Source organism: Streptomyces sp. NPDC086835 (assembly GCF_044745705.1).
In the GTDB taxonomy this organism is placed as follows: Bacteria; Actinomycetota; Actinomycetes; order Streptomycetales; family Streptomycetaceae; genus Streptomyces.
On the sequence record NZ_JBIVAU010000009.1, the window covers coordinates 1 to 42,868 of the forward strand.

General features: G+C 70.4%; 31 protein-coding genes and 2 pseudogenes. 13 read left to right on the forward strand and 20 right to left on the reverse strand.

From position 1 onward, the window contains the following. Positions 1-317: 317 nt before the first annotated feature. From ACIPJI_RS26040 to ACIPJI_RS26050, 3 genes are all read left to right on the forward strand, one after another. On the forward strand, positions 318-1,484 hold the full coding sequence (locus ACIPJI_RS26040) for a mandelate racemase/muconate lactonizing enzyme family protein (protein ID WP_307704910.1): 1,167 nt from the start codon (positions 318-320) through the stop codon (positions 1,482-1,484). A gap of 5 nt (positions 1,485-1,489) precedes the next feature. Continuing rightward, a complete protein-coding gene (locus ACIPJI_RS26045) occupies positions 1,490-2,527 on the forward strand; it encodes a zinc-binding dehydrogenase (RefSeq protein WP_402249543.1) in 1,038 nt (345 codons plus the stop codon). Positions 2,528-2,624: 97 nt separating this feature from the next. Continuing rightward, on the forward strand, positions 2,625-3,602 hold the full coding sequence (locus tag ACIPJI_RS26050) for a hypothetical protein (RefSeq protein WP_307704911.1): 978 nt from the start codon (positions 2,625-2,627) through the stop codon (positions 3,600-3,602). 62 nt (positions 3,603-3,664) lie between these two features. Here the strand turns inward: ACIPJI_RS26050 and ACIPJI_RS26055 are convergent, their stop codons facing one another. From ACIPJI_RS26055 to ACIPJI_RS26090, 8 genes are all read right to left on the reverse strand, one after another. Further along, positions 3,665-4,654 (reverse strand): arabinan endo-1,5-alpha-L-arabinosidase, encoded by a 990-nt coding sequence (locus ACIPJI_RS26055; protein ID WP_402249171.1) that lies wholly within the window; start codon positions 4,652-4,654, stop codon positions 3,665-3,667. Between the two features lie 56 nt (positions 4,655-4,710). Next, positions 4,711-5,610, reverse strand: coding sequence for a carbohydrate ABC transporter permease (locus tag ACIPJI_RS26060; RefSeq protein WP_402249173.1), 900 nt, complete (start codon positions 5,608-5,610; stop codon positions 4,711-4,713). Then, complete coding sequence (locus ACIPJI_RS26065; RefSeq protein WP_402249175.1) at positions 5,607-6,560, reverse strand: carbohydrate ABC transporter permease; 954 nt, start codon at positions 6,558-6,560, stop codon at positions 5,607-5,609. The genes ACIPJI_RS26060 and ACIPJI_RS26065 overlap by 4 nt, the downstream gene beginning before the upstream one ends. Beyond that, positions 6,557-7,897 (reverse strand): extracellular solute-binding protein, encoded by a 1,341-nt coding sequence (locus tag ACIPJI_RS26070; protein WP_402249177.1) that lies wholly within the window; start codon positions 7,895-7,897, stop codon positions 6,557-6,559. The genes ACIPJI_RS26065 and ACIPJI_RS26070 overlap by 4 nt, the downstream gene beginning before the upstream one ends. 111 nt (positions 7,898-8,008) lie before the next feature. Beyond that, the gene (locus ACIPJI_RS26075) at positions 8,009-9,538 is read right to left on the reverse strand and encodes an alpha-N-arabinofuranosidase (protein ID WP_402249179.1); all 1,530 of its coding nucleotides are present in this window, start codon (positions 9,536-9,538) and stop codon (positions 8,009-8,011) included. A 27-nt stretch (positions 9,539-9,565) separates the two neighbouring features. Continuing rightward, positions 9,566-10,594, reverse strand: a complete 1,029-nt coding sequence (locus ACIPJI_RS26080; protein ID WP_307704916.1) for an arabinan endo-1,5-alpha-L-arabinosidase — start codon at positions 10,592-10,594, stop codon at positions 9,566-9,568. Between the two features lie 237 nt (positions 10,595-10,831). Continuing rightward, the gene (locus ACIPJI_RS26085; protein ID WP_402249181.1) at positions 10,832-11,683 is read right to left on the reverse strand and encodes an SMP-30/gluconolactonase/LRE family protein; all 852 of its coding nucleotides are present in this window, start codon (positions 11,681-11,683) and stop codon (positions 10,832-10,834) included. Beyond that, the gene (locus ACIPJI_RS26090; protein WP_307704918.1) at positions 11,680-12,453 is read right to left on the reverse strand and encodes an IclR family transcriptional regulator; all 774 of its coding nucleotides are present in this window, start codon (positions 12,451-12,453) and stop codon (positions 11,680-11,682) included. The genes ACIPJI_RS26085 and ACIPJI_RS26090 overlap by 4 nt, the downstream gene beginning before the upstream one ends. Before the next feature lie 193 nt (positions 12,454-12,646). On the opposite strand from ACIPJI_RS26090, the gene ACIPJI_RS26095 reads away from it, so the two are divergent. The 4 genes from ACIPJI_RS26095 to mmsB are packed head-to-tail and all read left to right on the forward strand — an operon-like array spanning position 12,647 to position 17,638. Further along, the gene (locus ACIPJI_RS26095) at positions 12,647-13,723 is read left to right on the forward strand and encodes a hypothetical protein (protein ID WP_402249182.1); all 1,077 of its coding nucleotides are present in this window, start codon (positions 12,647-12,649) and stop codon (positions 13,721-13,723) included. A 5-nt stretch (positions 13,724-13,728) separates the two neighbouring features. Then, complete coding sequence (gene chvE, locus ACIPJI_RS26100; RefSeq protein ID WP_402249184.1) at positions 13,729-14,832, forward strand: multiple monosaccharide ABC transporter substrate-binding protein; 1,104 nt, start codon at positions 13,729-13,731, stop codon at positions 14,830-14,832. Next, complete coding sequence (gene mmsA, locus ACIPJI_RS26105; protein WP_402249186.1) at positions 14,832-16,394, forward strand: multiple monosaccharide ABC transporter ATP-binding protein; 1,563 nt, start codon at positions 14,832-14,834, stop codon at positions 16,392-16,394. The genes chvE and mmsA overlap by 1 nt, the downstream gene beginning before the upstream one ends. 5 nt (positions 16,395-16,399) lie before the next feature. Beyond that, positions 16,400-17,638: a multiple monosaccharide ABC transporter permease gene (gene mmsB, locus ACIPJI_RS26110; protein WP_356624545.1), complete on the forward strand. Its 1,239-nt coding sequence runs from the start codon at positions 16,400-16,402 to the stop codon at positions 17,636-17,638. A 76-nt stretch (positions 17,639-17,714) separates the two neighbouring features. Here the strand turns inward: mmsB and ACIPJI_RS26115 are convergent, their stop codons facing one another. Beyond that, on the reverse strand, positions 17,715-18,899 hold the full coding sequence (locus tag ACIPJI_RS26115) for an aldose epimerase family protein (protein ID WP_402249187.1): 1,185 nt from the start codon (positions 18,897-18,899) through the stop codon (positions 17,715-17,717). 178 nt (positions 18,900-19,077) lie between these two features. Continuing rightward, the gene (locus ACIPJI_RS26120; protein WP_402249189.1) at positions 19,078-21,555 is read right to left on the reverse strand and encodes an alpha-L-arabinofuranosidase C-terminal domain-containing protein; all 2,478 of its coding nucleotides are present in this window, start codon (positions 21,553-21,555) and stop codon (positions 19,078-19,080) included. 284 nt (positions 21,556-21,839) lie between these two features. Between ACIPJI_RS26120 and ACIPJI_RS26125 the strand changes: the two genes are divergently transcribed. After that, positions 21,840-22,982: a Gfo/Idh/MocA family protein gene (locus ACIPJI_RS26125; RefSeq protein ID WP_402249191.1), complete on the forward strand. Its 1,143-nt coding sequence runs from the start codon at positions 21,840-21,842 to the stop codon at positions 22,980-22,982. Then, positions 22,979-23,908, forward strand: a complete 930-nt coding sequence (locus ACIPJI_RS26130) for a PmoA family protein (RefSeq protein ID WP_402249192.1) — start codon at positions 22,979-22,981, stop codon at positions 23,906-23,908. Before ACIPJI_RS26125 ends, ACIPJI_RS26130 begins: the two co-directional genes overlap by 4 nt. 12 nt (positions 23,909-23,920) lie before the next feature. Here the strand turns inward: ACIPJI_RS26130 and ACIPJI_RS26135 are convergent, their stop codons facing one another. The 5 genes from ACIPJI_RS26135 to ACIPJI_RS26155 form a co-directional block, all read right to left on the reverse strand. After that, positions 23,921-26,659 carry a Tat pathway signal sequence domain protein gene (locus tag ACIPJI_RS26135; protein WP_402249194.1) on the reverse strand — a complete coding sequence of 913 codons (2,739 nt, stop codon included), beginning with the start codon at positions 26,657-26,659 and terminating at the stop codon, positions 23,921-23,923. Between the two features lie 301 nt (positions 26,660-26,960). Beyond that, complete coding sequence (locus ACIPJI_RS26140; RefSeq protein ID WP_402249195.1) at positions 26,961-27,548, reverse strand: hypothetical protein; 588 nt, start codon at positions 27,546-27,548, stop codon at positions 26,961-26,963. Positions 27,549-27,554: 6 nt separating this feature from the next. Beyond that, complete coding sequence (locus ACIPJI_RS26145; RefSeq protein WP_356624534.1) at positions 27,555-28,415, reverse strand: carbohydrate ABC transporter permease; 861 nt, start codon at positions 28,413-28,415, stop codon at positions 27,555-27,557. Next, positions 28,412-29,377, reverse strand: coding sequence for a carbohydrate ABC transporter permease (locus tag ACIPJI_RS26150; protein ID WP_402249197.1), 966 nt, complete (start codon positions 29,375-29,377; stop codon positions 28,412-28,414). Before ACIPJI_RS26150 ends, ACIPJI_RS26145 begins: the two co-directional genes overlap by 4 nt. A gap of 14 nt (positions 29,378-29,391) precedes the next feature. Then, positions 29,392-30,675: an ABC transporter substrate-binding protein gene (locus tag ACIPJI_RS26155; RefSeq protein ID WP_402249198.1), complete on the reverse strand. Its 1,284-nt coding sequence runs from the start codon at positions 30,673-30,675 to the stop codon at positions 29,392-29,394. A 368-nt stretch (positions 30,676-31,043) separates the two neighbouring features. Between ACIPJI_RS26155 and ACIPJI_RS26160 the strand changes: the two genes are divergently transcribed. Next, positions 31,044-33,923 carry a glycoside hydrolase family 2 TIM barrel-domain containing protein gene (locus tag ACIPJI_RS26160; RefSeq protein WP_402249200.1) on the forward strand — a complete coding sequence of 960 codons (2,880 nt, stop codon included), beginning with the start codon at positions 31,044-31,046 and terminating at the stop codon, positions 33,921-33,923. Between the two features lie 68 nt (positions 33,924-33,991). Here ACIPJI_RS26160 and ACIPJI_RS26165 read toward each other — a convergent pair whose 3' ends face one another. Both ACIPJI_RS26165 and ACIPJI_RS26170 read right to left on the reverse strand, forming a co-directional pair. Continuing rightward, a complete protein-coding gene (locus ACIPJI_RS26165) occupies positions 33,992-35,557 on the reverse strand; it encodes a glycosyl hydrolase 53 family protein (protein WP_402249202.1) in 1,566 nt (521 codons plus the stop codon). 98 nt (positions 35,558-35,655) lie between these two features. Continuing rightward, a pseudogene (locus ACIPJI_RS26170) lies at positions 35,656-37,107 on the reverse strand (beta-galactosidase trimerization domain-containing protein); the annotation flags it as partial. Between ACIPJI_RS26170 and ACIPJI_RS26175 the strand changes: the two are divergent. Both ACIPJI_RS26175 and ACIPJI_RS26180 read left to right on the forward strand, forming a co-directional pair. Further along, positions 37,062-38,039 (forward strand): annotated as a pseudogene (locus ACIPJI_RS26175) (LacI family DNA-binding transcriptional regulator); the annotation flags it as partial. The pseudogenes ACIPJI_RS26170 and ACIPJI_RS26175 sit on opposite strands and share 46 nt — an antisense overlap. 144 nt (positions 38,040-38,183) lie before the next feature. After that, positions 38,184-38,672: a flavin reductase family protein gene (locus tag ACIPJI_RS26180; protein ID WP_307704938.1), complete on the forward strand. Its 489-nt coding sequence runs from the start codon at positions 38,184-38,186 to the stop codon at positions 38,670-38,672. 43 nt (positions 38,673-38,715) lie between these two features. Here the strand turns inward: ACIPJI_RS26180 and ACIPJI_RS26185 are convergent, their stop codons facing one another. Then, the gene (locus ACIPJI_RS26185) at positions 38,716-39,579 is read right to left on the reverse strand and encodes a class II glutamine amidotransferase (RefSeq protein ID WP_356624519.1); all 864 of its coding nucleotides are present in this window, start codon (positions 39,577-39,579) and stop codon (positions 38,716-38,718) included. 294 nt (positions 39,580-39,873) lie between these two features. Between ACIPJI_RS26185 and ACIPJI_RS26190 the strand changes: the two genes are divergently transcribed. Further along, positions 39,874-40,092 (forward strand): heavy-metal-associated domain-containing protein, encoded by a 219-nt coding sequence (locus ACIPJI_RS26190; RefSeq protein ID WP_307704940.1) that lies wholly within the window; start codon positions 39,874-39,876, stop codon positions 40,090-40,092. Positions 40,093-40,459: 367 nt separating this feature from the next. Here the strand turns inward: ACIPJI_RS26190 and ACIPJI_RS26195 are convergent, their stop codons facing one another. Further along, positions 40,460-40,999 (reverse strand): MarR family winged helix-turn-helix transcriptional regulator, encoded by a 540-nt coding sequence (locus ACIPJI_RS26195; protein ID WP_307704941.1) that lies wholly within the window; start codon positions 40,997-40,999, stop codon positions 40,460-40,462. Positions 41,000-41,388: 389 nt separating this feature from the next. Next, positions 41,389-42,576, reverse strand: a complete 1,188-nt coding sequence (locus tag ACIPJI_RS26200) for a hypothetical protein (RefSeq protein WP_402249205.1) — start codon at positions 42,574-42,576, stop codon at positions 41,389-41,391. Between the last annotated feature and the right edge of the window lie 292 nt (positions 42,577-42,868).

Below are 42,868 nucleotides of genomic sequence, written 5' to 3' on the forward strand. Positions count from 1 at the left end.
CACGCGGCCCGCACCACACCGTCCACCTCCCCCGCAGACGCCTCCACCCCCACCCGCTCCCGCCGCTTCCCGCTACGGGGGTCGACACTCCAGACAGGCGTGGTAGTCACGTGCGTGCCTCCAAGACGATGAATGTTCCCGATACCGTTCGAGATTTCGGACAGCGTTCCTTATATCGGACAGTCGCAGGCTATGCTTCCACGGAAAAACGGTCAAGCATGCCGGTGCCCCATTGACACGCGTTCACCTCCGTCCCTACTGTCGCGGCAGAATTTCGAACGCCTGTCGAAATATCGAACACGACTGGAGCAACTGCCTTGCGCATCACGGGAATCAGCACACATGTGATCGGCACGCCCTGGCGCAATCTGACCTACGTCCAGGTGCACACCGACGAGGGGCTCACCGGCATCGGGGAGACCCGCATGCTGGGCCACACCGACGCGCTGGTGGGCTATCTGCGGGAGGCCGAGGCCAACCACATCACCGGATCCGACCCGTTCGCCGTCGAAGACCTCGTGCGCCGCATGAAGTACGGCGACTACGGACGCGCCGGCGAGATCGTGATGTCCGGCATCGCGTGCGTGGAGATGGCGTGCTGGGACATCAAGGGCAAGGCCCTCGGCGTACCCGTCTGGCAGCTGCTGGGCGGCAAGGTCCACGACCGCGTCAAGGCGTACGCCAACGGCTGGTACACCACGGAGCGGACCCCGGAGGCCTACCACAAGGCCGCGCGCGCGGTCATGGAGCGCGGGTACCGCGCGTTGAAGATCGACCCGTTCGGCACCGGACACTACGAGCTGTCCCACGAGGAGACGCTCTACTCCGTGTCGCTGATCGAGGCCGTGCGGGACGCCATCGGGCCGGACGCCGAGCTGATGCTCGAGATGCACGGCCGCTTCTCCCCCTCCACCGCCGTACGGCTGGCGAACGAGCTGGCTCCCTTCCGGCCGGCCTGGCTGGAGGAGCCGGTGCCGCCGGAGAACCTCAAGGCACTGAAGAAGGTGGCGGAGAAGGTCGACATGCCCGTCGCCACCGGCGAGCGCATTCACGACCGCATCGAGTTCCACGAACTGTTCGAGTCGCAGGCCGCCGACATCCTCCAGCCGGACGTCGGGCACATCGGCGGCATCTGGGAGACCCGCAAGCTCGCCGCCACGGCGGAGACGCACTACATGCTGGTCGCACCCCACAACGTGGGCGGCCCCGTCCTGACCGCCGCGTCGCTGCAGGTCGGCTTCTCCACACCGAACTTCAAGGTGCTCGAGCACTTCAACGACTTCGCGGACGCCGAGATCAAGAAGGTCGTCAAGGGCGCCCCGCAGGTCGACCCCGAGACCGGTTGCTTCGAGCTGTCGCACGCGCCGGGGCTCGGAGTGGAGCTGGACACCGACGCGGCCGCCGAATTCCCGCAGCAGCAGGCCCGGTTCGACCTGTGGGCCGAGGGCTGGGAGAAGCGTGCCCCGAAGGGGAAGCAGTCGTGAGCCCCGTGCCGCCGGGCGGCGGCGGCACGGCGGCGCCCTCGCGGGCGGTCGTGCTCGACGGCCCCGGCCGGTTCCGGCTGGCCGGACACACCCCCCGCCGCCCCGGCCCCGGCGAGGCCCAGGTCCGCGTCGCCGCCGTCGGCATCTGCGGCAGCGACCGGGAGGTGTTCCAGGGCAATCGGCCGGAGGGCTACGTCCGTTACCCCGTCACCCCGGGGCACGAGTGGTCGGGGACGGTCGCCGCCGTCGGGGACGGCGTGCCCGGCTCGCTCGTCGGCCGGAAGGTGGTCGGCGAGGGGTTCCGCAACTGTCAGGTGTGCGACCGCTGCCACGCCGGTGACACCACCCTGTGCAGCGCCGGGTACGAGGAGACGGGATTCACGCAGGCCGGAGCGATGGCCGCGACCCTGACCCTCCCGGCCCGGCTGCTCCACCCGCTGCCCGACGACGCCGATCTGACGGCCGCCGCCCTGCTCGAACCCGCCGCGTGCGTCGCCGCGGCGGCCCTCAAGGCGGACGTACGGCCCGGTGAGCGGGTCGCCGTCGTGGGCACGGGCACGCTCGGCATGCTCGCCGCGCAACTGCTCGCGGCCTGCTCCCCCGCCGCGGTGCTGATGGTCGGCACCCGGCCGGACCGTGCCGCGCTCGCCCGCTCCTTCGGCGCGACGGAGTACCGCACGGTGGACGAACTGCCCCTGCCGGGCGAGTTCGACGTCGTCGTCGAGGCGGCCGGTTCGGCAACGGCCGCCCGCACGTCCGCCGGCCTGCTGCGGCGGGGCGGCCGTCTGGTGCTCACCGGCATCCCCGCGGCCGGCGCCGCCGGACTCGATCCGACCGATCTGGTGGTGCGCCAGTTGGAGGTGCAGACCGTGTTCGGCGCGACCCCCGCGGCCTGGGCGCACGCGGTGCGCGCCTTCGCCGCCGGGTTGCTCACACCGCTTCCGCTGGTCACGCACGAGCTGCGGCTCGACGAGTTCGAGCGGGCCCTCGGCCTGGTGGGATCGGGCGACCCCGAGGTCGGCAAGGTACTGCTGCACCCCTGAGACGAGGACGCCGGGCGGCGTGACCGCCGCCCGACCCACGCCCAAAGTCTCGAACGCTGTTCGCGATATCGAACCACTTCTTCAGTCGAGGAGATCCATGTCCCCGTCCGCAATGCCTCGCTCAACGCCTCGCAGGCCCGGTGAACCCGCCCTCGCCGCCCTCGGGCTCGAGGGCCCGGCCCTCGACCCCGCCGACGCCTCCCCGCACTCCTTCCCCGACGGTGGCCGCTGGCGGGTGGAGATCCCCTCCGTGGAGGGCCCCGAGGCGCTGGCCGCGGTGCTCAAGGAGTCGACCCGGCTCGACGTCCCGGTACACCGCGTCAGCCAGGGCAGCGGCGTGTGGATGCTCGGCGACGACGAGATCACCGAAATGGTGGAGGCGACCGCCGAGCGCGACATCGAACTCTGCCTGTTCACGGGACCTCGCGGCACCTGGGACATCGGCGGCTCCACCCGTACCGACTCGCGTGGCGGCGGGCTGCGCGCCCGCGGGCACGACGCGGTGGCCGGCTGTGTGGAGGACGCCGTCCGCGCCACCGAGCTGGGAGTGCGCTGTCTGCTCGTCGCCGACGAGGGGGTGCTGTGGACCCTGCACCGGGCGCGGTCGCGCGGTCTCCTGCCCGCCGGCACCACGCTGAAGGTCTCCGCACTCATCGGCCCCGTCAACCCCGCCGCGTACGCCGTGTACGAGCGGCTCGGTGCCGACTCCCTCAATGTGCCCAGCGACCTGACGCTGGACCACCTCACCGAGATCCGCCGGGTGAGCGGGGCGCCGATGGACATGTACGTGGAGGCGCCGGACGACCTCGGCGGCTACATCCGTATGTACGAGATCGCCGAGCTGATCCGCCGCGGCGCCCCGCTCTACCTCAAGTTCGGCCTCTCCAAGGCGCCGTCGATCTACCCCTCCGGCCTGCACCTGCGGGAGACCGTCCTGAGCACCGCCCGTGAGCGGGTCCGCCGCGGCCGGCTCGTGCTCGACCTGCTGGCCCGGCACGGAGCCGGCGACGCGATGTCGCCGCTCGGTTCGCGGCTGCCGGGCGAGCTGCGGCGCTTCGAGGACGCCGGCGTCTGAGACACCGCGAAGGCCGGGGCGCACCGATCGGTGCGCCCCGGCCTTCGTGCTGCGCGTGCCGGTCAGTAGACGGTGGGCCAGCCGCCGTCCCAGCCCAGCAGGTTGACCCCGAGCTTGGGCGTGCCGCCGTCCTGGCCGTCGTAGTAGTGGTAGACGAGCAGGTGGCCGTCCGCGTCCTTGATGACGGACTGACCGCCCGGGCCGATCACCCGGCCGTGGGACTCGAGGACGAGCGTGCCGCCGTTGTTCATCATCGGTACACCGGCGCGGTCGGTGTAGGGCCCGGTGACCCGGCTCGCCCGCCCGACCTTGATCTTGTAGGTGGACGAGGTGCCGGCGCAGCACGTGTCGTACGAGGCGAAGAGGTAGTAGAGGCCGTTGCGCTTGACCAGTTGCGGCGCCTCGACGGCGCGGCTGCCGGTGGGCCGGGAGGCGAGGGAGTACCGCGTCCTGTCGCCGGCGTGCTGCTTGCCCGTGCTCGGGTCGAGGCGGATCATCTTGATCCCGGTCCACCAGGAGCCGAAGGTGAGCCACCAGGTTCCGTCGTCGTCGACGAACAGGTTCGGATCGATGGCGTTGTGGTCGCTCGACGCGTCCGTGCTGTGCACGATGCCGTGGTCGGTCCAGCTGCCCGGCAGTCCGGTGGAGGACGTGGCGAAGCCGATCGCCGACGTGTTGGAGCCGAAGCGGGAAACGGCGTAGTACATCAGGTACTTGCCGCCGTGGTACGAGATGTCGGGGGCCCATGCCTCCGGTACGGACGAGTAGCGGCCCCACCAGGACGGCACGGTGGGGAACGCGGAGCCTCCGGCGCGGAAGGCGACCCGGTCGGTGGACGAGCGCATGGCCAGTCCGCCGCCGGTGGCGTAGAGCAGGTAGGTGCCGTCGGAACGGCGGACCATGGTGGGGTCGTGCACGACGATGTCGCCGGTCACGTGCCCCGGCGCCGGGTAGGCGAGAGCCGTACCCGGAGCCAGGGCCATCAGTGTGGCCAGGGGGATCGACACCAGTGCGCGTGCGAGCGGGCGGGGCAGGAGTGCTGTGCGGCTCATTGCGATGACTCCTTCTTCGGACAACCGTGTCGACGGGCCCGCTGTTGGGGCCCGTCCTACTGGCCGGCAAGACCCGTGTGCGCGATACCGCGCACGATCTGCCGCTGGAAGAGCATGAAGACGATCAGCAGGGGCAGTCCGGCGATCACGAGCGCCGCCATGATCTGGGCGTAGCGGACGCCGAACGAGGACTGGACGTTGACCAGGCCGACGGGGAGGGTCATGCCGCCCGGGTCGGTGGTCACCAGGAACGGCCAGAGGAAGTTGTTCCAGGTCGAGATGAACGTGAAGATCGCGACGGCGGCGAGCACCGGCCGGGACAGCGGCATCACGATCGTCCAGAACACCCGCCAGCGTCCGGCGCCGTCGACGAACGCGGCCTCCTCCAGCTCGCGGGGCACTCCCTCGAAGAACTTCACCAGGATGAAGACCATGGCAGGGACGGCGACCTGAGGCAGGATCACACCCCAATAGGTGTCGACGAGTCCGAGCTGCACCATCTCGGTGAACAGCGGGGCGATGAGCACCTGCGGCGGGACCATGATGCCGGCGAGCACCAGTCCGTAGAGCAGCTTGCGGCCGCGGAAGTCGGTGCGGGTGAAGCCGTAGGCGGCCATCGCGCAGGTCAGGACCGTCAGTACGGTCGTCATGACGGAGATGTACGCGGAGTTCATCATCCAGCGCATCAGGTCGCCGGACTCCCAGACCTTGCTGTACGCCTCGAACGTGATCCGCGAACCGAACCACTCGAGCGGGGTCTTCGTCGTCTCGCCCTCCGGCTTCAGCGAGGTGGCGACCGCCCAGGCGAGCGGGATCAGCCAGGCCACGGTGAGGACCAGGGCGACGACGAGCAGGGTGATCCTGCCCGCGCTCCAGCGGGGCCTGCGGCCCGTGGAGCCGGCGTCGGAGCCCGTGCGGGGCGCGCGACGGGAGGTGATGGTGGCGGAACCGCTCACTTTGCGGCCTCCTCAGCTCGGCGCCGGGACAGCATCGGCTGCACCAGGGAGACGATCAGGATCAGGGCGAAGAAGATGTAGGACACCGCGGAGGCGTAACCGATGCGGTAGCCGGTGAAGCCCTGCTGGTAGACGTACTGCAGGATCGGCCGGGTCGATTCGTCCGGGCCGCCGCCGGTCATGATGTAGACCTGGTCGAAGATCTTCAGCGACGCCAGCACCTGGAGGACCACCACCAGTCCGGTGGTACGGCGCAGCATCGGCAAGGTGATGTGCCACAGCCGGTTCCAGGCCCCGGCGCCGTCGAGTTCGGCGGCCTCGTAGAGGTGGACCGGGATGGCCTGGAGGGCGGCGAGGTAGAGCAGGAAGTTGAAGCCGACGGTCCACCAGACGGTGGTCGCCACGACGGAGAGCATCGCGTAACGCTCTTCGCTGAGCCATCCGATGCCCGGTTCCAGTCCTACGGCGGCCAGCATCTGGTCGGCGAGACCGAAGCCGGACGGGAAGATCATCTGCGCGAAGAGCAGACAGACGACTCCGGAGGGGAGCAGGAACGGCGCGAACCAGCTGAGCCGCCACAGCCACTGCACCACCCGCAACTGGTGCGACAGCAGGGCCAGTCCGAGCCCCACGAGGACCAGCGGGACGGTGGAGAGCACCGTGAACCAGACCGTGTTCCACAGCGAGGACCAGACGTCGGGATCGGCGAGGGCTTCGGCGTAGTTGGCGAAGCCGACGAACTCCCCTCCCGTTCCGGTGATGTTCTCGCTGGTCATGCTCATCCCGAGGCCGGAGAGCAGCGGCCAGATCAGGAACATGGCGTAGACGAGCAGGAACGGGGCGACGAAAACCAGGCCGTGCTCGGTCCACTTGCGGTGGACGGAGCGGACCGGCCGGCCGGGGGCGCCCTTCGTCACCGGTGACGGCGGTGCCGCTGTGGTGGTGGTCATGACGCGGCTCCGGGAAGTGGGTTACGGGTGTCGAGGAGGTTCCGGAGGCGGACCTTGGCCTCCGTGAGGGCGCCGCGCGGGGTGCGGGACCCGGTGAGCACGCCGGAGAGGACGGCTCCGAGTTCGATCCACATCCGGGAGGCGGAGCCGGCGAACCAGGCGGGCTCGTCGAGCGCCACGTCGTCGATCACGCCGCGGTACTCGGACTGCGGCTTCAGTTCGAGATACGCGGGATCCTTCAATACCGGGAGGTACGCGGGCACATGGCCGCCCTCGGCCCAGGCGACGGAGTTGCGGAGCATCCAGGCGACGAGCCGGTGCGCGGCCTCGTTCGTCGCGCCACCGCGGTCGGCCTGGTGCGGGAGGACGAAGGCGTGGCAGTCGGCCTGGGTGCCGGGCCGGCCGAAGAGCGTGGGCACGGTGGTCATGGAGAACGGGATGCCGGTGGTGCGGAAGGAGGAGATCTCCCATTCGCCGTTGAGATGGAAGGCGGTCTTTCCGCCGTTGAAGATGCCGACGGAGGCGCCGTAGTCGGCTCGGCGCACCATCAGCCCCTCCTCCGCGAGGCCGGCCATGTACTCGAGCACGCGCAGCGCCTTGGTGTCGTCGAGGGCGAGGCGCTTGCCGTCCTCGGAGAGGACCTTGCCGCCGGTCTGCGAGTAGAAGGTGGCGAACAGCCGCCACGGGGTGATGCAGTCGGGTCCGAGTGTCTCGGTCACGAGGCCGGGCTGACCGGTCACCTTCTTCGCGGCGCGCAGCGCGTCGGCGAACTCCTCGGTTCCTTCGATCGGTTTGAGCCTGCCGCCCGACATGAGTCCGGCCTTCTCGCACACCTCGGTCTGGTAGTAGAGGACGAAGGGGTGGGTGTCGAACGGGACGGCGTACTGCTCGCCGGCCACCCGGCCGCGCTGCCAGATGCCTGGCGGGAAGTCCTGCTCGCGCACCCCGAGGTCGGCGAGGAGGTCGAGGTCGAAGGGGTCGAGGAGCCGGCCGGGGGCGAAGCCGGCGAGCCTGGCCAGGTGCAGCACGGCCAGTTCGGGCGCGCGTCCGCCGGCGCCGGCCATGCCCAGCTTCGTGTAGTAGGGGGCACCCCACTGGAGGGTCGCCGCCTCCAGGGAGACGTCCGGGTGCTCGGCACGGAACGCGTCGAGCATGCCCTGCATGTTGACGCCGTCACCGCCGCCGAACAGATGCCAGAACCGCAGACGGGTCTGCCCGGGTCCTGCCGCGGTGGAGGGTGCGGCGCAGCCGGACAGCGGGCCGAGGGCCGTGGTGGCGGCCAGGGCGCCGATGCCGCCGGCGAGGGCGCGGCGCCGGCTGAGGCGATGTGGATGCATGGCGGCTCGTCTCCGAGGAAGAAGGGGTCGGCGTGTGGTGCGGTGTCCCGGGAGGGGGCCGCCCGGCCCCGGTGCCTGACGCGACCGGGGGCGGGCGGCGGCTTGTGCGCGTCAGGCGCCGGCGGTCAGCCGGATCACGTTCCACGACAGGGGCTCGAGCGTGACGTCGAGGACGCCGTCCGCGAGCACGGCCCCTTCGCCCGCGTGGGGCACGACGCGCTCGGGCTCCGCGAGGGTGTTGCGGGCCTCCGGGTCGGCGTCGCTGAGGACGCTGTGCTCCTCGACGTGGGTGACGTCCAGCCCGGTGAGGGCGACCTGGAGCGGCAGCGGGACGCTCTGGCTCCGGTTGACGGCGAAGACGGTGACGGCGCCGGTGTGCGGGTCGCGTACGGCGGTCGCGTGCAGCAGCGGCACCTCGCCGTAGGCGGCCGTCTCATAGGTGGGTGAGTCGGCGCCTACGTCGAGGACCTCGCCCCGCCCGTAGCGGGAGGCCTGGGCGAAGGGGAAGAACGTGGTCTGCCGCCAGGCCGGGCCGCCGGGCTCGGTCATGATCGGGGCGATCACGTTGACGAGCTGGGCGAGGCAGGCGACGGTCACCCGGTCGGCGTGGCGGAGCAGGGCGATGAGCAGCGAGCCGAAGACGACGGCGTCGGTGACGCTGTAGTTGTCCTCGAGCAGTCGCGGGGCCTCGGGCCAGTCCAGGGGGTTGGCCGTGTTCTCCGCCTCGAACCGCTTCTGGTACCAGACGTTCCATTCGTCGAAGGAGAGCTGGATGCGCTTCTTGGACTTGAGCCGGGCGCCGACGTGGTCGCAGGTGGCGACGACGTTCTCGATGAACGACTCCATGTCCACGGCGGAGGCGAGGAACGAGTCGCGGTCGCCGTCGATCTCCTCGTAGTAGGCGTGCAGCGAGATGTGGTCCACGAGGTCGTACGCCTCCTGGAGGACGGTCGCCTCCCAGGTGGCGAAGGTGGGCATGGCCTGGCTGGAGCTGCCGCAGGCGACCAGTTCGAGGTCGGGGTCGATCTGCCGCATGGCACGGGCCGTCTCGGCGGCCAGCCGGCCGTATTCCTCCGCCGTCTTGTGACCGGTCTGCCAGGGGCCGTCCATCTCGTTGCCGAGGCACCAGAGGCGGATGCCGAACGGGTCCTTGTCGCCGTGCGCGATGCGCTGGTCGGAAAGGGCGGTGCCGGCGGGGTGGTTGGCGTACTCCTGGAGCTGGAGTGCCTCGGCCACGCCCCTCGTACCGAGGTTCACGGCCATCATGGGCTCGGCCTGCGGCCCGATCTTCCCCAGGAAGGCGATGAATTCGCTCAGCCCGAAACGGTTGGTCTCCGTGGACCGCCAGGCGAGGTCGAGGCGGCGCGGCCGCTCGTCGACAGGGCCGACCGAGTCCTCCCACCGGTAGCCGGAGACGAAGTTGCCTCCCGGGTAGCGGACGGCGGTGACGCCCAGTTCCCGGACCAGTTCGAGGACGTCGGTGCGCAGCCCGGCCTCGTCGGCGGACGGATGGTCCGGTTCGAAGATGCCGGTGTACACGCAGCGGCCCAGGTGCTCGACGAAGGAGCCGAAGAGACGGGGGTTCACCTCGCCCACGGTGAAGGCGGGGTCGAGCGTGAAGCGGGCGTTGCTGTCGGGCATGGTGTCCTTCCGGGAGGTTTCGGGGGATCAGGGGGTGACGACGGGCCAGCCGTCCTTGCCCCAGCTCAGGGTGTTGAGGCCGAGCTTGGGCACGCCGGCGTCGTCGGCGTCGTAGTAGTGGTAGACGAGGACGTCCCGGCCGCGGTCGCGGAGCACGGACTGACCGCCGGTGCCGAGGTACCGGCCGTGGCCGGCGAGCAGGAGTTCACCGCCGCCGTCGGTCATCGCGGTGCCGTCGCGGTCGTAGTACGGACCGGCGGGGTGCGTGGCGCGCCCGACGCGGATGTTGTAGGTCGAGTCGGTACCGGCGCAGCAGCGGTCGTAGGAGACGAACAGGTAGTACTGGCCCTGGTGTTCGACGATGTACGGCGCCTCGACGGCGTAGGGCTCGTCGGGGCGGGTGGCGAGGTGCAGGACCTCGGGGTCGGCGGTGCGGGGCTTGCCCGTGGCGGGGTCGAGCTCGATCATGCGGATGCCGGTCCAGTACGAGCCGAAGGACATCCAGAGCCGGCCGCGCGCCTGGAGGACGGCGGGGTCGATGGCGTTGTAGTGGTCGCCCGTGGTGGTGGCGAAGACCGTTCCGCGGTCCTCCCAGGTGCCGGGCCTGCCGGTGCGGGAGGTGGCCAGGCCGATCGCGGAGTGGTTGGAGCCGAAGGAGGAGACGGCGTAGTAGAGCCAGTAGACGCCGTCACGGTAGGTGACCTCGGGTGCCCACGGGTCGCCTTCCGCGGAGTAGGCGCGCCACCAGTCGGGGACCTCGGTGAAGGCGGACCCGGCGCGCTGCCATGTCCTGCCGTCGCGTGAGGTGCGGGCCTCGATCTTGCCGTGGGTGGAGTAGACGACGTACGTGCCGTCCTTGAGGCGGACGGCGGAGGGGTCGTGGACCTCGGTGTCGCCGGTGACGGGGCGGGGGTCCGGATAGCCCGCGGAGGTGGCAGGGGCGGCGGGGGCGGCGTGGCCGGGGAGGACGCCGGCACCGACGAGTGCGGCGGTGACGGCGGTGGTGGCGAGGACGGCTCCGAGGCGGCGGCCTTGCCGGGAGTGCGGGGCGTTCATGAAGGGCGGCTCCTTCATCGGACGAGGGGATGCGGGGGCGGAGCCGTCGATACCCTGACGTTCGAAATTTCGACGCCCGCTCGCAACTTCGAACGGGACCGTAGACGCGAGGAATCCGGACGTCAATGGCTTTCGCTGAAATGACGAACAACGTTCGACTTGCCGAACATGGTTGGCCGTTGAGCCCCGGCTATGCCGCGACCGGGCCCCTCCGCCGCACCGGCGGAGGGCCCGGGTTCAGCCGGCGAAGGCGGGCTGAGTGACCCCCTGCCCTGCGCCGGGCAGGACCAGCAGCGAGCCGGACAGAGGATGCGGCGCGGCCTGCCCCTTGCGGGCGGACGTGACATACAGGTCGGTGAGCCCCGAGCCGCCGAACGCACAGGCGGTGGGCCGTCGCACGGGGAGCTCCACGACGCGGTCGAGCACGCCCTCCGGCGTGTAGCGGCGTACCGCGGCCCCGTCCCACAGGGCCACCCAGACACATCCGGCGGCGTCGACGGTGAGTCCGTCGGGGTAGCCCGCGCCGTCCTCGACGACGGCCAGCGGACGCCGGTTCACCGGCAGCGGATCATCGGGACGCAGGTCGAACACGTCGATACGGCGGGTCGGCGAGTCGATGTAGTACATCCGGCGGCGGTCGGGGCTCCAGCCGGTGCCGTTACTGACGGCGACGTCCGCGAGGACGGTGGTCGCCGTGCCGTCCGGCGTGATCCGGGTGAGCGTTCCGCCGCCCGGGGCCTCGTCGTAGCGCATCGTCCCCGTCCACAGCGAGCCGTCGGGGGCGACGGCGGCGTCGTTGGCGCGGCGCCCCGGGACCGGATCCCGGCGCAGCCAGCGGAAGGCACCGTCATTGTCGTAAACCCCCACCCCGTCACGGAGGTTGACGACGATTCCTCCGTCGACCCGGGGCTTGGCCGCGCCGACATGCTGGTCGGTGGCCATGACCGTGCGGCGCCCGGTGGCGGGGGCGTAGGTGTGGACGCGTGAGCGCAGGATGTCGACCCACAGCAGCCGTTCGGCCGCCGGGTCCCAGGTGGGGCCCTCACCGAGCAGCGCGTCGTGGCGCACCGCCACCTCTATGCCCTTCATGCGGCGGCCCGGTGGCCGAGGCGCTCGGACAGGTCGGCGGCACCCTTGGCCGCCAGCGGTTCGAGCTCCGCGCGGCGTTCCTCGCTCCAGCGGATCATCGGCACGGAGATCGACAGCGCGGCGACGACCCGGCCCGAACGGTCGCGCACGGGCGCGGCGACACAGCTGACGTCCGCGTTCGACTCCCGGCGCTCCAGCGCGATGCCGGCTTCCCGCACGGCCTCCAGTTCGGTACGCAGGACGGCAGGGTCGGTGATGCTGTTGGGTGTCATGGCGACCAGTTCGGTGCCCGGCGCGAGGCGGGCGTCGAGCTCGCTGTCGGGAAGGGAGGCGAGCAGCATCTTGCCCACAGCGGTGCAGTGGGCGGGCAGGCTGCGGCCGGCGGCGGAGACCATACGGACGGCGTGGGTGGAGTCGACCTTCGCGATGTAGAGGACGTGGGTACCGTCCAGGATCGCGACATGGACGGTCTCGTCGCAGGTCTCCGCGACGGAGCGGGCCACCTCCTGGCCCTCGTGGGCGAGATCGAGCTGCTCCGCGTAGCGGCTGCCCAGTTGGTAGAGACGGACTCCGAGGCGGTAGCGGCCGGAGCGGCCGTCCACCGGCACGATGTACGAGCGGGCCGCGAGCGTGGTGATGAGTTCGTGCACGGTGGTGCGCGGCAGTTGGAGTTTCCGGACGATATCGGGGGCCGACAGCGTCCCGTCCCCGTCGAGGAAGAGCTCCAGAATGTCGAGAGCACGGGTGACAGCGGGCACGAGGCGTCCCATGGCTTTCCCCTTGTTCGATATATCAACGCTTGATCGGCAGAGCGAACAGTCTATCGCCGGTGACGGTTCCCGGTAAGGCGTCGGGGATCTTCGTGTTCGACCGTCCGACCCATTGACACCCAGGTGGCTCGATCCTTAACGTCGCCCCAGAATCTCGAACGACGTCCGATATTTCGAACAATAGAGGTTGCTCGTGACCCCTCCACCCGCTCGAACCTCCGGAGCCCGCCGCCCCGGTGGAGCGGCCCTCGCCGTACTCGGCCTGGCCGCGCCCGCGGAGAACCCCTCGGACGCCTCCGCACACCGGTTCCCCGACGGCGGCAGCTGGCGCACCGAGATCCCGTCCTGCGAGGGGCCGGAGGTGCTGGCCGTCGTACTCCAGGAGGCCGCCCGGCTGGACCTGCCGGTCCACCGCATCAGCCAGGGCAGCGGCGTGTGGATGCTCACCGACGACGAGATCACCGAGATGGTCGGCGCCTGCGCCGAACGCGACATCGAACTCTGCCTGTTCACCGGGCCGCGCGGGAGCTGGGACATCGGAGCGTCCACCCGTACCGACTCCGGCGGCTCCGGACTGCGGGCCCGTGGTCACGACGCGCTCGCCGGCTGCGTCGAGGACGCGCTCCGCGCGAGTGCCCTCGGCGTGCGCTGCCTCCTCGTCGCCGACGAAGGAGTCCTCTGGTGCCTGCACCGGCTGCGCGCCCAGGGGGTGCTGCCCGCCGACACGACGTTCAAGGTGTCCGCGCTCGTGGGTCCGGTCAATCCGGCGGCGTACGCCGTCCATGAACGTCTCGGCGCCGACTCGGTCAACGTGCCCTCCGACCTGACGCTCGCCCACCTCACCGAGATCCGGCGCGCCAGCGCGGCGCCGATGGACCTCTACGTGGAGGCGCCGGACGACCTCGGCGGCTATGTGCGCATGTACGAGGCGGCCGAGCTCATCAGGCGCGGCGCTCCCCTCTATCTGAAGTTCGGACTGAGCAAGGCACCCGGCTTCTACCCGTACGGCGCCCAGATGCGCGACACGATGCTGGCATCCGCCCGGGAACGGGTACGGCGCGGGCGCCTCACCCTCGACCTGCTGGCCCGTCTCGGCGCCGACGGCGGGATGTCGCCGCTCGGCTCGCGCCTCCCCGGCCCCTTGCACCGCTTCCCCGTGGCGGACCTCCCCCCGGCCGGCCCGTCCGTCACCGGCCCCGCTGCCCACGATCTGCCCGTCACCGACCTTGCCACCGCCTCTCCGGCGGCAGTGCCCTCACCTAAGGATTGATGAAGATGCGCATCCGCCGAGCCGCGATCACCGCGGTCACCGCCGCCCTCGCCTTGTCCCTCGCCGCCTGCGGCCAGAGCAGCACGGGCGGCAGCAAGCAGGAGCCAGCGGGAGGCAAGGGATCCACCGTCGGCATCGCCATGCCGACGAAGTCCTCGGAACGCTGGATCGCCGACGGCAACAACATGGCCGCCGAGTTCAAGAAGCTCGGCTACAAGACGGACCTGCAGTACGGCGAGGACGACGTCGACCAGCAGGTCTCCCAGATCGAGAACATGATCACCAAGGGTGTCGACGTCCTCGTGGTCGCGGCCATCGACGGACGGGCCCTGGGTGACGTGCTGCGCCAGGCGAGCGAGCAGGGCGTCAAGGTCATCTCCTACGACCGCCTCATCCTCGGCAGCGAGGCCGTCAGTTACTACGCCTCCTTCGACAACGAGAAGGTCGGCGAACTCCAGGCCGGCTACATCGTGGACAAGCTGGGGCTGAAGGACGGCAGCGGCGAAGGCCCGTTCACCATCGAGCTGTTCGCCGGCTCTCCCGACGACAACAACACCCGCTTCTTCTTCCAGGGCGCCTGGAAGGTCCTCAAGCCGTACATCGACAAGAAGCAGCTCGTCGTCCGCAGCGGACAGACCAGGCTGGAGCAGATCACCACCCTGCGCTGGGACGGCGGCACCGCGCAGAAGCGCATGGACGACCTGCTGACCGGCTCGTACGGTTCGGAGACCGTCGACGCGGTGCTCTCCCCGTACGACGGCATATCGATCGGCATCCTCTCGGCGCTCAAGTCGGACGGCTACGGCACGAAGGCCAAGCCCTACCCGGTCGTCACCGGGCAGGACGCCGAGGTCGCCTCGGTCAAGTCCATCATCGCCGGGCAGCAGACCCAGACGGTCTACAAGGACACGCGGGCGCTGGCCAAGCAGGCCGTGCAGATGGCGGACGCCGTGCTGAACGACAAGAAGCCCGAGGTCAACGACACCACCACCTACGACAACGAGAAGAAGGTCGTGCCGGCCTTCCTGCTCGACCCGGTCAGCGTCGACGCGACCAACTACAAGAAGGTGCTGGTCGACTCGGGTTACATCAAGGCGAGCGACCTCTGATGCCGGGGGCCCCGGCGGTGGAACCCATCCTGGAGATGCGGTCCATCGGCAAGACGTTCCCCGGGGTGCGGGCCCTGTCCGACGTGACGCTGACCGTCGCGCCGGGCGAGGTCCACGCCATCTGCGGGGAGAACGGCGCCGGCAAGTCGACGCTGATGAAGGTGCTCAGTGGGGTGCACCCGCACGGCAGTTACGAGGGGGACATCCTCTTCCAGGGCGAGCCCTGCGCGTTCAAGGACATCCGGGCGAGCGAGGACCGCGGCATCGTGATCATCCACCAGGAGCTCGCCCTGGTGCCGTACCTGTCCATCGCCGAGAACATCTTCCTCGGCAACGAGCACGCCACGCGCGGGATCATCAGCTGGAACGAGACCCTGCGGCACGCCGCCGCGCTGCTGAGGCGCGTCGGCCTCCGCGAGCACCCGCAGACCCGGGTCGCGGACATCGGCGTCGGCAAGCAGCAGCTCGTGGAGATCGCCAAGGCGCTCTCCAAGAAGGTCAAGCTGCTGATCCTCGACGAGCCCACGGCCGCGCTCAACGACGAGGACAGCGCCAAACTGCTGTCCCTCATCAAGGAGTTGAGGGAACAGGGCATCGCCTCGATCATCATCTCGCACAAGCTCGGCGAGATCGCGGAGGTCGCCGACCGGGTCACCGTCATCCGTGACGGCCGCACCATCGAGACCCTCGGTGTGCGCGACGGGGACATGACGGAGGAGCGCATCATCCGCGGCATGGTGGGCCGGGATCTCGACCACCGCTTCCCCGAACGCACCCCGTACACCGGCGAACCCGGTGAGCACCCGGCGCTCGAGGTCCGCGACTGGACCGTGCACCACCCGATCGACCAGCAGCGCAAGGTCGTGGACCAGGTGTCGGTCAACGTCCGCAGGGGCGAGATCGTGGGCATCGCGGGGCTGATGGGCGCGGGCCGTACCGAGCTCGCGATGAGCGTGTTCGGACGCTCCTACGGGCGCAACATCAGCGGCACCGTCCTCAAGGACGGCAAGGAGATCCGCACCCGCACCGTCCCGGAGGCGGTGGGCCACGGCATCGCGTACGTCACGGAGGACCGCAAGCAGTACGGCCTCAACCTGATCGACACCATCGGCCGGAACATCACCATGAGCGCCCTTTCCAAGGTCGCCCGGCGCGGTGTCGTGGACGAACACGCGGAGCGGCGCGTCGCCGAGTCCTACCGGCGCAGCATGAACATCAAGGCGCCCACGGTCTTCGAGCAGGTGGGCCGGCTCTCCGGCGGCAACCAGCAGAAGGTCGTCCTCAGCAAGTGGATCTTCGCCGGGCCTGATGTTCTGATCCTCGACGAGCCCACGCGCGGCATCGACGTGGGCGCCAAGTTCGAGATCTACACCGTCATCGACCGGCTCGCCGCGGAGGGCAAGGCCGTCGTCTTCATCTCCTCCGAACTCCCCGAACTCCTCGGCATGTGCGACCGCATCTACACGATGTCCGCGGGCCGTCTCACCGGCGAGGTCCCTCGCGGCCGGGCGACCCAGGAAGTTCTCATGCGCCACATGACCAGCACCAGCGACAAGAGGTAACCGACATGGGCCCGGCCACCACCGACGCGCCGACCAGCGCCTCCCCCAGCAAGCCCCCGCCGACGCGCCACGGCACGAAGGAACTGCTGCTCGACGCGGCACGGCGCAACATGCGGCAGTACGGAATGCTCGTCGCACTGGCGCTCATCGTCGTGCTGTTCCAGATATGGACCGACGGCGTCCTGCTGCTGCCGAACAACGTCACCAACCTCGTCCTCCAGAACAGCTACATCCTCGTGCTCGGCATCGGCATGATGATCGTCATCATCTCGGGCCACATCGACCTGTCGGTCGGCTCGCTGGCGGCCTTCGTCTCCGCCGCGGCCGCGGTGATGATGGTCGAGCACGATGTGCCCTGGGTGCTCGCGCTCGTCCTCTCCCTCGCGATCGGCGCGCTCGCCGGCGCGTGGCAGGGCTTCTGGATCGCGTACGTGGGCATCCCGTCGTTCATCGTCACGCTGGCGGGCATGCTGCTGTTCCGCGGCGGGACGCAGATCCTGCTGGGCAGCCGCTCCCTGGGGCCGTTCCCCGAGGGCTTCCAGAAGATCGCCACCGGGTACCTGCCGGAGATCGGGCCGGTCACCAACTACCACAACCTCACCCTGCTGATGGGCTTCGCGCTGCTCGCGTTCGCCCTGTGGCAGGAGGTCAGGGACCGCCGCCGCCAGCAGAAGTACGAGCTCGACGTGCTGCCCAGGAACCTCTTCATCGCCAAGTGCGCCGCGCTCAGCGCCGCCGTCCTGGCCTTCACCCTCACCCTCGCCAGCTACCGGGGCGCCCCGGTCGTGCTGCTGCTCCTCGCGGCCCTGCTCGTCGGCTTCGGCTTCGTGATGCGCAACGCGGTCGTGGGACGCCATGTGTACGCGCTCGGCGGCAACCAGGCGGCGGCCAAGCTCTCCGGCGTGAAGGACAAGCGCGTCACCTTCCTCGTCTTCGTGAACATGGGTGTGCTCGCGGCCCTCGCGGGGGTCGTCTACGCCGCCCGCCTCAACGCGGGCGTCCCGCAGGCCGGCGTGAACTTCGAACTCGAGGCGATCGCCGCGGCCTTCATCGGCGGCGCGTCGATGAGCGGCGGCGTCGGGACGGTGTTCGGCGCGATCATCGGCGGCCTGGTCCTCGGCGTACTGAACAACGGCATGTCGCTCGTCGGCATCGGCAGCGACTACCAGCAGGTCATCAAGGGACTGGTGCTGCTGGCCGCGGTCGGGTTCGACGTCTGGAACAAGCGGAAGGTCGGTTCCTGACGGCCGGCCCGACGCGGCACCGTGCCCCGGCCCTCCCGATGCGGAGGGCCGGGGCACGGTGCTGTGGGCGTCCCGCTCAGAGCGTGCCGAAGGAGTGCACGGTCGAGGACCTGTAGGTCCGTCCCGGGCGGAGCACGGTGGTGGGGAATCCGGGCCGGTTGGGCGAGTCGGGGAAGTGCTGGGTCTCCAGGCAGAACCCGTCGCCCTGCCGGTACACCCGGCCCGAGGTGCCCTTCAGCGTGCCGTCGAGGAAGTTCCCGCTGTAGAACTGCAGGCCCGGTTCCGTGGTGGCGATGGTCATGACCCGCCCCGACGTGGGCTCGGTGACCGTGACGGCCTTCTGCGGGTGCCCGGTGATCCCCTTGTCGAGCACGAAATTGTGGTCGTACCCCTGTCCCAGGAGGATCTGCTCGTGCCCTTGGCGGAGGTCCTCGCCGATGGGCTTGCCCAGTCGGAAGTCGAAGGGGGTACGGGCGACGCGTGCGAGGTCGCCCGTCGGGATGAGCGTGGCGTCCACCGGTGTGTAGCGGGAGGCGTCGATGCGCAGCCGGTGGTCGTGGACGGTGCCGCTTCCCTCGCCCGCGAGGTTGAAGTACGTGTGGTTGGTGAGGTTCACGACGGTGGCCCGGTCCGTCGTCGCCTCGTAGTCGACGCGGAACTCCCCCCGCGCGGTGAGGGTGTAGTCGACCCGGACCGTGAGGGTGCCGGGGTACCCCATTTCGCCGTCGGGGCTGACGCGCCGCAGGGTGAGCCCGGTGTCGGTGCCCCTCCGGAACGGCTCGACGTCCCAGACCCGCTTGTCGAAGCCCTGGTCCCCGCCGTGCAGGCTGTTGGGGCCGTCGTTCGCCGGGAGACGGTAGGTGGTCCCGTCCAGCGTGAACCTGCCGCCGGCGATGCGGTTGCCGTAACGGCCGATCACCGCACCGAAGTACGGGCTCTTCGCCACGTAGTCGTCCAGGTTGTCGAAGCCGAGGGACACGTTCGCCCACCTCCCGCGGCGGTCGGGCACCTCGAGCCCTTGGACGATGCCTCCGTACGACAGGACGCGCAGGCGGATGCCGTCGTTCTCCAGCGTCCACAGGTCGACGCCGGTGCCGTCGGCCAGGGACCCGAACCGCTGCCGCACCGGGCCGCGGGTACCGCCTGTCCCCTGCGGGGCCGTCGTCGCGCCGGCGGCCGCGGCGGGGGTCGTCGCGGCTGTGGCCGCTGTCGCCGCGGCTCCCACCGCCGCTGTCAGCACGGCGCGTCTGCTGGTCGTCATGGGTTGTCTCGCTCTCGTGGTCGGCCGCATGATGCGGCTCGTTCGGTACTTCGGTTGCCGTTCGGACCGGTCGGCCCGGAACACGGAGGGGCTTCCACGCCCCGGTGTCAGTCGCGGGGCGGGAGGGTGAGGGCGCGTGCGGGGTGCGCGCGCCGGGCGCGCACCCCGCACGCGTTCCTCACTCGGTCCTGATCCTCATGAAGGTCACGGAATGGGCCGGGAAGGTGTACGAGAAGGTGCTGCCGACTCCGTCGAAGGTCGAGGACCGCGGCTGGACCGGCCGTTCGTCGGCCGTGTTCTGCGCGGCCGGGTCGGCCGCCAGAGTGGTGACCCGGGCGGTCGGCGCCACCTCGGTCCCCGCGCCGAGGTCGATCGCCGTCCGGGCCGGTGAGGCCTGGGCGTTGACGACCTTGACGATGAGGTCGCCGGTGGACGCGTCTTTGGTGACGACCTGACGGAAGGGCTCGGCGACCTTGTCGTCGGTGAACCCGCCCCACTTGTGACCGTCGACGTAGAGCGTCACCTGCCGTCCGCGCACCTCGACATGGAGGTCGTAGGTGCGGCCGGTCTCGATGGTCGTGGCGTTCTCGGTCATGGTCTGCTTGGCCCCGCCGACGGTCTTCTCGACAGCGGAGCGGGTGTTGTTCCAGCCGCCCAGGTTCCACCAGTAGTAGTTGCCGGTGTCCTTGACGCCGAAGGCGACGAGGAAGCCCTCCCTGCCGGACTTCTTGGTGGCCTTCACCCTGAGGTCGTAGTTCCGCCAGGCCGCGTCCCCGGCGGTGACGAGGGTGTTCTCCGCCGTCTCGTCGCTCTGGACGTACGCGCCGTCCTGGACGGCCCAGGAACCGGCGCCGGCGGCCTTCGTCCACCGGTCGTCGCCGCCGGAGAAGTCGTCGGACATCAGGGTCCTGCCGTCGGAGCCCGTGACCTGGACGTCGTCGTACGCGGCGCTGGTCGCCCACGTCGACAGGCCGACGGCGCCGGTGATGGGCCCCGAGGTGGTCGGCGTGGTGGACGCGGTGGAGGGGACGACCTCGTCACCCACGTTGGTCATGAAGAGCTTCTGCGTCTCGTAGTTGGCCGATCCCCATGACTTCGCGTTGTCGAACCAGATCATGTCCGGCTGCCACTGCACGTAGTCCTTGTTCGCCAGCAGCGGCGCGTACGAGGCGAGTTTCACGATGTCGGCGTTGCGCTCCAGGCCGGTCATGAAGGCCGCTTCCGCGAGGGCGTTGCCGAACGTGTTGCCCTGGGAGGCGTACTCGCCGAGGAAGACCTCGGGGCCGCTCCGGTCGTAGCCGTCGTAGCGCTCGTTGTTCTCGAGGAACCACTGGGGGCTGTTGTAGTAGTGCTCGTCGACCATGTCCACACCGGACTCGCGGCTGAGCCGCCAGGCCTCGTCGAAGGTCGTCCCGGCGTCGTCGGGGCCGGAGTTGGCGATCACCGTGATGTCCGGGTGGGCGGCCTCGATGGCGGTGCGGAACTGCTGGAAGCGCGCGAAGAACTCCTTGGGCAGGTTCTCCTCGTTGCCCACGCCGATGTGGGTGAGGCGGAACGGCTCCGGGTGCCCCATTTCCGCGCGCTTGCCGCCCCACTCCGAGCTCACCGGCCCGTTGGCGAATTCGATGAGGTCCAGGGTGTCCTGGATGTGCCGGCGCAGCAGGGCGGGGTCGTCGGTGGCCCGGTTCTGACCGCACCCCGTGACCAGGGCGGGGACGACGGGCAGCGGCATCGCGCCGATGTCCTCGGCGAACTGGAAGTACTCGTAGTAGCCGAGTCCGTAGCTCTGGTTGTAGCCCCAGAAGTTGGAGTTGGTCGCCCGCTCCTCGACCGGGCCGACGGTGTCCTTCCACTGGTACGAGCGGCGGCGCTCCCAGCCGGATGCCTCGTCGTAGCCCTCATGGCTTCCGGTGTTGACCAGGCAGCCGCCGGGGAAGCGGAGGAAGCCCGGGCGAAGGGCCTCGATCTTCTCCGCGAGGTCCTTTCGCAGACCGTTCTCGCGGCCCTTGTAGGTGTCCCGGGGGAAGAGGGAGACCATGTCGAGCGCGGCCGCCCGTGCGGCGGCGACGGTGAGGCGGCCCGTGGTGGAGGTGCGGCGTGCGGTGAACGTTGCCGTGTACTTGGTCCAGCCGCCGCGCGCGACGACCCTGCGGCCTTCGGCGAGTTCGCCCGCCGCGTCGTGCAGGGTGACGGTCAGCGGCGCCGAGCTGCCCGCGCGGGCCCAGACGGAGAAGTCGTACCGCTTCCCCTTCTCCACCGCGATGCCGGTGTTGTAGCCGGCGTTCGTGACCGAGGCGCCGCCGTCCATCGAGAGGTAGGTGCGGTTGCGCTCGCCCAGGCGCCCGTCGTCCTCGGCGGCTCTCGCGCCGCCGGAGACGGTCCACGAGGTCAGTGGTGTGTAGGCGGCGTTGTCCGCGGGCCGGTACTCGAAGGAGCGGTTCTGCACGAGTTCGGCGTAGAGCCCGCCGTCGGCGGCGCGGTTGATGTCCTCGTAGAAGACGCCGTACATCGTGTCGTCGATCTTCGCGCCCGTACCGTCGGCGTCGACGGAGATCGTGTAGTCGGCGGGTTCGGCCGCCGCGCCGGGTCCTGCGCCGAGCGTCCCGGCGAGCAGGGCTCCCAGGGTGAGCCCGAGCCGCCATCGTCTGCGAGCCATACGCACATCCTCGAAATCGTTCGATATATCGGACAGCGATCAGAACTTCGAACGGCACCCTAGGAACCGCGAGAGTGGCCGTCAACGCTTTGCGCACAACCCGGCACGGTTGGTCGACCAGCGTTCGCAATGTCGAACGAAATGGGGCCTCAGTGCCGACCCGTCGAACCAGGGCCCTCCATTGGCCGCGCAGGCAGGCCAGGTCTTGTGGCGCGCGCGGCGGCGACCTTAGGGTGACGGATCAGCAAGCGCTTTCTACGCACTTTCGCGAGGAGTTCCCCTTCATGACACGCCCCCGGGGCCGTCTGCGTGCCGCCGTCGTCGGCACCGGAGCCATCGCCCACGGCAGCCACCTCCCCGCTCTGGCCGACCATGCCGGTGAGGTGGAACTGGTCGCCGCCGTCGACGTGAACACGGCGCAGCTCGACGCCTTCCGCGCCGCCGCCGGGGACGGGGTCGACGGCTTCACCCGTCTCGACGAGATGCTCGCCACCGCCCGCCCCGACCTGGTGCTGCTCGGCTCTCCGCCCGCCTTCCACCGCGACCAGACCGTCGAGGCCCTGCGGGCGGGCGCCTGGGTGCTGTGCGAGAAACCGCTGTGCCTGTCGCTCGCCGAGTACGACGCCGTCGCGGCGGCCGAGGGCCCTGACGGCTCCCCCGGACCCTACGCGTCCGTGATCTTCCAGCACCGCTACGGCTCCGGTGCCGCGCACGCCCGGGAGCTGCTCACCACCGGACGGCTGGGCACGCCGCTCGTCGCGCACTGCCAGACGACCTGGTACCGCGACGGCGCCTACTACGCCGTCCCCTGGCGGGGCCGCTGGTCCACGGAGGGCGGCGGGCCCGCCATGGGACACGGCATCCACCAGATGGACCTGCTGCTGCATCTGCTCGGCGACTGGACCGAGATACGGGCGATGGCGGGCCGGCTCGTGCACGACGTCGAGAGCGAGGACGTCTCGACGGCGCTCGTCCGCTTCGCGAACGGCACGATGGCCACCGTCGTCAACAGCGTCGTGTCACCGCACGAGGTCAGCCGGATCCGCATCGACTGCTCCGACGCCACCGTCGAACTCACCCATCTGTACGGCCACTCCAACGACGACTGGGTCTACACGCCCGCCCCGCACGCAGCCGCCGACGAACGCCGTGTCGAGGCGTGGCGGACGCCCGCCGCCGATCGGCCGAGCTCGCACTCCGCGCAGCTGGAGGCCGTCCTCGCGGCGATGCGTGCCGGGACCCGGCCTCCGGGCAGCGGCCCCGACGCGCGGCGGACACTGGAGTTCGTCGCCGCGCTCTACAAGGCGGCCTTCACCGGCATGCCGGTCCGCGCCGGTGAGATCACGTCCGACGATCCGTACTACACCGCCATGCACGGCGGACACCCCGCCTGGGCCCCTGCGGGCACGACCGGCGGACACCGATGAGCGCACCGGTCACCGTGACCCACACGCACGGTGAGAAGGTCGTCGTCTCGCACGGCGGTGGGGAGCTGATGACCTACGTCTATCGACCCGACCCGGAACCCTTCGAGTCCCGCAAGCCGTACGTGCACCCGCTGCGGACGCTCTCGGGCCGCCTGGTGACGGGGTACCGGCCGAGCGACCACCGCTGGCACAAGGGTCTGCAGATGACCGCGAGCCATCTGTCGGGGCAGAACTTCTGGGGCGGCAACTCCTACGTGCCCGGCGAGGGTTATCTGGCGCTGCCGGACCGGATCGGGTGGATGCGGCACGACGGCTTCGACGCGATCCACGTGGCCGAGGACCGGCTGACGATGCGGGAGCGGCTCACCTGGATCGAGAACGGCGGAGCACCGTGGGCGCGGGAGCGGCGCACGCTCACCGTGCACTCCGTCGAGCCGGCGGACGGCTCCTGGGCGCTCGACTGGTCCATCCACCTCACCAACACCAGCTCGCAACCGCTGCTGTTCGGCTCACCGACGACGGCAGGGCGGCAGTCGGCCGGTTACACCGGGCTGCACTGGCGTGGGCCCCGCGACCTCACCGGCGGCGACGTGGTGGGCCCCGACGGGCACGGCGGCGCGGGAGAGGCGGGGGCCGCGGCCATGATGGGCCGCGCCGCGCCCTGGCTCGCCTTCACCGGCGAGCACGACGGCGTCGACGCGCACAGCACCCTGGTCTTCGCCCACGCCCCGGAGAACGAGGACGCCGTCGGCCCGTCCCACTGGTTCGTACGGTCGGAGCCGACCCCGACGGTCGCCTTCTCCTGGGCGTTCTTCGAGGAGTTCACGCTCCCGCCGGGAAACGCCTTCTCGTACCGCTACCGGATCGTGGTGGCCGACGGCGCCCTGGACCGCAGGCGGATCGAGTCCCACCTGCGGTCCTGGTGACGGGGCGGCGCCCTACGGCATCCGGTCGCCGACCAGCGCCAGATTCTCGATGGCCGCGAGCCCGTACAGCGCGGTGTCGTTGGTGTAGACCCAGTTGGCCTCGCTGCCCGGCACCAGCGTGACGGGCCCGCCGACCTCCTCCGTGGCCCACGGCGCCGATTCCCGGTAGCCGTCGCTGTTGTAGAACTTCTCCCAGGCACGGCGCGCCAGCTTCTCGTCACCGGTCTGCACGGCCGCGTACGCGTCCAGCCTCGAGTGACCCTGGAAGAGGATCAGCGAACCGAAGTGGGAGCCGTAGCGCGCCGCCTGCTCGGCCTTGGTGGCGTTGAAGTAGCGGCAGTAGTCGAGATACGCCTCGCGGAACGCCGGCATGTCGACCAGATCGATCAGCTCCGCGCAGAGTTCGTTGAGACCGAAGACGGCGGACAGGTGCGAGACGCCGACCTTGGGCTCCTTCTCGACGGCGAAGCGGCCGGTGTCGAGGTCGTACAGGCCGCTGCCCTGGACGAAACCGTTGGGCTGGGCGGCGATCGTCTCCATCGTGGACAGGATCCTGGCCTTCGCCTTCGCCGCCTTGGGACCGCCGCGTTCCCACTCGGTGAGCCATGCGGAGACCAGACCGCTCCAGTCGGTGCCGAAGCCGATGGACAGGGCGTGCCGGTCGGGCGTGTAGGGCTCGGTGCGGATCTTCCGGATCGGGTCGAGCACCAGGAAGGTCTCGTCGGAGTCCACGTTGGCGTGCATGAGGTCGCCGGTGCGTTCGTCGGCGGTGAGGAAGTAGTAGAAGCGCCGGTAGGTGGTGTTGGCGATGCGCTGCTGCTTGGCGCTGTCGGCGTAGTGCTGGATGCCGTGCCGGGTGCCGAGGCCGGCCCACTTGCCCAGGTGGTAGACGTCGACCTCACCGGTGTGGCGGGTCATGACCTCGGCGAAGCGGAAGATGTCGGCACGGCCGGATCGGAGGTAGGCGTACCAGAGCCACAGGTCGGGAGAGAGCTCGGAGTTGTCCCAGGCGTAGCCGCCGACGTCGTACCGCCACTGGTGCCTGGCCGGGTCGTAGCTGTGCATGATGTCGCCGTAGTCCCAGAAGCCGTACCAGCGCCGCATGTCCACCTGGTCGCGGTAGTACGTGAACAGGAAGTCGAGGTGGTCCTCGATCCTGGCCTTGGCGGGGGTGGACCGGTCGGGCTCGGAGAACAGGCCGCCGAAGACCTTGGCGGCGACCATGTGGGCGGGCGGGGCGGCGAGCTGGGGCGGCGTGCGGACGGCGGACGTCTCCTTGGCCAGGGTGCCCGCCTCGGGTGTCGAGTCATGGGCCCAGAAAAGGAGTTCGCTGGTGCGGGCGATGCCGTACGGGGTGCCGAAGCCGGGCTCGTAGTCCTCGTACGTGATGTTCAGGCCCTCGAGCTGCTCGGCGTAGGTGTCCTGGCCGAGGCCGTCGTGGTAGAAGCGCAGGTCCATGGGCTGCGCCTCGGGTGACCAGAGCCAGAGGGTGACTTCGGCGTTGTCGGTGTGCGCGTCGCGGATGTCGAGACCGGCGGGGTGCTTCTCCCAGAAGTCGCGGAGCCCGAAGGACAGCCCGCCGCTCACGCCGCCGACATAGCCGAAGCCGGACGCCCGGCGTCCGCCGCCGGCCGCGATCCAGCCGTGTCCCTTCTTGGTGCGCTTGCGCAGGGTGAAGCCGTCGGCGGAGAGCTGGCTGAGGGTGTAGTCCCCCCACTCGGGGATCAGGTGCAGACGGCTGGTGACGCGCTGGTCCCAGGTGGCCGGATCGGGAAGCCTGCGTCCCTCGAACTGGGCCGCCTGGACGGCCGCCCCCGGGTCGCGGCGCAGTCCGGTGATGCCCTTGACGGCCTCCCGGAGCAGTCCTGTGCCGTCGCCGCCGATCCGGATGTGCCGGTCGTACGAGGGGTCCCGCATCGGCACGGTGAAGCGGACGCCGAGTCCGCGGATGAAGTCGCCGTCGGTCCGGCCGGGTTCCTGGGTGCCGTCGTAGGTGATGGTGTGCACCATGCGGAACGACTCGGCGCCGGCGTAGAAGTAGAGACGGACGGAGAAGGGCAGCCAGCTCCGGTTGCCCCGGCGGTGCTTGCCGTCGATGCGGACGACCGCCCGTACGGGGCCGTCCTGTTCGACCTCGGTCTTGTGGATGGCGCTCTCGAAGCGCTCGTAGGACTCCCGGCCCTGGTCGCCGTCCTCGATCTCGCCCTGGCGGAGCAGGACGAGACGCCCGTTCCTGGCGATCTCGGTGGTGCCGCGGGTCACGGACCTGACGAGGGAGGATCCGCTGGTGCCGAGGCGGGCGGTGATGACGCCGGTGGAGACGTCGACCGTGCCTTGCTCGGTGGTGACGGTGATCCGCCGGGCGGGTGCGGCGGGCTGCCCCGCGGTGAGCGTGAAGCTCTCCGCCGTCGTCTCGGGGCCGATGGCGTGGGCGGTCCACTTCAGGGAGCCGTCGGGCCACTGGGCGAGCGGCCACGACTGGACCGGCACCTGCTTGCCGTCGGCGGTGGCCAGCGAGAACGTCTGGTCCTTGGCGTACGCGCCTTTCGGCCACGGCACGCCGAGGGTGGTGCCGGGGGCGGCCCCGAGCCCGTCGTCCTCCAGCCACTTCAGTGTCACCGGTTCGGGCCCGGCGGCCGCCGGGCGGGGTGCCGCCTGGGCGGTCGTGCTGCCGAGTGCCCAGCTGAACTGGGCGGCCGCGCCTGCGGCTGCGGCCGCCGAGAGCAGGGACCTGCGGGAGATCGGAGACATGACGATTCCTTCTGTGAGACCTGGGCGGTAAGGGACGGGGAACCTTGTGCAGGGCAGAGCAGAAGTGCTGAGGTACGCGGGCGCGGTGGCCGGCGATGCGGGTGCGCGGAGGCACACGGGCGCGGTGGTCCGGGCTCGCGGCGGTGCAGACGTACGGAGTAGCGGACGTGCGGGGGTGCAGGCGTGCGGCTTCGCTGTGGTGCGGGCGTGCGGAAGAGCAGGCTGCGGCGGTGCGAAGTGCGATGTGCAGGTTCGCTGTGGTGCTGGTGTGCGGGGTTGCGCAGGTGCGGGAGCCGGCCGGTCAGCGGGCGGCGTACCGTGCTTCGACGGCCACCGCCGCAGCCGCGACCGCGCCCGTCACCGGGACCGCCAGCGGTGCCACGACCCAGGCCGTCCCCGCCACCACCGCGAACCCGCCCACCAGCAGCAGCGATCCGGCCGGGTCGCGCAGGGTGCGCCGGGCGGCCTCGCGCAGCAGCGTGGGCCAGGAGGCGCCGGGCTCCCAGACCGCTGCCGCCCGGAGCACCGCGACCACGGCCCCGATGGCGGCGAGGACCGCGACCGTGCCCACGAACGGTCCGCCGGGCAGCCCCGCGCCTACGGCGGCGAGGTTGAGCCAGAGCAGCCAGAGGACCACCGGGCCGGACAGTCCGACGAGCCAGCCGCGGCGCACCGCCGCACGGAAGTCACCGGCGAAGTGCCGCCCGCCCGTCGCCTCGTGCCGCAGATGGCGCCGCAGATGGCGGACGCCGGCGGCGAAGGCTGCCGGGGCCGTCACCAGCGGCAGGGCGGCGAGGGTCATCCACACGCCGGTGAGCAGGCATTCGGCGAAGACGCCGAAGCCGGTGGAGAGCCGGGACCCCTGCTGCGTCAGGGAGCGCGCTGCCACGGCCGGTCAGCCCTTCAGGCCCGAGGTCGCCATGCCGTCGATCAGATAGCGCTGGAAGGCGAGGAAGAACGCCAGCACGGGCAGCAGCGCGACGAGCGACATGGCGATCATGCCGCCGTAGTCGGCGACGGCGTCCTGGTCGATGAACATCTTCAGCCCGAGCGAGACCGTGTACTTCTCCGGCTCGTTCAGATAGATCAGCGGGCCCATGAAGTCGTTCCACGCGTTGATGAAGGTGAAGATGGCGCTGGTGATCAGGGCGGGCCGGCACAGCGGCAGCACTATCGACCAGTAGATGCGCAGATGCCCGCAGCCGTCCAGCCGGGCCGCCTCGTCCAGCTCCCTCGGCAGGTTCCGCATGAACTGCAGCATGAGGAACACGAAGAAGGCGTCGGTGGCGAGGTACTTGCCGAGCAGCAGCGGCACATAGGTGTTGATCAGTTCCAGCTTCTGGAACAGCACGTACTGCGGGATCAGGATCACGTGGTACGGCAGCAGGAGCGTGCCGATCATCAGCGCGAACATCAGATTCCGTCCGGGGAACCGGATCTTGGCGAAGGCGTAGGCCGCCAGTGAGCACGACAGCAGTACGCCGGCCACCGAACCGAGCGCCAGGAACGTGGAGTTGACGAAGAAGGTGGTGATGGGGATGTCGGCGATGCCGTCGGTCAGCCGCCGGTAGTTCTCGACGATGGGCTCGGTCGGGAACAGGTCCAGGCTGCCGATGATGTCGTCGCTGGGCTTCAGCGAGCCGCCGATGACCCAGATCACCGGGTAGAGGACCACGGCGAGCAGTGCCAGGGCCCCGAGGTGCCAGAGCAGCGAGCCGCTGCCGCGGCGCGCGCGGGTGGTGAGTGTGCCGCTCATCGGGCCGCCTCCTCGTAGTGCACCCAGCGGCGCTGGGACCAGAACAGCACCGCGGTGACCAGGCCGACGGCGATCAGCAGCATCCAGGCCATGGCGGACGCGAAGCCCATCCGGCTGTTCTCGAAGCCTTGTTGGTACAGGTAACAGGTGTAGACGAGCGTGGCGTCCGCGGGTCCGCAGCTGCCGTTGCTCATGATGTAGGCCGATCCGAAGATCTGGAACGAGTGGATGGTCTCCAGCAGGACGTTGAAGAACATGACCGGCGAGATCATCGGCAGGGTGATGTGCCAGAAGCGCCGCCACGGTCCGGCGCCGTCGACCTGGGCCGCCTCGTACAGCTCCGTGGGCACCTGCTTGAGCCCGGCCAGGAAGATGACCATCGGCGCGCCGAACTGCCAGACGGTGAGCGCCACCAGGCAGTAGAGGACCCAGGCGGGGTCGCCGATCCAGCCGCCGACGTCCATGCCGAGGAACGTCTGCGCCCGGTCCACCACCGCGTCGTCGGAGAACAGGGCGCGCCACACGATGGCGACGGACACACTGGCGCCGACGAGCGAGGGGGCGTAGAAGGCGGCCCGGTAGAAGGCCTGTCCGCGCCGGCTCTGCGCCAGGAGCAGCGCGACGCCGAGGGCGAGCAGCAGCTTCAACGGAGTCCCGATGAGGACGTACTCGGCGGTGACCTCGACCGATGTGCGCCAGCGCGGGTCGGCGAACATCTCGGAGAAGTTGCCGAGGCCGATCCACTTCGGGGAGTCGAAGAGGTTGTAGTCGGTGAAGGCGAAGTAGAGGGAGGCGACCATCGGCCCCGCGGTGAGCAGCAGGAAGCCGGCGATCCAGGGCGACATGAACAGGTAGCCGACCAGGCCGTCCCTGCGTCCGCGGCGGCGGACGGGCGAGGGCGTCGTGCCGGTGGCAGGGGCCTTGTCGGCAACCTGCCGCACGGAGTCCTCGAGCTGAGTCATGGGCGGCGTTCCCATCAGGAGCCGAGCGCCGTCTTCGCCTCGGTGAAGAACTGCGCCGCGGAGTCCTCGACGGGGGCCTTGCCGAGCGCCATGTCGGCGGCGATCCGCAGGAACGCGGCCTCGACGACGTCCGCGCCGGCGGGGTGGGGGGTGATGGTCTCCAGCGTGCCGGCGGCGGCTATCTGCTTCTCGTACGCGGCGATCTTCTTGCTGACCGGGTCGGTGGGTTCGAACGCCTCGTACTGCTCGTTGGTGGAGAGCACACCGCGGTCGTATCCCATGATCCGGCCGACCTCGGGGTCGTGGACCATGAAGTCGATGAAGGTCGCCACCTCGGCGGGGTGCTTGGTGCGGGCGCTGCCGCTGAGCATCAGCGAACCGAGGTACTGCCCGGTCTTCTTGCCGTCGCTGGTGGGGATCGGGGCGATGGCGTACGAGCTCTTGCCCTCGGCGGAGTAGCGCGCCGTGAAGTTGTCCCAGGTGAACTCGCCGCCGGAGAGCCCGGCCGCGAGGGCGGACTTGGGCTTGATCTGCTCGACCTTCTTCTGGTCCGCGTACAGCCCCGTCCTGACGCGCTTCATCGACTCGGTCCAGTACGGGACGAGGTCGCTCTCGGTGAATCCGAGGCCCTTCTCGGTGAAGAAGGCCTTGCCGTTCTGCCGGAGGATCAGGTCGTAGAGGTACATGATGCCGAAGGGGCCCGAGTCGCCCGCGACGCCGGCCTTGTCATGGATCTTGACGAGGGCGTCGTCCCAGTCGCTCCACGTCCAGCCCGGTGCGGGTGTGACGCCCGCCTTCTCGAAGACCCGCTCGTCGATGATCAGGCCCATGGAGTTGGAGCCGACCGGTACGCCGAGGAGCCTGCCGTCCACCTCGCCGAACTTCTCGAGGCCGGCCCGGAAGTTGCCGAGGTCCAGGTTGCCCTTCTTCGCCTGCGCGTCGAGGTCGAGCAGGACCCGCTTGGCGTCGTACTTCCGCAGGAAGCCGATGGCGTTCTGGAAGACGTCCGGCGGATTGCCGCCCGCGGCCTGGGTGTTGAACTTCTTCCAGAAGTCGCCGTACTGCTGGAAGTCCGTCTTGACCTTGATCTTCGGGTGCTTCTTCTCGAAGAGGGCGACGGTCTGGTTGATCTTCTTCGCCCGGTCGTCCGCGCCCCACCAGGCATAGCGGATGGTGACGGGCCCGCCGGACGAGCCGCTGCCGGCGCCGCAGCCGGCGGCGGTCAGCCCGGCACCGGCCAGGGTCGCCCCGGCCGCCTTGAGGAAGCTCCGCCTCTCCACATGCCTGGACATACGCATGATGCACCCTCTCGCCAATGATGTATGGATGGTGAATGAATCGTTTCAGGAAAGCGCTTGCCACGAAATGTAGGGGTGGCGGCGAACCGCGTCAACGGTTTGGACGGTCGCGAATCGACCTGCCGCATGTTCGAGATGGCGAACAGCATGCGACACCCCGGACGGCAGACCGTAATCGAGCCGACCGCCGGGCACCAGCCCCGAGGGGCGCTCGTTCGACATGTCGAACATTGCACAAAACTTCGGACACTTGGCCGGACCCTCTTGCAGAACCCGTGCCCGACGACGGAGGGTTGAGATCCCCCGTCACCCCTCCCCGGCCGCCGCCTTCGCGCCCGTCCGGGACCGAGTGCTGCCCCAGGAGAGCGATGTCCCACTCGTACGTCGACGATGTCCGGCCCGGCAGCGGGCCGCTCCCGCCCCGCGCCCGGTACGCCACTTCGGACGCGGCATCCCTCTCGCTGAACGGGAGTTGGCGCTTCCGGCTGTCCGCGACGGCCGACGCCGAGGACGACTCCTTCGCCGTACCCGGCCATGACGCCTCTGACTGGGACGAGGTGCGGGTGCCCGGCCACTGGGTGCTCCAGGGCCACGGCGCGCCCATCTACACCAACCACCTCTACCCCTTCCCCGTCGACCCGCCGCGCGTGCCGACCGAGAACCCGACCGGCGACCATCTGCGGTTCTTCGACCTGCCGGAGGACTGGGGAACCGGCGGCGACGCCCTGCTCCGCTTCGACGGCGTGGAGTCCTGCGCACGTGTCTGGCTGAACGGCCACGAACTGGGCGAGTTCAAGGGCAGCCGGCTGCCTCACGAGTTCGCGGTCGGGCATCTGCTGCGCCCCGAGGGGAACGTGCTCGCGGTCCGCGTCCACCAGTGGTCGTCCGGGTCGTACCTCGAGGACCAGGACCAGTGGTGGCTGCCCGGCATCTTCCGGGACGTGACCCTCCTGCACCGGCCGGCCGGCTGCGCGGGGGACTTCTTCGTACACGCCTCGTACGACCACCACCGCGCCGAGGGGACCCTGCGGGTCGATTCCGATACGGCCGGCCGGGTCACCGTGGCGGAGCTGGGCATCGACGTCGCGACGGGCGAGCCGGTCACCGTGCCGGTGCGGCCCTGGACGGCCGAGACGCCCCGCCTCTACGACGGGACACTGGCTCTCGCGGGCGAACGGGTCCCGCTGCGCATCGGCTTCCGCACGGTCGTCGTCGAGGACGGTGTCATCAAGGTCAACGGCTCGCGGATCCTGTTCCGCGGGGTCAACCGGCACGAGTTCCACCCCGACACCGGCCGCGCTCTCGACGCCGCGACCATGCGCCGGGACGCAGAGCTGATGAAGCGGCACAACATCAACGCCGTGCGCACCTCCCACTACCCCCCGCATCCCGACTTCCTGGACCTCTGCGACGAGCTGGGTCTGTGGGTGATCGACGAGTGCGATCTGGAGACGCACGGCTTCGTCGAGCAGGACTGGCACGACAACCCCGTCGACGACGACCGCTGGACCCCGGCACTCCTCGACCGTGCCGCGCGGATGGTCGAGCGGGACAAGAACCACCCCTCCGTGATCATCTGGTCGCTCGGCAACGAGGCCGGCACCGGACGCGGTCTGACGGCGATGGCCGAGTGGATCCGCGCCCGCGACCCAGAGCGGCTCATCCACTACGAGGGCGACCCGGCCTGCCGCGACACGGACATGTACTCGCGGATGTACCCGCCCCACGAGGAGGTGGACAGGATCGGCCGCGGCCTCGACGGCGGCCCCGCCGGACGTCGCGAACTCCCCTTCGTCCTGTGCGAGTACGGGCACGCGATGGGCAACGGTCCGGGCGGCCTCGCCGACTACCAGCGGCTCTTCGAGGCACACCCCCGCAGCCAGGGCGGCTTCATCTGGGAGTGGATCGACCATGGCCTGACCGACGCGCGGTACGGCTTCGCCTACGGCGGCGACTTCGGCGAGGAGCTCCACGACGGGAACTTCGTCTGCGACGGTCTGCTGTTCCCGGACCGGAGCCCCTCCCCCGGCCTGATCGAGTACAAGAAGGTCATCGAACCGGTCCGTATCGAACCCGGCCCGGGAGCCGGCGACGGCACGGCCACCGTCCGCGTCACCAACCTCCACGACTTCTCCGATCTCTCCCACCTCACCTTCGAGTGGTCCTTCCACAGCGGCGGAGAGACCGTGGCGCACGGCCCGTTGACCGTCCCCCCGACGGCACCCGGCACGTGCGCCGAGGTCCGGCTGCCCGAACCGCCGGAGGCCGGGCGGGGCGCGGAGTGTCTGTGGACGGTACGGGCGCTGCTGGCGGAGGACACCCCGTGGGGCAGCCGGGGCCACGAGGTCGCCTGGGGACAGCTGGAAGCTCGCCGCCCGGCCCCCGCCGAGGTCCCGTCCGGCGACCGCCCGGTCCGCGGCCGGAGCATCGTCACCCTCGGCCCTGCCTCCTTCGACGCCCGCACCGGCGAGCTGCGGACCATCGGCCAGGTCGCCGTCACCGGCGCGAGGCTCAACGTGTGGCGCGCGCCGACGGACAACGACAACGGCGCGCCCTGGCAGTCCGACCCGCGAAGCGGACCGCTGTGGCGCGCCCTCGGCCTGCACCGCATGCGGCACCGCCTGGACGCGGTCGAGGTGACGGACGACGCGCTGACGGTACGTACCCGGGTGGCACCGGCCGGCCGTGACGTGGGTCTGCTCACCGACTACCGCTGGACGTCCGACGGTGTCCGGCTGCGCCTGACGGTGTCCGTGGTCCCGCAGGGTCACTGGCAGCTCCCGCTGCCGCGTCTCGGGATCCGTCTGGGCCTTCCGGCCTCGTACGCGGGCGTCCGCTGGTACGGCGGCGGACCGGGCGAGGCGTACCCGGACAGCAGGACCGCCGCCCGGCTCGGCCTCTGGCACACCGATGTCGACGCGATGCAGACCCCGTACGTCCGTCCGCAGGAGAACGGCGCGCGGGCCGATGTGCGCTGGGCGGAACTCGCCTCCCCGGAAGCGGGGTTGCGGATCGACGGCGACCCGGCCTTCTGGCTGACCGCACGCCGCTGGACGACGGAGCAGCTGGACGCGGCCGAGCACCTCACGGACCTCGTACCCTCCGGCGAGACGGTGTGGGTGGAGCTCGACCACCGGCAGCACGGCCTGGGCAGCCAGTCCTGCGGCCCCGGTGTGCTGCCCGAGTACCGGCTGCACGCTCAGCCGGCCGAGTTCTCGTTCGTGTTCACCCCCCTCGACGGCTCCTGACCGGCGCGGCCGTACGCGCCCGGGCTCCGGCCGGGGCGCGTACGGCGTCGGTCCCGCACGGCGCGGTGTCAGCGGTGGGCCAGCCAGTTCGCGGCGGGCAGCAGCCTGTTGTCGTAGTCGAAGAGGGCCTGGTTCTCCCAGCCGTTGCCGGACGACGGGTCGGCCGGGTCCCAGCCGTTGCCCGTGACGGCGGTCCAGGCGGGCTCCCAGTAGACGACGCCGAGACCGCGGCCGTTCGGCACGGCCTCGACCACGTTCATCACATCGCGTACCCAGGCCGCCTGGCCGGCCGGGCTCGCCGGGTATCCGGACACCAGCTCGCCCGGCAGGTCGATGATGTTCTCGTGGCTGTCCTTGCTGTCGAGCCGGAAGGGGTAGGCCGTCTCGACGACCATGACGGGCTTGCCGTAGCGGGCGGAGACGTCGTCCAGGTTGGCCTGGAGCTCGGAGAGCGCTCCATGCCAGTAGCCGTAGAAGGACACGGCGATGACGTCGAAGTTCACGCCCCGGGCGGTGGCGTTGTCGAACCACCAGCGGTACAGGCCGTTGTCGCCGCCGTGCGCGAGGTGCAGCGCGATCCGGGTGGAGGACGAGACGGTCTTCGCCGCGTCGATGCCGGACTTGAGCAGCCCGGCGGTCCGGTCCCAGTTCTCCGTGGAGCCCTCCGGCCAGAGCATGCCGGTGTTGATCTCGTTGCCGATCTGGACCATGTCGGCGGTGGTGCCCTGCGCCTTGAGGGCGTTCAGGACGTCGTAGGTGTGGTCGTGGACGTCCTTCCTGAGCTGGTCGTAGGAGTGCGAGGACCAGGCGGCGGGCTTCGTCTGGGCGCCCGGGTCGGCCCAGATGTCCGAGTAGTGGAAGTCGACCAGCAGTTTCATGCCCTGGGCCTTGATCCGCTTGGCGGTCTGCAGCACGCGGGCCTTGTTGTTGTAGCCGTCGGCCGGGTCCACCCAGACCTTGAGCCGGCCGTAGTTGGCCCCTGCCGACCTCAGGATGCCGAGCCCGTCACCAGTGGTCCCCGCGGCCGTGCGGTAGACGCCGCCGAGGTCCTCGCTCTTCTTCAGTGTGGAGACGTCGACGCCTTTGACACTCAGCCCGGTCGAACCTGGGGTGAAGGTGAGATCGTCGACGTTCAGCCAGTTCCCGGCCCTGGCATCGGAGTTGATGCTGACCGTGCACTGTCCGCCGGTCACCTTGACGGAGGTGACGAGGCGTATCCACTTGCCGTCGGGGGTGGGCGGCAGGTCGGTGCGCTGCTCGGCGGAGCCGCAGTTACGCAGCGCCAGGTAGGCCGCGTCCTGGCCGCCGCTCGAGCGCACCCAGGCGCTCAGCTTGTAGGTCCCGTCTGTGAGTCCCGACAGGTACTGGTATGTCTCCACCTTGTACGCGGCGGACGACCAGTGGCTGAGGCGGTGGCTGCCGCTGTGCCCGCCGGCCTCGGTGTACGACGCCGTGTGCTGACCCGCGGCGGAGTAGGTGGCCCAGCCGGAAGTGCCCGATTCGAAGCCGGGGTTGGTGAGCGTGGCCGCCGCGCTGACCGGTTGTCCGGGCAGTGCCGTGATCAGCAGGGCGCCGAGCACGGGAAGGACGGCCGTTCTGAGCAGTCTGCGGAAGGGGTGTGGGGCCGTGTGCATCGTCGAGTCCCTTCGACGGTGGTGGGCGGGGGTGGGCGGTGCGATGCACCCGGGGGCGGCCGGCGATCCGGCGGCCGCCCCCGGGGGTCCTGGTGTCGTCAGGCGTCAAGCCGTACGACCTTGACGGCGCCTGCCGGGACGGTGAGGTGTCCGGTGGCGTGCTCGCCGCTGAGCAGTTCGGTGCCGGGGCGCTCGAGGGGCACCTTGGTGTCGTGCGGGGTGTGGTTCATGGCGAAGAGGTAGTCGGCGCCGTCCCCGGAGCGGCGTACCACCTCGACGTCGCGGGGCAGTTCGGTGCGGGGCGCGATGCCGGCGTCCTCGCAGGCGCTCTCGAGGACCGTGTCCAGCGCCAGGGGACCGAGGCGGGAGGAGACGTACCAGGCGGTGCCCCTGCCCAGGCGGTGACGGGTGACGGCGGGGCCACCGGCGGCCGGTCCGTCGGCGTAGGTCCACACCGTCTCGGCCCCGCGCGGCACCACGAACTCGGTCCACACGTCGCCGGTGAGCGAGGCGCCCTGCGGCCCGGTGATCCGCACGCTCTCGCCCGCCCGGAGCGGTGACCACTCCTCGACGGTCAGGCCGAGCACGTCGCGCAGCACACCCGGGTAGGCGCCGGGGTGCACCGCGTCGTGCTCGTCGACGATGCCGGAGAAGTACGAGACGACAAGGGTGCCGCCGTTCTCGACGTAGGCGCGCAGATTGCGTCCCGCCTCCTCGGTGGCGAGGTAGAGGGCGGGGACGACGACCAACGGGTAGGCGGACAGGTCGGCCCCGGGATGGGCGAAGTCGACGGTCAGGTGCCGGTCGTAGAGCGCCTCGTAGAAGCTGTCGGCGCGCTCGCGGGCGTCGTGGTCCTCGCTGGGCCGCCATTCGAGGCCCTGCGCCCACCAGGAGTGCCAGTCCCAGACCATGCCGACGTCGGGAACGGTACGGGTCCCCAGCAGTTCGGCGAGCGAGCCGATGTCCGCCCCGAGCCGCACCACCTCGCGCCAGATCCGGGTGTCGGTCCCGGCGTGCGGCAGCATCGCGGAGTGGAACTTCTCGGCGCCCTTCCGGGACTGGCGCCACTGGAAGAACATGGCCCCCTCGGAGCCGCGGGCCACATGGGCGAGCGAGTTGCGCGCCATCTCGCCGGGCCGCTTGGCGGGGTTGCGCGGCTGCCAGCTGACGCCGCTGGTGGAGTGTTCGAGCAGCAGCCAGGGGGCGCCGCCGGCGACGGAGCGTGTGAGGTCGGCGGCCATCGCGAGGTTGACGTGGGTGCGGCGGCCGTCGGTCATCAGATAGTGGTCGTTGGTGACGATGTCGACCTCGCGGCCCCAGGCCCAGTAGTCGATCGTGTCGCACTGGCTGAGCGCGGTCATGAAGTTGGTGGTGACGGGGACGCCGGGCGCGAGCCGGTGGAGGATGTCCCGCTCCAGGCGGAAGTTCTCGCGCATGGTGTCGTCGGCGAAGCGGCGGTGGTCGAGCTGCTGGGCGGGGTTGCCGACGGTCGGGGTCAGCCGCGGCGGGTCGATCTCGTCGAAGGACCGGTAGCGCAGGCCCCAGAAAGCGGGGAGGCCACTACGTCAGCCCGGCGGCGCAAACGGCCGTCAACAACGCGATCCAGCGGACGGGTTACGTCGTCAACCGGCACGCCCGCTCGCTGATCACCGGAAGGTCCGACTCGGTCGCGTTCCTGCTGACCGAGCCGCAGGAGCGCTTCTTCGAGGATCCGAACTTCAATGTGCTGCTGCGTTCCTGCACCCAGGCGCTCGCCGCGCGGGACATCCCGCTGCTGCTGATGATCGCCGGCAGCGAGGACGAACGCCGGCGCAATCTGCGGTACATCCAGGCCGGGCACGTGGACGGCGTCCTGCTCGTCTCCAGCCACTCCGGTGATCCGGTGGCCGGAGAGCTCCAGGCGGCCGGCGTGCCGGTGGTCGCCTGCGGGAAGCCCCTCGGGCAGCAGGCCAGGATCGGCTACGTGGCGGCGGACGACCGGGAAGGCGCCCGCGACATGGTGCGCTACCTGCACGCGTCGGGCCGCCGCCGGATCGCCACGGTGTCCGGCCCGCCGGACACCCCCGGCGGTGTCGAACGCCTCGCCGGCTACCGGGAGACGCTGGCCGAGTGCGGGCTGCCCGCCGACGACCTGCTGATCGCCACGGGCGACTACAGCCGGGCCAGCGGCGAGCAGGCCGCGGAACTGCTTCTCCAGCGGGCCCCGGACCTCGACGCCGTCTTCGTGGCATCGGACCTGATGGCCCAGGGCGTCCTCGACGCCCTGACCAGGGCCGGGCGCCGAGTGCCCGAGGACATCGCCGTGGGCGGCTTCGACGACTCGCCCGCCGCGCTGTCGTCCCGCCCGCGGCTCACCACGATCCGACAGCCGTGGGACCGGATCAGCAAGGAGATGGTGCGGATGCTGCTGGCCCGGATCGGCGGGGAGGAACCTGCCGCACTCATCCTGCCGACGGAACTGGTACGCCGGGACTCTGCCTGACCTGCCCCGCCCCGCCTGCCCGCCGCCGACGCGCATCCCGCATCCCCCGTGTCGCGCCCGGCGGGCAGGGCACCTGGGAGTAAACGGCCGCACGGCACGGCGCGCCGGTAGAGGGCCTGCGGGGTTGTCCGGGAGGGTTTCGCCATGGTGGACGTCAACGGATTCACTGACCTGCTGGACCCTCCGGTGTACCTCGTCACCGCGGCCGCGGACGGGCGGCGGGCCGGCTGCCTGGTCGGGTTCGCCTCCCAGTCCTCGCTGAACCCGGTGCGGTTCGTGGTGTGGCTGTCCAAGGTGAACCACACCTACCGCGTGGCGTGCCGGGCCACGTACCTGGGCGTGCATCTGCTCGGCCGCGAACAGCAGGGGCTGGCCCGGCTGTTCGGCGGCGAGAGCGGCGACCGCGTCGACAAGTTCGCACCGACACACTGGGAGCCGGGGGCGCACGGTGTTCCCGTGCTGGCCGACGCCTGCGCCTGGTTCATCGGCAGGGTGGAGGAGCGCGCCGACTGGGGGGACCATGTGGGGTTCTGCCTCACCCCCGTCGACACGTCGGCGCAGCCGCTGCCGCGTGGCGAGGTGCTGCGCCTGAGCGATGTCATCGATCTGAGCCCCGGGCACCCGGCGCCCTGATCACGTCGGCACCACCGGCCACCGGGGCGTCGCCCGGCCCGCGTCACGCCACGGTGCTGTGCGGGAGCTCCCCTTCGGCCTGCATCGGAACGAAGGGCCGCACGAAGTCCGAGTCCGCGCCGACCGCGCCGTAGCTGCTCTCGGGGAACTCCGTCCACGCCCCGGGCAGTCCGCTCAGCGGCTCCGACACGACAAGGCGGGTGTCCTCGGAGAGCCCTCTGAGGAACTTCATGTCGGGGTGCAGCGCACGCAGGGTCTCGACCTCGGCGCTGTAGTACAGGGAGCGTGAGCGGTGCTCGCTGGAGTAGCGGAAGGCCCACAGCCCCTCCCCGTCGGCCACGGCGACGGTCATCTGGAGCGGGAAGTCCACGCCGTGCCGGCGGCCCAGGGACTCCACATGGCCCGCCATGCGGGCGACGGCCGTCGGCGGGTCCTGGTCCAGGCCGAAGGTGAGCGCCAGGAAGAACATCACCTCGGAGTCCGTCGAGCCCTCGATGTCGGCGAACAGCGACGGGTCGATGACCATGCAGAGGTCCCTGCGCAGCCGGTGGAAGTCGGCGATGGCACCGTTGTGCATCCACAGCCACCGCCCGTGCCGGAACGGATGGCAGTTCGTCTGCTGGATGGCAGAGCCGGTCGACGCCCGGATGTGGGCGAAGAAGAGGTGGGAGCGGATGTGCGCCGAGATCTCCCGCAGATTGCGGTTGTTCCACGCGGGTCCGGTGTCCCGGATCACGGCCGGTGTACCACCGTCGGGCGTGTACCAGCCGATGCCGAACCCGTCGCCGTTGGTGGTCTCGACCCCCATCCGGGAGTGCAGGCTCTGGTCGATCAGCGAGTGTGCGGGGCGGTAGAGCAGCGAGTCGAGGAGCACCGGCGTTCCCGTGTAGGCCACCCATCGGCACATATGGACCCTCTCCCCTGCTCGAGGCGCGCGGGCCTTTCCATCATCACGCGTGGTTTCCGTTGATCGCCACGCGGCACGGTAGCGGCCTTGTCTTTCGCATGAGGCCTGCGTGACGCTCTGTGCACGGCGACGTGCGCTGCGTTGCGCGTCCGCGACGGCGCCGATCAGGCCCATGCACAGGTGCCGTCTTCGCAGTGTCCCGGACTTCCCTCTTCTTGCCGACGACCCGTCGCCATACCCCCAGAGGGTATACACTCGGCTTGACGACGTCCCCCTTCCGGAGGGAGCACCGTGATGGTCAAAGAGGTGTACGAGGTCAAGGGCATGACGTGCGGCCACTGCGTCAGCGCCGTGACGGCGGAGGTGGGAGCACTCGCGGGAGTGGAGAGCGTTCAGGTCGACCTCTCGTCCGGCGAGGTGACCGTCGAGAGCGAGCGACAGGTCGCGTACGACGACGTCGCTGCGGCCGTCGACGAGGCGGGTTACGAGCTCACCGGCCGCCGCGAGCGGTGAGCGCCCCACACTTGGACGCGCTGCGCAGAGCGGCGGCGCATCCCCTGGCCCGGGCCGTCGCGGTCGCGCTGTTGCAGGCCGCCGCGGCGAGGCTGGCGGAATCGCCTCCGCCGGCCTCGCACGGACGGCATCGCGTCGGCGGATCCTGCCCCGGCCCGGCGGGACGCACAAAGGACCCGCGGTAGCCGGAAAGGGCGGACCTCGCGTGCCCTGCCCCACGTCGGAAGACGCCAGGCGGCCACGGCCAGCGCTCTCGTGGGGACGGCGACGCGAACGCCGACGCAGCGCTGCCCGTTCCCGCAGGCGGAAAGCCCAGGAGCCGTGAGGACTGCGGGACGGGCTCGCCGCCGTCAGGCCACCGGGCAGCTCACGGGGTGGCGGCGGCCGTCTCGTCGTCCGACGCGAGGATCGAGTCCTCCAGCTTGCGCAGCAGCCTCGCGACCTGCCGGCGCTCGGACGGCGACAGCCCCGCGAGCATCCGGCGTTCGTTGTCGAGGTGCTCCTCGAAGACGGTGTCCACCGTCGCGAGACCCTTGTCGGTGAGCCGCGAATAGACGACCCGGCGGTCGCCCGCGTCCCGCTCGCGCACGATGAGGCCGTCCTTCTCCAGGCGGTCGATCCGCAGGGTCACCCCGGCGGACGACACCAGCCCGGTGTCGGCGAGCTGGCCCGCTGTCAGCCTGTACGGCGCCCCTGCCCGGCGCAGAGCGGTCAGCACGTCGAAGCCGGCGACGGACAGACCGTGCCGCTCGATCGAGGCGGTGAGCCTGGTGCTGTACCGCAGGAAGGAACGGTGCAGCCGGGCCAGGACCTCCAGCGGGCTCGTGTCGAGCTCCGGTCGTTCCCGCGCCCAGTCCTCGATCACCTGCGCGACGGCGTCCCGGTCCGCCGGCCTCGATGCAGCCATCCTCATCCCCTCGTACGGCTCCGCCGGACAGCCGTACGGCTTGTCACGGCACTGAGAATCTTACCGCTGAGGTGATCGACCGGATCGAGCGAGGGACGCCACGGCGAACAGGCCGCGGACCCGGTTCCTTGATCACATCCGTCGTGCGTCATGGGTGCCGGGCTTCGGCGACCACTTCAGGGCAGAGAGTGTCAGGCGTCAGGACGCTCAACCGGAAAGCCGCGAAGCCGGAACAGCGCGCCCTGCCGGCTGGGGCCTCCTCATGGACCGCGGCCAAGCGCGGGGTGTACGCCGACGACCAGGACGCCGCTGCCTACCGGGTCGCGGTCACCGCCCGCACCGACCGGTGCGGGGAGCAGGGCCCGCCGAGCCGCGTCAGCGACTCGCCCTCAGTGGCCGCCGACCTCGACCCCAGGCTCGTAGTTGGTCAGCACGCATCCCTCGACGCTCGCCTTCTCCACGCGGTAGCCGGCCGGGGCGGAGAAGCCAGGCTCGCAGTTCAGGTAGAGGAACTGAAGCTGGTACAGGCCGCTGCGGACGCTCGGGTCATTGGTCTCCACCGCGATGTTCTCGCCGACGAGCAGCCTGCTGGCGGTGGCCTTCAGGCGGTTGTCGTCCTTCAGGTCCTCCTGCTGAGCCGCCTTCGCCCGAGTCTGCAGGAGTTCCATGTCGCTCACCATGTCGAGCCAGTTGAGGTTGTGTGCGCGCTGCGCTCCACCGGGCTCACCGCAGATCGCCCGGTCCTCGACGCCCCAGTGGCGGTGGTCGCCGGTGATCACCGGCTGGTAGTCGATCGACTCGACGGCGAGGGTGGCAGGGTCGGTCGAGTAGCTGGTGCAGTCGACGGTGTGCGGGTGCACCAACTGCTTCAGCTCGGCCAGGCTCCCCGCGCGCGGCAGGCCGAGGCTTCCCGCGGGCGGGCGGCCCGACTTGTTGGGCTCGCCTTCCGTGGCCGGGTCCTGCGGGGTCTCGAAGTTGGGGCTGCCCTCCCCGTCGTCGCTCGCCACGAAGTCGCTCAGGACGCAGCCCTCGACCAGGCCCTTCTCCCGCTTGTAGCCCTCGGGCACGCGGGCCGTCGGATTGCAGGTCAAAACGCGCAGGTCCGAGCGGGAGAGCTTGAGCGCGGTCTTGGTCTCGGTAGGCGTGACGGCGAAGTTCTTCCCCACGAGCACGCGGCTCAACAGGCCGTAGTCGGAGTCTCCGGAGGAGATCTTCGCCAGCACGCGCTGCTTGTAGCCCTCCTGGAAAGTCTTCATGTCGGAGAACATGTAGAACATGATCTCGCCGTCCTCGACGCGGTCGCTGCACACCCCGCGCTCGGTTACCGACCACTTGCCGACGGCGGTGAACTCGGTGAGCGGCAGTCGGCTGTCCATCGGGTCCGTGCTCATCCGCTCGCACGAGGCGTACCGCTGGACGTAGACCTGCGCCTGCTCGAGCGTGTCGACGCCGGCGTCGCTGTCCGCGGTGGGGCCGGTCACGGCGGTCGTGCGGTCGGCGTCGACGTCCTCGCAGGCCGTGATCAGGGAGAGGGAAGCAAGGGCGGCGGTCGCAGCGATTATCCGCTTGAGATGCATGGTTCGCTTTCGTCGAGGCGGTTTGACGCCTGGTGAATGGCGTGGACATGCTAGGCAGAGATGATCTTCGTGAGCCAACCTGGGTGAGTGCGGTGATGCGGCGGTCGAGCGCCTTGTCCGCCCGCGCTGCCGCGGCCGGGGCGCCGGCTGCTGCCACAGGCAACGTAGGGGGCCGGGGGGCCCGGGGGGGGGGGCCCCCCCCCCCGCGCCCCCCCCCCCCCCCCCCCCCGGGGCGGGGGGGGGGGGGGGGGCGCCCCCCCCCCCCCCCCCGGGGGGGCGCCCCCCCCCCGCC

Coding starts and splice junctions, on each gene's coding strand:
- ACIPJI_RS26160 (WP_402249200.1), top strand. CDS start 31,044: ATGTCCCACTCGTACGTCGACGATGTCCGGCCCGGCAGCGGGCCGCTC.
- ACIPJI_RS26120 (WP_402249189.1), bottom strand. CDS start 21,555: ATGGCTCGCAGACGATGGCGGCTCGGGCTCACCCTGGGAGCCCTGCTC.
- ACIPJI_RS26085 (WP_402249181.1), bottom strand. CDS start 11,683: ATGAAGGGCATAGAGGTGGCGGTGCGCCACGACGCGCTGCTCGGTGAG.
- mmsB (WP_356624545.1), top strand. CDS start 16,400: ATGGGCCCGGCCACCACCGACGCGCCGACCAGCGCCTCCCCCAGCAAG.
- chvE (WP_402249184.1), top strand. CDS start 13,729: ATGCGCATCCGCCGAGCCGCGATCACCGCGGTCACCGCCGCCCTCGCC.
- ACIPJI_RS26115 (WP_402249187.1), bottom strand. CDS start 18,899: ATGACGACCAGCAGACGCGCCGTGCTGACAGCGGCGGTGGGAGCCGCG.
- ACIPJI_RS26055 (WP_402249171.1), bottom strand. CDS start 4,654: ATGAGCCGCACAGCACTCCTGCCCCGCCCGCTCGCACGCGCACTGGTG.
- ACIPJI_RS26125 (WP_402249191.1), top strand. CDS start 21,840: ATGACACGCCCCCGGGGCCGTCTGCGTGCCGCCGTCGTCGGCACCGGA.
- ACIPJI_RS26130 (WP_402249192.1), top strand. CDS start 22,979: ATGAGCGCACCGGTCACCGTGACCCACACGCACGGTGAGAAGGTCGTC.
- ACIPJI_RS26070 (WP_402249177.1), bottom strand. CDS start 7,897: ATGCATCCACATCGCCTCAGCCGGCGCCGCGCCCTCGCCGGCGGCATC.
- ACIPJI_RS26065 (WP_402249175.1), bottom strand. CDS start 6,560: ATGACCACCACCACAGCGGCACCGCCGTCACCGGTGACGAAGGGCGCC.
- ACIPJI_RS26135 (WP_402249194.1), bottom strand. CDS start 26,659: ATGTCTCCGATCTCCCGCAGGTCCCTGCTCTCGGCGGCCGCAGCCGCA.
- ACIPJI_RS26180 (WP_307704938.1), top strand. CDS start 38,184: ATGGTGGACGTCAACGGATTCACTGACCTGCTGGACCCTCCGGTGTAC.
- ACIPJI_RS26190 (WP_307704940.1), top strand. CDS start 39,874: ATGGTCAAAGAGGTGTACGAGGTCAAGGGCATGACGTGCGGCCACTGC.
- ACIPJI_RS26145 (WP_356624534.1), bottom strand. CDS start 28,415: ATGAGCGGCACACTCACCACCCGCGCGCGCCGCGGCAGCGGCTCGCTG.
- ACIPJI_RS26185 (WP_356624519.1), bottom strand. CDS start 39,579: ATGTGCCGATGGGTGGCCTACACGGGAACGCCGGTGCTCCTCGACTCG.
- ACIPJI_RS26090 (WP_307704918.1), bottom strand. CDS start 12,453: ATGGGACGCCTCGTGCCCGCTGTCACCCGTGCTCTCGACATTCTGGAG.
- ACIPJI_RS26075 (WP_402249179.1), bottom strand. CDS start 9,538: ATGCCCGACAGCAACGCCCGCTTCACGCTCGACCCCGCCTTCACCGTG.
- ACIPJI_RS26155 (WP_402249198.1), bottom strand. CDS start 30,675: ATGCGTATGTCCAGGCATGTGGAGAGGCGGAGCTTCCTCAAGGCGGCC.
- ACIPJI_RS26150 (WP_402249197.1), bottom strand. CDS start 29,377: ATGACTCAGCTCGAGGACTCCGTGCGGCAGGTTGCCGACAAGGCCCCT.
- ACIPJI_RS26200 (WP_402249205.1), bottom strand. CDS start 42,576: ATGCATCTCAAGCGGATAATCGCTGCGACCGCCGCCCTTGCTTCCCTC.
- mmsA (WP_402249186.1), top strand. CDS start 14,832: ATGCCGGGGGCCCCGGCGGTGGAACCCATCCTGGAGATGCGGTCCATC.
- ACIPJI_RS26165 (WP_402249202.1), bottom strand. CDS start 35,557: ATGCACACGGCCCCACACCCCTTCCGCAGACTGCTCAGAACGGCCGTC.
- ACIPJI_RS26050 (WP_307704911.1), top strand. CDS start 2,625: ATGTCCCCGTCCGCAATGCCTCGCTCAACGCCTCGCAGGCCCGGTGAA.
- ACIPJI_RS26080 (WP_307704916.1), bottom strand. CDS start 10,594: ATGAACGCCCCGCACTCCCGGCAAGGCCGCCGCCTCGGAGCCGTCCTC.
- ACIPJI_RS26195 (WP_307704941.1), bottom strand. CDS start 40,999: ATGGCTGCATCGAGGCCGGCGGACCGGGACGCCGTCGCGCAGGTGATC.